This window comes from Nitrospira marina, assembly GCF_059568365.1.
Map to the genome: position 1 here is coordinate 2,191,518 of NZ_JCANTH010000001.1, position 57,671 is coordinate 2,249,188.

Genomic DNA, 57,671 nt, shown 5'->3' on the forward strand with positions numbered 1-57,671 from the left:
GGACATGACCCATCTCTTCCATGGCTTCGCACACGGCAAGTTCAACCTGCAACCACAACTCATATTTGTGGGTCTGAGTCCAAACGGCCCCCATACGGGGTAACGTGTAGCGGTCAATCATGGGACAGGGCAATTAAGCGGTAGGTGACGGATCAGAGAATTTCGGCGCAGGATTTTTTTGTTGAATCTGGCTTCGCTTGATGGCAAGCCTTGGTTCAGCCCGGAGCACATGGTCTAACAGTCCATTCACGAATCGTCTGGCCTCATCGTCTGCAAATAACTTAGCCAATTCGACTGCTTCATTGATGGTGACCATGGCCGGAATATCGGGCTCCCACAATAATTCGTAAATGGAAAATCTGAGGATATTCCTATCCACGACCGGCATCCGCTGCAAAGACCAGTCGATGGCAAAATCACGAATGATCCGGTCAATTTCGGACTGATTCGTGATGACACCAAGAAAAAGATTAGAGGTAAATTTTTGGACTTCCGGTGAAGCCGATTGACTTGCCCAAAACTTTTCTTGCCATGTAGGGTTTTGATCCTGAAATTCATGCTGGAAAAGCATTTGCAACGCAAGCTGGCGTGCCAGGCGTCTGGATGGCCGTCCATGGGCTTGATTGGCTTGCGGTGTATCGGATGGAACAGTCATGGTCATAATGTTGTGGATTCCCTTAAAAAGCCAGACTGACGGAGGGTGGTTTTACTCAAACGTTTCATTAAGACGGCCATTTCAAGAGCCGTACGTGCTGCATCAGCCCCTTTATTTCGTTCAGGTGACCCAGAACGTTCCATTGCCTGATCAACCGTATCCGTAGTCAGCACTCCGAAAATAATTGGAATGCCAGTTTCCAGAGCTGCTTGGCCGATCCCGCGACTTGTTTCGGCACAAATATATTCGAAATGTGGAGTTTCTCCGCGGATCACTGCCCCTAAACAGATAACGGCATCAAATCGATGAGATTGGGCCAGTGTCTTTGCAATTAAGGGAATCTCAAATGCTCCAGGAACCCGAATGACCTGCCTGTGGTCTGGTAGGGTGCCTAATTGGGTCAAGGTGGATTCAGCTGCAGCCAATAAGCGGCTGGTCACCACTTCGTTAAAAGTACTGACCACGATCGCAACCTGACAGTCTGCCTCGTCACCTCGCTCCTGATTCGCCATGTTGGTTAAGTCATCCCTTTGAAACTCACTCTCTCATTACAAAAATCAAGAGAGTCGCGATCCGCGATTCAGTGTGTACCACTTGCCAGAAAGAACCGCAAGTCCCCACTACACATTATTCAAGAGGTGGCCTAATTTGGCCTTTTTCGTACGCAAGTAGTGCACATTCGACTCCTGGGGAGTAATCTCAATGGACACTCTTTCCACCACTTCCAACCCATAACCCTCGATTCCCACAATTTTCCTTGGATTGTTGGTGATGAGTCTGATTTTTTTAAGACCTAAATTAACTAAAATTTGAGCGCCAATTCCGTAATCCCGCAAATCAGCCTTAAACCCCAATTGTAAATTGGCTTCGACTGTATCACTGCCCTGGTCCTGAAGGTGGTAGGCCCGAATTTTATTGGTGAGTCCGATTCCCCGTCCTTCCTGGTTTAAGTACAGCAGGACCCCTTTGCCTTCCCGTTCAATTATTTCCATTGCTCGATGGAGTTGCTCCCGGCAATCACAGCGCAATGATCCAAAAACATCAGCTGTCAGACAGCCTGAATGGACTCGCACCAACGTTGGAAGGTTATCGATCTCCCCTTTTACCAGGGCGATGTGTGTTCCGGCATCAAGTTCGTTTTCAAACACGACCGACTGAAAATGACCAAAACGTGTGGGAAGATTTGCGGTGGCAACCTGCTTCACAAACGTTTCTCGATGCAATCGATATTGAATCAGGTCTTTAATTGTGATGATTTTCAGGCCATGGTGCTTTGCAAATTTCATTAAGTGAGGAACCCGGGCCATCGTGCCATCATCATTCATAATTTCGCAGATTACTGCGGCGGGATACAGCCCGGCCAGCCGGGCAAGATCGACAGACCCTTCGGTTTGTCCGGCACGGCGCAATACTCCACCTTTATTGGCTTTTAGGGGAAAGATGTGCCCAGGTCTGGCAAAATCGGTTGGCTTGGCTTTTGGATCCACGGCTAACTGAATCGTGGTGGCTCGATCAGCAGCGGAGATCCCAGTGGTAATATTCTTGGCGGCATCAATCGATACGGTAAAGGCTGTGCCATAAGGTGCGGTATTTTCATTCGCCTGTGGGGGGAGTTTCAACTCCTCAACTCGGTCGGGGGTGAGGGCCAGGCAAATTAATCCTCGGCCGTATTTCGCCATGAAGTTAATATGTTCCGGCGTGACCTTTTCAGCTGCCATGACCAAATCGCCCTCATTTTCCCGATCCTCATCGTCAACAAGAATGATGCATTTGCCAGCTTGAATATCCTGCAAAGTTTCGGCAATGGTGTGAAATTGAGGCTTGTGTATTGGGGTCGTTTCTTTTTTCATGGGTGACTCCCTTGACGGGCAAACGTTTCAGTCAAGCTCGTTAAATTTCTGGAATGGATTTGTGTTTGGTTAACCGAGCCGAACGCTGAAACATCATAACACTAATGCCTGCCAATCCTGAAACCATGCCCAGGGTGAAAAATCCTGAAGAGAAGGTTCCGGTTAGTTCCTTTAACCATCCAAACCCGTATGGCAAGAGGAATCCTCCAAGACCTCCTGCCGCACCAACAAAACCGGAAGCCGTACCCATTACGGATTTGAATCGATAGGAAACAACCTGAAAAATGGCTCCATTTCCAAATCCGAAGCAAAGCATAATTAGGAGAATCATGGCATAGGTCAAGACAAAACTATCAAGAATCCCCGATATCAGGCATAGAGCGGCTATTATAAGATAGAGCCCTTGCAATAAGGCGATGCCCCCGTGGCGATCTGCAAGAAATCCTCCCAGAGGACGGACCACACTTCCCACTAGCGCGCCAAGTGCGGTCAATGTTCCAGCCTTTACCATGCCGACGTGAAATTGATCGTGAAGAAAAATCGGGAGATAACTCGAAAGCCCTACAAATCCTCCGAACGTCACACCATACAAAAAACATAACCAGTACATGACTGGGTCCTGAACCCCTTTTCGCAAAAAAATTCCAATACTGTCATTTTTTGAGGGGTCGGTTTTATTCCTTACGGGAGCTGATTGTACCAACCAGAAAAATAGGAGGGCTGTCCCCATAACAGGTAGGAGCATGATACCGAAAACCTGATGCCATCCAACCCCTTCCGCAAGGCGCGGGGCCATAAACGCAGCCAACAGCACACCACTATTACCAATCGCCACTACCCCCATGGCCAACCCCTGATGGGCTGCGGGATAGGCTTGGCTAGCCAAAGGCAGAGCAATCGCAAAGCTGGCTCCCGCAAATCCTAAAAAGAGTCCAATTCCCAGCATAGACTCGAAACTGGTTCCACCTAACCATCCCAACAGTAACCCGATGCCTTCTAAGCCCAGAATGCCCAATCCCACAACTTTAGCCCCGAATCGGTCTCCTAGCGGCCCCACGATAATTCGAAGCAATGCGCCACCCAGCAATGGGAAGCCGATTAATAGCCCCTTTTGAGAAGCAGAAAGAGAAAATTCTTCAGATATGGCAATACCCATGGCGCCAATAAGAAGCCACACCATAAAACTTATTTCAAAGTGGAGCCATGCACCTAGGAGAGTTGGCCAATGCCCGGAACGAAGTGACTGGCATACCTCTTTCAACATGGTTCTTTCAAGGGCATGGAAGGCCTTTCTGTTTAATTTTTCAAACCTGTGGGCAAAACCAGACTATAAAAAGATTTCCCTGAAATAGACAATATTTCTCTGAATTGGAAATATCTGAGACCCCTTTTTCACCTCGGAATTGGAAAAATTCATCAATGCGTTTGGTGATCCAAGAAAAATTCATTACAATGTAGAAGAATGCGGCATACCCTGCCTTCTAGATCAGTAAGCCAAAGCATGACACAGAAATCATCGAAAAAGCGGACTCCCGATGTAATCGACGTCGAGGTGAAAAAGTCTCTTTCTGAACCACCTAATGAAAAGGTCCGTGAAGAAATCATCCTGGATGATGCCAAGGAACAAGAGAACCATCCTGAAAGTGAAAAGGACTCCGAAAACCACGCGAAGTGGGATCCAGTCTCAACCGCGCTGACTCCGACCACAACGCTCAGTCGATACTTAGCCGAAGTCCGCCGGTATCCTTTCCTTTCGAAAGAGGAAGAACTTCAACTCTTTCATGAATATCAGACGTTAGGGACACGAGAGTCTGCAGTGAAATTGATTTTAGCTAACCTTCGTGTGTGTGTCTCCATCGCCTCGGAATATGGTCTTGCCGGTATTGATCAAATGGACCTGATCCAGGAAGGGAATGTCGGGCTTTTGCAGGCCATGAAGAAATTCGATCCGACAAAAAATGTTCGCTTTTATGCCTATGCAGCCTGGTGGGTTCGAGCCTTTGTGTTGCGGTATCTCCTCAATAATTTTCGTCTTGTCAAAATAGGCACAACCCAGGAGCAGCGACGCCTTTTCTATAACCTTCGTCGGGAAAAAGCCAAGCTGGAACGACAAGGCTATGTCCCCGATCCAAAGTTACTGGCAGACCGGTTAAATGTGCGTGAACGAGATGTTGTGGAAATGGATCAACGTTTAGGAAGTTGGGAACTTTCCCTCGATCAGCCAATGACTTCGGACGGAGAAGGCACCTTTCATGATCTTCTTCCCTCTACCCAAGCTCCCATTGATGACCAATTGGCTGATACACAGTTGCGCCTTCTCTTCCGAAAAAAGTTAGCAGAATTTGCACAAACACTATCAGAGCGAGAAGAGGACATTCTTCGCAATCGACTCCTATCGGAATCTCCCGTGACCTTAGAAGACTTAGGAAGAAAATATATGATTACCAAAGAGCGGACTCGTCAACTGGAGGCTAAAATAATTAAGAAGTTACGAGAGCTTATGAAAAAAGATATTCAGGATTTTGAATATCTCAGAAAATAGTATTGTAAGTTCATATACGTACAAAATCTATTCTCTCAAGAATTAAAGGTGGTTTCTTTTCTTAAAAATTGGACTTCCGCCCCTCGTCCTTATTGAAAATCTTATCTATCCCTCTTGACTTCAATTCAACCAGACTTATCTTTCTCTGCAAGTTGACACATTTTTGAAACATCAAACAGGTGTGCGTCATCCTAAAAGTTAGTACTCACCATTTTCTTATTCAATTAGCAACAACCAAAGAAGGAGGCAGACATGGCAGCCACAAAAGAGAAGGAAAAAAAGGAAGCCAAAGAAGGGAGCAGCGCGAAGGGATTCCGTCCTTTAGGGGATCGTGTGTTCGTAGCCTACACCGAAGAATTAGAACGGACAGCAGGCGGAATTTACGTGCCGGATTCAGCTCGTGAAAAACCACAAAGAGGTACAATCGAAGCCGCAGGCCCTGATGTTGAAAATGTGAAAGTTGGCGATCAAGTCCTGTTTGACAAGTATTCCGGGACCAAAATTAAGGTTGAAAACGATGACTGTTTAATTTTGAAAGAAGAGGATATTCTGGGCGTCTTCGAAAATTAACACCACCATCAAGTTCGAACTCACTTTTTTAAGTGGCATTCCACATCATTAAAATATGTTTAAAGGAGGATATGTATGGCTAAGCAGTTGCAATACAGTGAAAAGGCACGTGCGTCTATATTGAGCGGAGTGAATCAATTAGCGGATGCAGTGAAGGCGACATTAGGACCAAAAGGCCGGAATGCGATTCTCGACAAGAAATTTGGTGCTCCAACCATCACCAAAGACGGCGTGACGGTAGCCAAGGAGATCGAATTAAAGAATCCGTATGAAAACATGGGCGCGCAGCTTGTTCGGGAAGTGGCAAGTAAAACAAGTGATACCGCTGGTGATGGGACCACGACTGCAACAGTATTGGCCCAGGCCATTTACCGTGAAGGGGTCAAAAATATCACGGCAGGCGCCAATCCAATGGAGATTAAGCGGGGAATTGATAAAGCCGTTGAAGTTGCGATTGAAGAATTGAAAAAGTTCAGCAAGCCCTGCCAGACCAAAAAGGAAATTTCTCAGATCGGTTCAATCTCCGCCAATAATGATCACACCATTGGTGACCTGATCGCCGAAGCCATGGATAAAGTGGGAAAAGATGGCGTCATCACCGTAGAAGAAGCCAAATCCATGTCGACCTCCTTAGATGTAGTCGAAGGAATGCAATTTGACCGCGGGTACATCTCTCCCTATTTCGTGACCAATGCAGATCGCATGGAAGCTTCATTGGAAGACGCGTTCTTACTGATTGTGGAAAAGAAAATCAGCGCCATGAAAGACTTACTCCCAATTCTGGAGCAAGTTGCGAAAATGGGGAAACCGTTAGTCATTATTGCTGAAGATGTCGAAGGCGAAGCCCTGGCAACGCTGGTTGTCAATAAACTTCGTGGCACATTGAATGTGGCAGCAGTTAAGGCTCCTGGCTTTGGTGATAGACGAAAAGCCATGTTGGAGGATATTGCCACTCTGACAGGCGGGCAAGTCATTTCTGAAGAAGTAGGCCTCAAACTCGAAAGTGTGAAGCTGACGGACCTCGGTCGGGCCAAACGGGTGAACATTGACAAGGACAATACCACGATCGTGGAAGGAGCTGGAGATCCGAAACGAATTGAAGGTCGTGTCAAGCAAATTAAAACACAGGTTGAGGAAACCACATCCGATTACGATCGGGAAAAATTACAAGAGCGATTGGCGAAAATGGTTGGTGGCGTTGCTGTAATTAATGTAGGCGCCGCAACGGAAACAGAAATGAAGGAAAAGAAAGCCCGTGTGGAAGATGCTCTTCATGCGACCAAGGCCGCAGTGGAGGAAGGCATTGTTCCTGGCGGAGGCGTTGCTCTCCTTCGTTGTGTTCCGGCTCTGGATAAAATGAAATTAGACCACGATCAACAAGTGGGAGTGAATATCGTCAAGCGTGCCCTGGAAGAGCCAATTCGACAAATTTCCATCAATGCCGGCGCCGAGGGTTCTATTATTGTGGAAAAAGTTCGACTTGAATCCACAAATCGAGGATACAATGCCGGCACCGGAGAATTTGTGGATATGGTTGAGGCCGGTGTGATTGATCCAACCAAGGTGGCACGTTGCGCGTTGCAAAATGCTGCTAGTGTTGCGGCTCTCATGCTCACCACGGAAGTTATGGTCACCGAAATCCCAGAAGCGAAATCAGAAGGTGCTGGGATGCCTGGCGGCCACGATCACGGCATGGGTGGCATGGGCGGCATGGGCGGATTCTAAAATCCGACTCACGAAAATAGTGAAAAACCCCCTGGAGGATTCAATCCTCCAGGGGGTTTTCTAATTCTGAATCTTTAATTCTTTCGCCGATCAGACAGTAAACTCCTAGGTTAATCGATAGTTGCCCTCCATAAGGAGATAGTTTTTTGACAGATTGTTTGTGTGATGTGGTATAAAGAATTCCATCATTATGAAACCTTTCTATTGTATTGGTGCAGCATTCCCCATCCTTTGCTCCAGATTCAGCAAACTATGAATTTATACTCCAACACAATCAATGTATTTTTTGGTCAAACAAAATCCTATCGGATATTAATGTGGGCAATTGTGGTTTTTCTCGTGACCGGAAACGACTTGCTTGGACTTATCAATAAGGGTGAAGCAGCCGGTGCCCAGTCGCGAACAGAAGCGAATTGTACCATTGGTATGGTAAAAGGCGAGGCCAAGGCTGAATGCCGAGTTCCCATTCCGAATGGCTGTGCTGTTGCCCAGTTTCCTGGATATCCCGAACCGTGGGTTGATATTTCCAAAGGAGGGGGAACCTCTTGCCAATTTGACGCGAAACAAACCGACTGGAAAACTTCAATTGTCGGATCATGCCAAGCCTGCACCACCGAGCAATGTACGGGAAGATTTATCGTGATGTTTAATTGTGCGAACAATGTTCCTCCTGCTAATCCGGGAACCCCTGGACAAAAGTAAATCTTGTTTTTATCCGGAGGAGAAGGAGCACTCATGTCTCCTCGCTTGATCACGGCCAATGCAATCAAAGAAGAGGCCATCCGTTTAGGTTTTGATTCAGTAGGTATTGCTCATCTACCACCGCCTCTACCCGACACACCTTCCCCTCCGGCTCAAAATACAATTTCCCATCCAGAGGAATCGATTACTTGGCGGTTATGGGGACGCCTAAAAAAATGGCTGGACTTAGGCTTTCATGGAACTATGGAATGGATGGCCAAGGATCCGAAACGCCGCTCCAACCCAGAAGAAGTTCTTCCAGGTTGCCAATCCCTGGTAGTCGTGGGGATGAATTACTACACCGCTCATACTCCGGATGAGTCAAAGGCTGCTGGACGAATTGCTCGATATGCCTGGGGAAAGGACTATCACGGGTTCATGAAGGACCGGCTTAGAGAGTTAGAAAATTTCCTTCACTCACACGTACCGGATATTCAGACCAGGAGCTATGTGGATACCGGGCCCATCATGGAAAAACCGTGGGCCCAGGAGGCCGGCATTGGCTGGATCGGCAAACACACTAATATTGTTTCCACCGAGTTTGGGTCTTGGCTGTTGCTCGGAGAAATTCTAACGACCATGCCGTTGGATTGTGACGAACCCGCCATGGATTTATGTGGAACATGCTCGCTCTGTATTCAGGCTTGTCCCACCGGAGCCATCGTGGAACCCTACCTCCTTGATGCGGAACGATGCATCTCGTATTTGACGATTGAATATCGTGGTCGTGCAGATGATCTGCCAGCCGAGCTGAGAAAAAAAATAGGCAATAGGATTTTTGGCTGTGACGATTGTTTGGATATTTGTCCGTTTAATGTGAATGCAAAAGCCACTACGGAGCCAGGATTCCAGCCATTTCCATGGACATTACATCCCCAATTACCTGAATTGGTTAATCTGACCAAAGATGAATTTCAATCACTCACGACAGGGAGCCCCTTGCGCCGCCCTAAGCATGAGGGCTTTATCCGAAATGTACAGATGGGCCTCGATAATCAACCCCCACGGATTCCTTTATCGTAATTCGATCACGGTCACACCGTCTCCTCCCTCCGCTGGATCACCGGGTCGAAAGCTTTGAATATAGGGAGAGGATTGACAAAAAGTTCGAATTCCTGTTTTGAGTGCGCCAGAACCCTGGCCATGGATGACTTTAAGATATTTGGCTTGGGTGACCAGGGCATGGTCTAGGGCCGCAAGTGTCATCTCCATCGCATCGTCCAACCGGAACCCACGAATACACAGTTCCTGTTGATATTGGCCGGTTGCCTGATGCGAGCGTGGGTGACTTGTCTCAGTGGAAATTGTGGAGAGAGACCGTTTCCGACTCAATTGTTGTGGACCTGACAAAGATTTATTGCTGGAAGAAGCCGTGGCTCGACGTACGGCTGAAGGAGCGGTTTTAATTGTCTGGGCACCCACACGAATGGATACCTGCTTTTTCCCTTCAAGACTTTCCTGCAAGATCCCTATCGTCCCCAATGGATCAATTTCCACAAGGTCCCCTTCGTGTGGCGGCTCAGATGATTCCAGGGAAATATTGGGGAGGCGGGAAAGTATTTCTTGATTCACCGAACCAATGGTTTGCTGGATAGACCGAACCTTCGAAAGAGTCTTGTCCGTTTTTAAGTCATTGATGATTTGATTAAGTTGTCGTTGTGCTTTGGAAAATTCTTGTTGCCACTGCTTCCGATATCGTTGCCGGTCTTCTCGTTCCTGCGCCTGCAACCGATTGCGAGTGACTTCCGCCTCATCAAACAAGTCTTGTGCTTCTTGACGAAGGTGTTGGGCCTCTTCGCATTCACGTTCTAATCGAGTATGTGTGTTCTGCAGCGCCCGAAAGATAGCATCAAGATCGTAATCTTGTCTTTGTATCAAAAGCTGGGCAGATTGAATGATTGTAGAATCCAACCCCAATCGTTCGGCAATCTCCAGGGCTGAAGACCCCCCAGGAATTCCGTCTATGAGCCGGTATGTTGGAGCGAGAGTAACCGTATTGAATTCCTGACTGGCATTTCGAACATGAGGATTTCGAAAAGCAAGGGTTTTCAAGGTGGGATAATGTGTGGTCGCTATAATTGTACATCCGAATTCGCAAAGACGGGTTAAGAGGGCTTCAGCTAATGCGGCGCCCTCAATAGGATCCGTTGAGCTACCGACTTCGTCCAGAAGTACAAGGATATCCCTGCTCGCTGGTTTCGCTGGCGATCCGATATTTTTCAATAAGGCGATCATATTGAGAATATGGCCCGAAAAGCTGGATACATCCTTACTGAGATCTTGAGAATCCCCGATATCGGCATACACCTGTCCAAACAGGGCCATCTTAGAATCGGGGCCACAAGTCGGGTGAAGCCCAACTTTCACCATCATCGCGAATAATCCCACCAGTTTCAATGACACCGTCTTCCCACCCGCATTTGGTCCAGAAATGATAAGAACTGTGGTATCGCCCTTAATTCGAATGGAATTAGGTATGACGTGTTCCTTAGTCAACGCCAGGAGTGGATGCCTGGCTTGTTGCAGATCAATACAATGTTCTTGGTTCAGGTGAATGGGAGAGCCTTGTGTTTTAATGCTTAAGCGTGCTTTGGCCATCAGGCAATCGATATCGGCCAAGCAGGACAAGTTTTCACGGATGGCCCAAACATGTTCTGCGACACGACTGGACAAATCTTGCAGTATGTGCCGTTCTTCCTGAGCCACCTGCAAGTCGGCAAATTTAATGGAATTATTTAATTCGATAAGATGACGGGGCTCAATAAACACCGTGGCTCCACTACCGGAAATGTCATGAACAATCCCATCAATCGCGTGTTGTCGTTCGGCCTTTACCGGAATGACATATCGACTCTCACGTTCAGCAAAGTATTGTCCCTGAAGAAGATCATCATATTCTTGAGAAGCCAACATCCCTTCCAACTGTCGACGCATGGTTTGACGAAGCCCCTGACGTTTCTGTGTCAATTGATAGAGCTCAGGACTTGCGGATTCTCGCAGACGGCCGTTGAGATCAATGCACGAATCAATCACTTGCTTGATCCACATCAGATCTTGAAGGTTTATACAACGAGCTCTGATCATCGGAAAGAGGGAGCCATGAATTTCCATGTGGCGTCTGATCGTATGCCCCAGGCCTAAAACCAAAGCAATATCTCGAAGGTCCGGCCCGTCCAGAACGCCTTCTTTTTCAGCCCGTGCCAGCACATTTCTGATATCGGGAAACACCATGGAAGGCAGAGGATGAGTGCCTTCGAGGATATCAACCATTTCTGTGGTTTCTTGTTGTTGAATACGGGCAGTCTGAAGGTCAGCTGCGAAGACGAGCGCACGACAGCGCGCGGCCCCTATCGTGGAGGCGGCTTCATTAGCAAGACAATCGATTAAAACAGGCCATTCCAAAACCTGTTCTGTGTGTTGAACCATGCGAGGCACCATTTATTATAGCGCGTCAGGTCAAAAAGACGTTCCAATCGATACAAACATTGGATTTAACCGTGAGATTTTCAGGAAAAAGAGTGAATAAGCAAGGTGTACGGGAAGGATATAAAAGCCAAGGGTCCCTGGCAAGTAATTTACTGCAAACGTGAAGACTACCCGAGAGTTCGGCGCAACGTTATTTTTTCATTGAATCAACCGAAAGCTTGAGATCTTCAATGGCCTTTTGAATGTTTTCCTTGATGTCCTGCCAAGCGGTTTCACTATTGTCACGAAGTTGCTCAATACGAGGAATGAGGGTATCTTGTTGCTTTTTGAAATTATCGAGTTGGGCTTGAAGTTTGGCTCGGGTTTTTTCTTGTAGCTCGATGCTTTGATCCCGAAGTTTTTGAATTTGTATTTCTAAATCAGTAATTTGTTTATTCAGACTCTCCGTGGATAATTCATCTCCTCTGGCTGCAACCGATCCTGTTTTCTTGCCAGCTGTATTCTCTGCCGAAACAAATGCCGCGCCGCTTCCCAGGAACAGGCAGGCCAAAATCCATCCCATTCCCAACATAGAGGCGGCACCTCTGGTTTTTAGCAAAAAGGCTTGGTGCATATAAATCCTTTCCTCCCAAAACCCTGTTTTCTCGCAAGTTCAAATTTGATGATTCTCATGGTTATCACAGCAACGAGGATTCCACAAAAATTGCATGGAAACCCACACGATGCCTTGCTCCAATGACAAACTTACCTTAGAATGCCCTCCCGTAAAATAAGGATCCATATGACTCAAGAAGACGCTCGCGCCTATCTCAACTATCTCCTTACCCTCCATCTACGCCAGGAGGAAGCCTTTGGTCCGTTAGGTTTAGCATTTGTCAAGGAGAACGACCTGAACAAATTATCCCTCCTTCCTGAGGAACAATTTAACTTGTTGATGGCCATAGCCACGGTCTTCTCAGCTGAACCCAAACGTTACACCATGAAGTTAGAATTACTGCAAAAAGCCTACCAACTTCTACCGCAAACACGCTATCACGATCCTGAATTAGGGCGGGACCTTGAGCATTTAATCAGAAAAACTCAAAGTGACCTTCATCGCTACAATGAAGCGATGAAGGTTGCCAGGGCACAATCTCCAGATCGACAAAGCTTGATTGTCGAAACCGATATCCCAGAATATTTTCTCGAAACCGCACAAAAGCGAGCCTCAGCCTATTATCAAGAAAAATATCGATTAACCAAAGAGGCAAAAACTGCCCAGCATTTTGGTGGAGCAGCGAAAAAGTTTGAACCGGACAATCTGGCAATCCATAAAGAATTTCCCGGTGCCTGCGCTCCATTTATTAATGCCCGGACGAATGCTTTTCATATTGTTTTACCTTTTGACATAAAAATCAGTCGAAGTCCGGAAGATCCGTTGGAAGCTGGAATTCGAATTTTTTATGGAAAAATGGGATATTCATTTCCTTTACGCTATGAGATGGGGAAATTATGCAGTTACCACGACGGCCAAGTACTGGATGTGGATCTCCACGATCCGAATCTTATCTTTTTCTCTGTATCGGGCATCAAGGACCCAGAGTTTATCACCCAAGCCTCTCAAACCGACCCTTCTCTCCCACCAGAACTGGTCTACCCCATGGCCGTCTTAGAACACACCGGTAGTTTGGGACCCTTTATTCAGGTCAGTTGTAATATCAAGGTGTGGTTCGATGCCTCTATGGTTTCACTCCTCATCCAAGGTGCGCCGGATCTCCCCGATTATGGATTGCAAGGAGGAGCGGGCCTCATGACCAGAACGTACGCTTCCGATAAAGTTGAATCATATGTGCACAATTTATCTCAACCCTGGCAAGAAGGCTTGAGTTTTAACTTCATAAATCTCCATCTTCAATTAAGCCGTGGCATTGACAGTGCCGTTGTCCCCTGTGGAACACCGATCTTTTCAGTATATCCGGTGTTCAATCGACAGAGCTACCGCTTTGTCGACCGCCGAACGATGGACCAGGCTCCCTAGGGATCCATGGCTAACTGGTGAGTCCATGGGACTCATGCGCTTCCCAAGATTATACAACTCAAAACAACACCTTCGGGTCATGAATAGCGGTATTCCAGTCAAAAGGATTTGTCTTATCCTGACTTTCCTGCTTATGGCTGGATGTGCAGGTGGCCAATCCCGTCCCGAGCCGATGATCTCGGAAACGTTTCAACAGGGAGTGGCTTCCTGGTATGGCCCAAGTTTTCATGGTAATCCGACCGCCAACGGTGAACCCTACGACATGTGGGCACTCACTGCCGCACATCGTACCCTACCCTTTGGAACACGGGTCCTTGTTCACAGTCTCGATACCGGAAAATCCGTGACTGTTCGCATCAATGATCGTGGTCCTTTTATTCGGGGCCGGATCATTGATCTGTCCTATGAAGCTGCCCGGGAGCTGGCCATGATTGGAAGAGGAACGGCGAATGTCAGTTTAACGATCCTCAAATCGACAAACGCAAGTTCAGGCTATACGGGTGGAGGGTCTGAGAGTTACTGGGTGCAGGTAGGCTCTTTCACGACCTTAACCCAAGCGGTCGCCTTGCATGAACAACTGGCCTACCACTATCCCAATATACGATTGACGACCGTAGACCTTCCATCCGGACAATGGCACCGTGTTCAGATTGGGACATTTCCCTCTCAGGAAAAGGCCGAAATCGTGGCGATAGAACTGGAAAAACAATTCGATCTCGACCCTCTTTTGATACAAGGTAACTGACTGAAATAAAAGAGCTAATCTGAGAATTCATCCGGTATAATTGCCTTAAACCAATACCCTATGGTACTTTGGTTCCAATCAAGCATTGAGGGCTCAAAACCTCTCATCAACAATGAGACTTTTGGCCTTATTATGAATCCCTCTCAAACTCTTCTGATACCAACTTCCTCCAAGACCAGACTTCAAGCTCTTGCAGCTGATTCTGCTGTAACGACATATCTTTGTCACGTCGGAGCTCGTTAAGCCCTCTATGGATTTTATCGCCGTCCTTATTTGCCTGGGACTTTCCGCTTTTTTCTCCGGGGCCGAGATCGCATTTTTTTCAATAACGGAAAGCCGGTTGAAAGCCCTGGCCGATGAAGGCCATAAAGGGGCAAAACTTGCTCTGAAATTACGGTCAAATCCACAACGCCTTCTCTCGACCATTCTGATTGGCAATAATTTAGTCAATATTATGGCGGCCTCCATGGCAACCTTGATTGCCATCCGCATGTTTGGATCCGAGGCCGTGGCTGTCGCTACGGGTCTCTTAACCTTTATGGTCCTGTTATTTGGTGAAATCGTTCCGAAAACGCTTTGTGCCAAATATTCTGAAACGGCTGTGCAATTACTGGCATACCCCATATATCTCCTCGAACAATTATTTTTTCCGTTTCTCTATTTCCTGGAACCGTTTATTTTAAAACTCACAGGTGGTCGAGGGTTAACCGTTCCGTTTATTACGGAAGAAGAACTCAAGATCATGCTCGATGCCGGAGGAAAAGCGGGGGTCCTGGAAACAGATGAAGTAAAAATGATTAAAAACGTGTTTGATTTCAATGACGTGACGGCTGAAGATGCGATGACGCCGAGGATATATATGTTCGCGCTCGATGGCAATCAAACACTTGGGGAAGCCCGGGAAGAGTTATTTAAAGCGAAATATTCACGGATTCCCATTTACGAAGGAAATCCGGACAATATCACCGCCATTCTCTATCGCAATCATGCCTTGATGGAACTGGCTCAAAGTCATACAAACCTCACCCTCAAATCATTAGCGAAACCGCCATTATTCATCCCCTCGACCAAAACGGCTGATGATTTATTGAGACAATTCCAACAAGAAAAACGACATATTGCGATTGTGGTCAATGAGTTTGGGGGAGTGATGGGGTTAATTACCGTCGAAGATCTTCTTGAAGAAGTAGTTGGAGAGATTCTCGACGAAGGCGATCTCCACGAAGAATGGATTCGCCGGACGGGAAAAAATCAAATATTAGTGGATGGGCGAACCGAAGTCCGCCGTATCAATGAATTTCTTAAGGTCGAACTCGACGAAGAACAAAATACAATTAGCGGACTGATCCTCGAAGAATTAGGCCATATACCTGCTGTCGGTGAGAAAGTGCAAACAGACAATTGCCTTTTAATTGTCCAAGAAGCTGATGAACGCTCTATTAAAGGCGTCCAAATCATAAAGGAAGAACCTGTTCCCGAAGCGCCTCCCACCGAACCGTCTACGGTGTCTTCAGAATCCTAACAAAAACTTCCCGGTTGTATCCTTTGTCCTGCTGATAAAATTTAACATCGTCTCCCCTACTCAGTCCCAGCAAAGAAATTGGTCTGCCTCAATCTTGCAACCCACTCTAGTTCATGATGAGACAAAACCTCATTAATGATTATTCGATAGGAACATTACTCGTTGGATGATGAAGATAGAGTGTTCCCGGATCGCATGAATAAAGAGAATTCATTTTCATCTAAAATTCTGACTCCTAATGTGGTGGCCCTGTCATATTTAGAGCCGGGGTCTTCGCCGGCTACGAGGTAATCTGTCTGTTTACTGACGCTGGCAGTGACACGTCCACCTAACTCTTCAATTCTGCGGGTCGCCTCCTGACGGGAATAGCCGTTCAACGTTCCGGTTAACACAAAAATTTTTCCCCTCAACGGTTGAGCGTGCGGCTCTGACATACTTGCTTCCTGTTGAACCCGAACTCCCAATGACTCCATATGTTGCCAAACCTTCAAATTACGGGATTCTTGAAAAAAATGAGTCACGCTCACAGCAATCTCTGGACCGATGTCACGAATTTGCAAAAGTTCCTCTTCGGTAGCCTTCTTCAAATTGTCGAGTGAACCAAAATTTTGGGCCAAAACTCTGGCGATATGAGTCCCCACATGACGTATGCCGAGGCCGATCAGAAGGCGCGCGAAGGGAACCTCCTTACTTCTCTCGATTTCTTCCAAAAGTTGCCTCGCGGATTTGTCTGCAAAGCCCTCTAATTGAAGAAGGTCGTCAACACCTAATGTATACAGATCTGATAAGTCCTTGACGAAGCCCTTGTCGACCAACTGTGCTACCGTTTTTTTTCCAAGCCCTTCGATATTCAAGGCGCCTTTTGACGCAAAATGTTCAAGCGATCCTTTGAGTTGCGCGGAACATACCGTTTGGCCAGTACAATACAGAATTGGCCCCTCCTGACTGGTATGGGACTGACACACCGGACAGGTCGTTGGCGGCTGAAAAGGAGCCCCCCGCTCTTCACCCTGCACAGGCACTCGTTCCACCACATCTGGAATGACGTCCCCTGCCCGTTCGACCTTTACGGTATCACCCACCCGTACATCTTTACGGGCGACTTCCTCCACATTATGCAGTGAGGCCCGACTCACCGTCACACCACCGATTTCCACCGGATCCAATAGGGCAATGGGAGTGAGCGCCCCGGTCCGACCGACCGACAGGGCAATCGCCTGAACTTTGGTCAGTTCCTTTCTTGGAGGAAATTTGAAGGCAATGGCCCATCGGGGACTGCGTGACTTTTCGCCAAGAGCCTTTTGCCAATCGAACCGGTCAATTTTAATGACGATGCCGTCAATTTCGAACGGCAGGACGTCCCGTCGTTCAAACATTTCCCGATGAAATTCCAGAGCTTCCTGGATGGAGGGGCAGTGACGCCGGAATTGAGGGACGGGCAATCCCCATGCCTCTAAGCACGTGACCGCTTGAAAATGGGTGCTGGGTCTGATTGACCCCGAGCTCATGAAATCGTAGCAGGTGATGGTCAGCGGGCGGGTCGCGGTAATAGCCGGGTCCAATTGGCGTAATGTTCCCGATGACGCATTGCGCGGATTGGCAAAGGGTTCTTCCCCTTGTTCGGTTAAGCGTCGATTCAATGTGTGAAAATCCTGGAGCTTCATAAACACCTCACCCCGCACCACCATATGGGAGGGAAAAGTCCCGCCTTCCTTCAACTGTAATGGCAAGGCACGAATGGTTCGAAGATTGTGCGTCACGTCCTCCCCTATAGTCCCATTTCCTCTCGTAGCTCCTCGCACAAATATGCCATGGTCGTAAGTAAGGGCCACAGATAATCCATCGTATTTGGGTTCGGCCGAATAGCTCGGCTGTTGCACGTCCAATTCCCGGGAAACCCGCTGATCGAACGCTAAGACGTGCGCTTCATCCATTTCCGAGTCCAAACTCAGAAGAGGAAATTCGTGTGTAATTTTATTGAATTGGGCAAGTGGCGCACCCCCGACCCGCTGGGTTGGCGAATCAGGTGTCCTGAGGTCCGGGTATTGGCTCTCTAAGGCTTGGAGTTCTCGAAAGAGTTGGTCATATTCAGCATCAGAGATTTCCGGTCGGCTTCGAACATAATACAATTCATCATGTCGACGGATGGCGTGTTTTAACTTTTCAAGTTTCAGTTGAACCTTGGCGGATGGCACCGCACGAGTTTGAGGAGTCTTGAAAGAATCCTCTACTCCTGTCTCGTCAGGATTATTCTCGAATAAATTTGGCTGCATAACTTCGGATTTCGTGCCCATTTAACACATGAAATTGCCGTAGACGAGCAATCGTTTGCCCTGAAAACCGATGCAAGGGAATGGGCAGGAGCTGCCGGCCGAAGCGACGGGCCATCTTTCGCCAGGCCCAAGTCAGCGGAACCGGCGAGACGACGGCCACAACGGGTTCTTGTGAATGGGCGCAGGCTCCCGCCAGCAATCGTTCTTCGAGCGATGTCGCACAATCGAATAGGGGATTTTCCCAAATATCAGGAATAAGCCGAGGCGGATACAGGAAAAGCGCGCCGCCATAGCATGCCTGTCCGATTCCTGGACCGACCATGTTCGGCGAAAAGGGGGTTGCGTAAAAACTGAGAGTGGACTCTTCTTGATGTTCGGCATACCAGGTCGTTTGCCAGGAAAACTTCTGAGGATCAGCCGGCACCTCAAAGAAAAACACCAAGGATTCAATGGCTCCTCGCACTGGAGGAACCACTTTGACATGAATATCGCGCACGGATCGTTGTGGGTTAATAGCCCACTGGCGCAAAGTCGCCCGTAGATCAATTCCATCTTCCAGCGAGTTGGTGAATCGTTCAATCCTGCCTAAATCCGCCCCCAAAACCTGTCGACTATGCTGTCGAACATGCGCCGCAAAAGATTCAATGCGGTGATCCTCCGGTGGCCAGGAACACTGGCGGTTGGGATTCCACTGTTGTGCCCAAGCTTGTGTTTTGGGCCTTGAGGGATCCGGCCGGAGGGTGACACGGCGCCAAACCAAAGGGTCTCCTTGCAGCCGGTTCACAGCCGGGAGAATGTTGCCCTCAGGGTCTTGAAGTTCGGCAATTCCCATCAACACACCAGGCCTGGTATCCAATACGGATGATTGAGTTTGGTAGTCATAGCTTTTGGCGGTTTCCAATAACCTGAGGGCAAATTCATCTCCAGCCATTTGCTTGGCAGCTAGAACCAAGGTATACAAATCCGGTTTAAGACGATGCTCGAGAAGTGTCAGGTTCCGCACATATTGAAAATAGCGTTGCAATAATTGTGGGGTGACCCAATGAGTTTCGTGCGCAATGGTCGTGGAACGAGACGCCAACCACCTGGCCCGTGCTTCCAAAACCAGTTCTTTAAGGCCATCAATAGCCAAATGCGTATCAGCACGGGCTTCTTCCCTTCGTTGTTCATAGAGATAGGTGAGATAGGGTAATTCGCTCAACGCAAAGTAGATGGAAGATGGTTCGACCTTCCACCACTCGGGAAGACTTATGTTCTGCTCAGGTGAAATATATGGCATCCGCTCTTGATAGGCCTGACGCAACCAGGGCCAATCCGTCATTGGGCAGAGAAAAAGAATGGCCGAATAGTCCAGTTCGAGTTCATGAAGTCGAAATGCCATCCAACGGATGCGTTCCCAACGAGAAGATGGGTCTTGAGGAGGCGGCAGAAAAGGCATGGTGGCAGCCGAGAAGGCTGCCAAAGGCACAGCCTTTAAGGAATAAGGATCAGGCCCGACCCAGGAGACGGGATGGTAGCGCCGGACCTCACGATCTACATAGGCCCGGGGTATCATTTCCGACATGGCTGATCGAATCCCCATAATCACCGGCTGACAGGGATCAATCGGCACATAAGAGCAGCTCGAGGTTCCATCATCATGTTGTTCTGGAAGGACCACCAGACTGATAACAGGCAACTGGTCAATCCCATTTTCTACGAGGGATTGCACCGATGGTGGTAGAGGAAGGACCACACAATCAATGTGGCGGGACACAATAATCTCACGGACGACATGAGCCATATCTCCACTTCCATGCACGACAGGCAGGACGTGAATATTGGAAGAGAGAGCAAAGATCGTGTCTGGGGTCAACGCTGAGAGAGTCATGGGGCGTCCTGGAGGAAATGCGGTAAGGCTTTCCCACTCAAGAATTAGAGGATGGGCCGTGCATCTGGGTCACCAAGGATTACAGGGCTGAAGGCCTACTGGTCAGGGTGCAAGGGATGATCCTCTTCAAAGAAGAAATCCCCCAATCCTTTCGGGAGAGCATGTCCGTGCAATGTTTGGGACCGGCGTTTCGCTAACACATCCAGATCTTGTGCTTCTTCTCCCAAAACATTGATCAGGGCTTCCCGCCATGCCGGATCACGGGCCACGGGATGGTGAGGGTCTTGGGCCATCCGTTTCATCGCGTATTGCACCATGTGCATCCCGTCCCGAATGGAGAACGGGAGATCCAGTTGATGCGCTTTTTGAAGAAAATTCACGGTGAGCGTGATTAATTCAGCAGATGCAAACGGGAGGTGATACCGCAAAATGGCCAATTCATGTTCCTTGTTAGGGAATTCAACTTTCAACGTCGGTTGCAGGCGGGACAGGATATAATCCGGCACCTCATAGGTCGAGGCATCTTCATTCATGGTGACACAACATCGAAAATTCTCATGCGCATGAATTTGAACACCCGCCACGACCGAATCGACCGAGCGTCGATGATCAAGCAGGGAGGCAAGGGAGGCCCAACTCTTTTCATTCATCCGGTTGCCTTCATCAAGCAGACAGACATTGCCGGTTACCATAGCCGTGACTAAAGGAGAGGCTTGATAGGTAATCGTGCCTCCCTCAGAAATGACCGGGGAGACGAGAAGGTCTTCTGGCCTTGTATCAGCCGTACATTGATAGATGAAGAGTTCCTGCTTCCGCTCCTGAGTGGCCGCCATGGCGAGTGTGGTCTTCCCCACGCCCGGTTGACCGATAATTCTCGGTGATAGAGGCACATCTTTTTCATCCACGATAAACCAACAGGCGAGAAGCTGGCGTAGAATTTCTTGATTGCCCATCCAGGCTTGTGTCTGTGTCAGCGGACGAGCCAGGCGAAGCGCAACCTGCCCGATGTGCATAACCGAATGATCTGCAGAATGTGAAAATGGAGAGGTCATAGAAAAGGACGAAGACAAATGGTAAGTGAAATTATCACAGCCATTTTTCGATGGTCAATGAATCGTGGTGTTCGGTAACTTCTACCGGTGTGCAAAATAGTTGTTTGACATTATCCCTATTCCGAATTATTGTGTAGCAAAAGGTGACCAGATCGTAGAGATCTTCCCCTTCTCGTTATTGACCATTGTCCCTAAAGGAGGGATATATATGAACCTCAGAGGAGGAACGCGTAATATGGCGCAACCATTGTTCGGGGGACATCAAGAAGATCCCCAATCATCGGGCTGGTTTGGATACCTGAAAATTGCAGCTGGCGTGGTGGTCTGTAGTGGAATCTTGACCGGATGCGTCAGTACAGAAAAGTTCGAAGCCGAAAAGGCACGTGCGTTAAATTTCCAAAGGCTTTTAGCGCAAGAAGAAAAACGAACCGGTGAATTAAATGTGAAGTATCAAGACACGCAACGACAAATGGGGTCATTGGAATCGCAAAACCGAGATTTAAATGCCGAATTAGAAGCCTTGCGCGACCAATTGAACCGTTCCCATGACGAACTTTCGCGTGTAAGAGAGGGAGGGATGGGAAAATCAGATGATTTGAAACTTTCCGAACCTTCGATCTCTGAATTTGGGCTGAATGATCTTGACTTTAAAGATTCAGATATGACGAAACTTGATTCGGACTTGAATTTGGGGGACACCATTCCTTTGGATTCAACAAGTTTGGATTCACCAATGGATACCATGGGAAGTCTCGATGAAGGGTCACATATTGTAGCGAAAGGCGAGACCCTCTATCGGATTTCCAAAGAGTACGGCGTGTCGATTAATGATCTCAAAGCCTGGAATCAGTTGTCTGATAACACCATTCACGTTGGACAAAAGCTTATCGTCAGCGGTCGGTAATCTCCGCTCCATTCATTTTTCAAGCTAAGGTCGGAATCCCAAGGAAAGCCGCTTCCTTCGGTTCCGGCCTTTTCTTGTTCTACTCACGTAAGACGTGTGTCTCACTGACACTTTCGTTGACACCTCATAGGCCATATGCTACCGTCAAATTCATGAAAAATGCTTATTATTCAGTGAGTTTTGAGGAATTTTGCCAGTTTGCCTCACAAGGAAACCTCGTGCCCCTTTATCGAGAAATTCTGGCGGATTTCGAGACGCCCGTATCGGCATTTTCCAAAATTAATACGGGACCCAATGCCTTTTTATTTGAAAGTATCGAAGGGGGAGAAAACTGGGCAAGATATTCCTTCCTGGGGAGTCACCCTTCCGTCATGTTGTGGGAGGAGAACGGCGAAGTGGTCACCCAAAAAGGCCGCAAACAGCACCGCGTCCCGCTGCAGGGCAACCCCTTGGACCATATCCAGAATACTATGGCAGAGTATCATCCGGTTGTTGTTCCCGGTTTGCCCCGATTTGTTGGTGGTGCGGTGGGTTATTTGGGTTATGACGTGGTCAAGTCTTTTGAGCCGGTTCCGTCTCGAGCGAAACCCGGGATAAAAACTCCCCTCTTTGCGTTTTGCATTACGGACACCTTACTCATTTTTGACAATGTCGCCCATACCCTCAAAGTCGTGGCCAATGCCCATATTACTTCTGCAAAGAAGACCCAACTTCGCCAGATCTATCAAGACGCTATCAAGCGGATTGAATCAATCATTGCCAAACTTCATAAACCAAGCCGGCGACCTACGGCCTCGATTCGACGTGCGCCACTCAAATTTCAATCCAACCTGTCTCCTGAGGACTTTGAAAAAATGGTGCTTCGGACGAAAGAATATATTCAGGCTGGGGATATTATCCAGGGTGTCATGTCCCAACGCTGGCAGACTACTATCCACACTGATCCCCTGGAGATTTATCGAGCCTTGAGGGTACTCAATCCCTCACCCTACATGTTCTATTTACGCATTGCCGGCATCGAACTCGTGGGATCTTCTCCCGAAATCCTTGTGCGATGCGAAGAAGGCAACATTGCGGTCCGCCCCATTGCCGGAACCCGTCCCCGTGGTCAGACGCCACAAGCTGACAAGGCATTGGAACAGGATCTCTTATCCGATCACAAGGAATTAGCCGAACATGTCATGTTGGTGGATCTAGGCCGCAATGATGTGGGCCGGGTGGCCAAAACCGGAACAGTCAAAGTTGAACGGTTCAAGAAAGTTGAACGGTATTCCCATGTCATGCACATTGTGTCTCAGGTCAAGGGAGAATTAGATCCGCGATACACCGCCTATGATGTCATGAAGGCGTGTTTTCCGGCCGGGACCGTGTCCGGTGCGCCGAAAATCCGAGCCATGCAAATCATTGAGGAATTGGAACCCACTCGTCGGGGACCTTATGCAGGAGCGGTCGGGTATTTTAGTTTTTCCGGGAATATGGATACCTGTATCAATATTCGTACGGTCGTCGTTCAAGGACAAAAGGCCTATATTCAGGCCGGTGCGGGAATTGTCGCCGATTCTGACCCAACCCGTGAATATGAAGAAACTCGAACAAAAGCCGGCGCCATGATGAGAGCCATTGAAATGGCCGAACATGGTCTAGCGTAAAAAGGCTTGAGAAGAACCCATATGATCCTGGTCATCGACAATTACGATTCGTTTACCTACAACCTTGTCCAATATCTTGGAGAGTTGGGAGCCGATCTCAGGATTTTTCGAAATGATGCCCTCACAATCGATGACATTCACCGCCTGGCACCTGAGCGAATATTAATATCCCCCGGCCCCTGTACGCCTAACGAGGCCGGCATTTCTGTTGCAATCATCAAGCACTTTGCAGGCCGTCTTCCGCTATTTGGTGTCTGCCTCGGGCATCAATCCCTGGCCTATGCGTTTGGAAGTCAAATTATTCGAGCCCCGAGACTCATGCACGGGAAAACCTCCATGATCCATCATGACGGAAAAACAATTTTTGAAGGCCTCCCGAATCCCTTTGAAGCCACCCGATATCATTCCCTAATCGTCAAGCGTGAAACCTTACCCACGGACTTTGAAATTTCAGCCGAAACCGTGGAAGGCGAAATTATGGGACTTCGACATACCCCAACCGGAGCGGAAGGCGTGCAATTTCATCCTGAATCGATTCTCACCACGGCCGGGATGGATCTTTTGCGGAACTTTTTATTATTACCCGTCTGCTCCTCAACCGACCACTAGACCAAGACTTCCCAGTCATTTGTCCATGAGCCTGTTCACATGCCACTACTCAAAGACCACATCGCCAAATTAGCTGAGGGCCTCGACCTCTCAGAACTCGAAGCGGAAGAGGCCATGCGGGAAATCATGCAAGGAGGAGCCACTGAGGCTCAAATTGCAGCCTACTTAATGGGGTTACGCATGAAAGGCGAAACGATTGATGAAATCACCGGGTCAGTGCGAGCCATGCGTGAACGGGCCATCCGGATCCCAATTGCCGATCCTCAGGTAGTGGATACGTGTGGAACCGGTGGGGACAAAAGCCACACGTTTAATATCTCGACGGCTGCGGCCTTTGTCGTGGCTGGAGGGGGAATGACGGTTGCGAAGCATGGGAATCGCTCCGTGTCCTCTCAATCAGGGAGTGCAGACGTGTTGGCCGCTCTTGGGGTAAATATCGACTTGGTTCCAGAAAAGGTTGCCGATTGCATCAATGAAATTGGCATTGGGTTTCTCTTTGCACCGCTTTATCACGGAGCCATGAAGCATTGCGCCAAACCCCGGTCGGAATTGGGGATTCGTACCTTGATGAATATCATGGGACCCCTCGCCAATCCGGCACGAGCTACGATTCAGATTCTGGGAGTGTATGATCAAGCCCTCAACGAAAAGTTGGCTCAGGTTCTAGTAAGGTTAGGCACACAGCATTGCTTTGTCCTTCATGGGATGGACGGGTTGGATGAAATTTCATTAACCAGCCGCACAGGGATTGCTGAAGGAAAAAAAGGACGAGTACTGAGCTATTCCATCGGGCCGGAAGATTTCGGTCTTCACCCGGTTTCGCCCAAAGAACTGGCGGGAGGAAACCCGGAAGACAATGCCCAGATTATTCTCGATATCTTTCGAGGACGAAAGGGTCCCAAACGGGATATCGTGTTGATGAATGCCGCGCCGGCCTTTATCGCCTGCCAGAAAGCGACCTCGCTGAAAGAAGGATATGAAGAGGCCGGTCGTGTGGTGGACAACGGAGCCGCATTTGAAAAGTTGGACAAACTCATTTCCCTGACCAAAAAGTTGGCGGCATGATTCTTTCGCGTATTCTCGAACATAAAAAAGCCGAATTGCGGCGAAAACAGAGTCGGGGGTACCTGGCTGAACTCAAGGGCCGCATTGTTGATCGAACTCGACCTCTGGGCTTTTTTCAAGCATTAGAGGCAGGGCGGACGTCGACAGCTCCGGCATTAATTGCCGAAGTCAAAAAAGCTTCACCCAGTCAAGGCCTGATGCGACCGGAATTTCACGATCAATTTGAACCAGTGGCCATCGCCTCTCAATATCGAGATCATGGAGCCAGTGCCCTGTCCGTCCTCACCGATCAGGATTTTTTTCAGGGGAATTTGGAGTATTTGCACAATGTCAAAGAGGCGGTTCACCTTCCTACGCTTAATAAAGAATTTATGGTTGGCGAGATTCAATTCTATGAAGCGCGGGCCTATGGAGCGGACTGTGTGTTGCTGATTGCGGCCGCGTTGGATCGATTCCAGCTTGAAGACTTTTTTACAGTTGCGCAAGAGTTGTCGCTTGATGTGCTCTTTGAAATCCATAATGAACGGGAATTAGATACCGTCCTTGAACGGGTGCCCTTGGCTAGACTTATCGGCATCAACAATCGGGATCTCAAAACCTTTCAAACTGATTTGAGTGTCACCGAACGGCTGGCCAAACGTCTGCCGGCAGACACACTAATTGTCAGTGAAAGTGGGATCCACAACCGTGAGCATGTTGTGCGGGTACTGGAAGCCGGAGCCAAAGCCATGTTGATCGGTGAGTCGTTATTGCGCGCAGACTCGATTCAAGCCAAAATTCAGGAATTATTACATCCCCCGTCACCTCCCAAAAAAGAAGAATCCACCACTCGTTGGGTCTAGGATTCAATTGCGGGGAACTCTCTACTGCACCTGTTCTCTATTGCGAAAGACCGGCCGAATTTATTGAGAAGCCTCTCTAGACAGGACAGAAAAATGAGCCTGAAGCCATATACCGTGGTACTTACGAACCTCCCAACAAGCAGCGAATGTTCCTATGGCCATTAAAATAAAAATTTGCGGCATCACGAATCAGAAAGACGCCGAATTCGCAGTTCAGGAAGGGGCCGACGCATTGGGTTTTGTGTTTTACGCCCAAAGCCCTCGATATGTCCAACCTGCTACCGCCCAACATATCATTGCCAGCCTTCCCCCTTTTGTGGTGACGGTGGGTGTCTTCGTCAATCACGATCTCGATATGGTGAAGCGCGTATTTGATGACTGCGGATTAAATCTGGCACAACTTCACGGTGATGAATCTCCCGGTTTTTGTGAATCGTTACAGCGTCCGGTGCTACGCGCCATTCGGCTAAGGGATAGAAGCAGCTATCTTGCATTGGCAGAATGGAAAGGACGAATGGGCGTGAGAGGATTTATCATTGATGCATTTTCTACTACCGCATACGGAGGAACCGGGCACACGACCGATTGGTCACTTGCGGGCGAAGTAGCCAAAGCCGTTCCCATGCTGTTGGCGGGAGGATTAACTCCTGAAAATGTTCAAGAAGCCATCTGCCAAGTGCAACCCTATGGGGTCGATGTGAGTAGCGGTGTGGAACAGAGTCCTGGGCGTAAAGATCCGGCCAAAATTCGGGATTTTATCCAATCGGTTCGTCTTGTGTGTTAGCCATTCCATCGCTATACTCTTTTCCTTTTACGTCTTCTTTCAGTAAAACATTTTATGGCAATCATACCTGATAAACACGGGCGCTTCGGGCAATTCGGAGGCAAGTATGCCCCGGAAATCCTGATGCCCGCCATCCATGAATTGGAACAGGCGTATCGTGCGGCGAAGAAAAGCCGGCTCTTCCAGCAGGAATTTCTGAATTGCCTGAAACAATTTGTTGGTCGTCCGACTTCCCTTTTCTTCGCCGAACGTCTCACCAAAACACTTGGTGGAGCCAAAATTTACCTCAAAAGAGAAGACCTCTGTCATACCGGTGCGCACAAGATCAACAATACCGTCGGGCAAGCCTTGCTCACCAGACAAATGAAAAAGAAACGCGTCATTGCCGAAACCGGTGCCGGACAACATGGAGTAGCGGTGGCTACTGTAGCGGCCATGTTCGGTCTGGAGGCCGAAATTTACATGGGCACCGAGGATATGGAACGACAGGCATTGAATGTCTTCCGAATGCGGTTACTTGGATCAAAAGTGACAGGGGTAAGTTCCGGAAGTCGCACACTCAAGGATGCCATCAGTGAGGCGATGCGTGACTGGACCACCAATGTCAGCACGACTCACTATTTGCTTGGATCGGTCCTGGGCCCCCATCCCTACCCCATGATGGTTCGGGATTTTCAATCCGTGATTGGTCGAGAAACCCGAAAGCAAATCCTAGCACTGGAAGGTCGTTTGCCTCACTGTCTTGTCGCCTGTGTCGGCGGTGGCAGCAATAGCATTGGATTATTTTATCCGTTCGTCAAAGATACAAAAGTCAAGATGGTCGGCGTGGAAGCCGGCGGGTACGGGATAGAAGGCGGGAAACATGCCGCGCGCTTTGCAGGAGGAAAACCCGGCGTTTTGCATGGCACGATGACCTATCTTCTCCAGAATGAGGACGGTCAAGTCAATCCTACACATTCAGTGTCTGCCGGATTGGACTATCCCGCAGTCGGTCCTGAACACAGTTACTATCATGATACCGGACGAATCCGGTACACCTCCGCAACGGATGCTGAAGCCTTAGCCGCATTCGACTTACTCGCCAAGGAAGAAGGCATCATTCCCGCACTAGAAAGTGCCCATGCGATTGCAGAAGTCGTCAAGCTGGCGCCCACGATGAAAAGGTCACAGATCTTAATCATGAATCTCTCCGGACGCGGAGATAAAGATGTTCAACAATTAGCCAAAATGCGCGGAATTCCTCTCTAGGAGAGGGCATACTCAGTGGCCAGAGAATCATCAGGCTGGGAAGGCCATCAGGTCTTGCGGCACATTTGAAATATTCTGATATGAGCAATCGCATTCAAGCCACATTTGCACAACTCCACTCCAAGGGGCAAAAAGCCCTCATCCCATACATCATGGCTGGCGATCCGACCTTAGCAATGACCGAATCTCTTGTATTAGCGTTGGAACAGGGTGGTGCCGACCTGATCGAATTGGGTGTGCCATTTTCGGATCCTATCGCCGATGGTCCGGTGATTCAACAAGCCGCAGAAAGGGCCCTGCACTCAGGGACAACCCTTAAAAATATCCTTGCCACTGTCGCCAACCTGAGAAAAACAACGTCTATTCCCCTTATTTTGATGACCTATTACAACAGCCTCATGGCCATGGGGATCAAAGACTTTTGTGCCAATGCCGTTGACGCGGGCGTCGATGGACTCATCGTACCGGATTTGCCTCCGGAAGAATCTGACCTTCTTTATCACGCCACTCAGGCGGCGGGAGGACCGGTGAGTATTTTTTTGCTGGCTCCCACCAGCACGCCGGAACGACGACGTGCTGTGATCAAGCGATCACATGGCTTTATTTATTATGTCTCTCTTACCGGTATTACCGGTGCAAAGCTGACCGATCTCAGCCTGGTGCGCCAAAGCGTCCAACAGCTTCAACGAGCCTCACGAAAACCTGTGGCAGTGGGATTCGGAATCGCCTCAGCCGAGCAAGCCAGAAAAGTTGGACAGTTTGCGGATGGAGTCATAATTGGGAGCGCCCTAGTCCGGCACATTGGTGAACATCATTCCGCCCCGACATTTCTCACTGACATTCAAGCCATGGCACAACAATGGAAATCCGTCCTCTTGCCGTCACGGCAATATCGTCGGCCAGACGAAAGCCAAACACGTAAGGTGTCCGCGCATTCATAAAGGCTGCCAGTGTTGAATTTGCACCTTCAATGCTCATAATCGATATACTCGTGAGCTATTGTCGGCGGCTCTCTGACGAAAATTTCTCGGAATTGAATCCATCCATGCTTCGTCTCGGGACAGACGTTCCGACGCAGGGAATCTTTCAAAACTTCCTTAAACCAGGAAGGTGAGTATGGCTTCTGCCAGAAAAAGACCTCGCAAACATTCCACTCGAATGTCAGTAAATACGGGGACGGCCAAGCAGCGACACTCTGCACCTTTGACTCACTCTTCACCGTTTCGCCTTGCAAACCACTGGTTAGAGGGAAACAAGGTCAACTATTTAGAGACTCCCAATAAGGGTGGAACCATACAACCGTCCTACTTGGTATTTCACTATACAGCCGGACGAAGCTCCCAATCCTCGATTGCCTGGTTGACAAACCCCCTAGCAAAAGCCTCAGCCCATCTGGTCGTAGGCCGGGATGGAACGGTTACCCAGCTTGCATCCTTTACGACGAAGACCTGGCATGCGGGGGTGAGTCATTGGGATGGCCTGAGAGGCCTGAATCAACATTCGATTGGGATTGAAATGGATAATGCCGGGCCATTAATCGCAGTGGGAGACAAATTGACGGCTTGGTTTGGGAAATCCTATCCAAAGTCGCAGGCCATTTTTGCAACCCATAAATTAGACCCCGAGCCAAAGTGGTGGCAGGCCTTTTCCGAGAAACAAATTCTCATTGCGGTGGAACTAGCCATCATACTGGTTCAACAGTATGGCCTAAAGGAAATTCTTGGACATGACGACATTGCCCCGGATCGGAAGCGGGATCCTGGCCCCGCTTTTCCTCTAGACCATATCCACGCATTGGTGCTGGGAAGATCCCAGGAAGAAGAGGATTGGTATCAGGTGATGGCATCTGCGTTAAATATTCGCTCAGGTCCCGGTTCGGAATATGACCTTGTAGCCTCTCCCCTCACCAAGGGAACGAAACTCCTCGCATTGGAGAAACAAGATCGATGGACCAAAGTGGATGTGGACCCGGGCGCACTGTCGTCCGGACAAGATCTCGAAGGCTGGGTCTTTAACCGATACATTGAATCCTTGAACGGGTAACGATTCAAGTCCCAAGTTAACCAACCATTAAAGAAACCTACTCAAGTCGATCCCACTGGGAATTTTTTCTTGTCGAAATCTTATACTGTTAAAGACCCTGTGCGACAAAATCCTGGCTCGACAGAACTCCGACATCCAATTTCTGAATGAGAGCTTTCGGTCTTAAGTCTTGATAGCGTCAAAGAGATCTGATTGGCAGAATGGGAAACGGGAGCGATGCTCAACTTAAGTTGGCCTGAATTATTCAATCCTACTAGGAGGTTGTCGCGTGGCCATTGTTCTTCGGTCATTCAAAAGTAGGCTAAGAAACCTTTCACCCTTCTCCCTGGGTCATCATCCAGCCAAGATCCAGCAAATCTTTTTTACCTAGCCCTGGCAGTCCTTGCCCGGTGTCAAAATCCTCACAGCACAAAAAAGCTAAAACTTCCCTGGTTTTCAAGCATTTCACTCATTTCTTTTCAGGAATTTCTGGCACGGTTCTTGGTCTATTGAAAGTTAGACACATGCTAAAACGTCCATAATTAACAAGGGGTTGTTCATGGGTGAAACCGAATACTTAGACAAGGAAGATCAAGAAAAAGCGGTGGAAATTCGCATTGAAGATGTCATTTATCGCTCTGATGAAAGCCCGGCGGTCGTGCTGGCGATCAAACGCACCTGTTCCCTTAGTGGAGAATGCAAAATCGGACATGTCACGTTGGGACATGAAAATACCCTTCGTTTATATCTAGAAACCTAATCACGAATTCACTCTCTTCAATGCCTTCTTGCATGACGTCAAGCAATCAACTTCATAGACTTATCCTGGTTTCGTGTTCACATCTCCAAGGGTTCTGGTAAAGCGAACTCCCTTGACCAGAAAGCAATCGGCAAAGCACTCAAGTCTCAAGGGTTTGACAAGAGTTGACCAGGGCGCTCCCAGAAGACTCATCGCTTATCCCCTCTATCGCTTTATTTGGTAATCTCGATAATTTCAGGAGTAAGACCGGATTCCGTCACATGAAGACGGGCCACGGAAATCGGGAGAGTGAAACGACGAGGGCCGGCACTGCCAGGATTGAGGTAGAGTACTCCCTTGCGTCTCTCGGCAGAGGAACGATGGGAATGCCCAAAAATGACCGCAGAAAATTCCGCGGCAACCGGATCTAAATCCAAGTGATCCAGTTCATGCACAACATACAAGACATACGATTGATGTTCGACGACATTCGTCAGGGGAATCTTCGCAGCCCAAGGGTCCTGATCATTATTCCCACGAACGGCAACCACTGGAGCGATCGCCTCCAAAATCTTCAGGACGGCAGGGCTTCCGATGTCTCCGGCGTGGATAATCAATTCCGCACCGGTCAAAGCTGCAATCACTTGGGGGCGCACCAGCCCGTGCGTATCAGAAATAATCCCGATCATCTGCTTTCTTTTATTCGATCCCCTCATCCTGCGAATCAGGAGCTATTGTCGGTCGATCACCCGTTTTAAAAAATTCCCCGTAATGGCGTTGGACACACTCCGGACAAAACCCATGGGTAAATTGCGCATTAGATCGATCACTAATAAATCGTTCCAGCGGTTGCCAGTTATTATTGTCGTCACGAATCTTTTTGCAAAAACTGCAAATAGGAAGACAACCCTCCAATATATTGACTCTGTTGGCTAATGCGCGTGTTTGGATAGCGGTTCGATTTACAAGGAATGCCGCCCCCCCAAGAACAAGGATTCTGATCACCGTGTTAATGGAGGCATCTAATAGGGTGAGGGAAACCGGCCAAAACTGTATATTAAAAAGTAATCTGATAAGAGACAATGCCACGGCACATGTCAGCCCCCAGGAAAATCCCCTATACCAGGAGGCGAGCGACACTGGAATAAGATACAAAATGGGAAACTGAATGGTTGGACCTGCTGCGAAATCCCCAAGCAAAATTACAAGCGCTAACGCACTTAAATAGCCGGGGAATAAATTTGAATGCGTCCAAGCGTTTTTCCAAAAGCCTGTTTTGGGAGGAAGAAAAGGGAATGACTGAAAAGGCGGCATAGGCCTAAACAGAATTGCGTAAAAGAAAAGTTTTTGATCTATCATAGCATAAGTATCATATGTCCAACATGGGCTTCTGAATCATATCACCCTGCCCGCCCCGCCACCTGTCAGAGACTTGTTTGACAATTGTTGGGTCTCCCCACGGGTAACCAGGTCGATTTACTCCGGCAACAGGAAGAGATCTATTCCTAATCCGGGAACCTGACCACCCCCGCGTCTGAACCCTATTAAAACTTGCATGGCTCTTCGGTCGAACTAGCTTTTTTAGAAATGATCACTCCATTCAAAAGATACTATGTCCCTCCATCCCGTATGGTGTATCCGGACTGTTAGTTGTGGATAGCGCTTATCTCTGGAAATGGTATAGTAATAAGTAGACCGGTCACGGTTGTTAAGGCTGCGGCGCACGGTCGCAGCCTTTTTTATCAGGTAAAGATCATTATGAGGAATCAAATCCCATTCCTCGGTTAAATTATGTACCCCATGGACCCCCAATGCGAACGACACGTCCGGAAAGGTAAAAGAGTCAGTGAAACCATCCCATCCTGTGTTCGACCACGCCGATGAACTGAAAGAAAGTGCCCTCTTCCAACAGCCCAGTAATGGGCAAACTCGACCGCCCACGTTATTTATCATATTTGGGGCACAAGGAGATCTCACGAAGAGAAAATTAATTCCCGCGTTATATAACCTGGCCTCAAGTCATTATCTCCCTCAGGAATTTGCCATTCTTGGGATAGATGGGATTCCCATGCATACGGATGAATTTCGGGAGAAGATCCGTCAGGACATCGATGAATTATGTCCCCGTCCCATCGATGCCACCATCAAAGAATGGCTCCTTGATCGCCTGCATTACCTGGCAGGGGATTTCCGGGATTCTCAAACCTACGAACGCCTTCAGTCTTTGCTGACACAGTTAAATACCACACATGGGACTCAGGGGAATTACCTCTATTACATGGCCACGGCTCCAACATTTTTTGCGGAAATCGTTGCGCAACTGGGCGCCAAAGGATTAGTCGAACATCGAAAAGACTTTTCCCGTCGTATCGTTATTGAAAAACCCTTCGGGCATGATTTGCCATCGGCCCGATCGCTCAATCAAGCCCTGAGACAGGTGCTCGATGAAAGCCAGATTTACCGGATCGATCATTATCTCGGCAAAGAAACCGTTCAAAATATTTTAATATTTCGCTTTGCGAACGGCATCTTTGAGCCAATCTGGAACCGTCAATATATTGATCATGTCCAAATCACTGTTGCGGAAACGTTAGGGGTTGAGCATCGCGGGGCCTATTATGAAAAAGCCGGTGCGCTCCGAGACATGGTCTCCAATCACCTCCTGCAAATCTTGGCTTTCGTGGCGATGGAACCACCGAATACATTTGATCCCGAAGCGGTCAGGAACGAGAAAGCCAAGGTGCTCCGTGCCATCCAGCCAATGAACCCCGTCGAGGTCTTACAATCAACGGTTGCCGGACAATATGAGGCCGGATCGATTCATGGTCACAGTGTCCTTCCTTATCGAATGGAAAAGGATGTCGAACCAACCTCCTTGACGGAAACCTTCGCCGCAATGACCTTAGGTATTGAAAGCTGGCGCTGGGAAGGCGTGCCCTTTTACCTTCGGACCGGCAAACGGTTACACACCCGAGTGACCGAAGTGGTCATACAGTTTAAATCTGCCCCGCTGATGCTATTCCGTAAGACTCCAGTCGACAAGCTTACGCCGAATGTGCTGGTCATTCGCATTCAACCGGATGAAGGCATTTCCCTAAGTTTTGGAGCCAAAATTCCAGGACCCAAGGTCAAGGTCGGGACAGTGGATATGGATTTCCAATATGCGGAATATTTCGGTGATGCCCCGAGCACGGGGTATGAGACACTCCTGCACGACGTGATGGCTGGAGACGCAACACTATTTCAGCGAAGTGATAGCGTCGAGGTTGGCTGGAGTATCGTCGATCCCATTGTCAAAGTGTGGGAGAGCCTGGGCTCGCATGCCATTCGTCCCTATAGCTCAGGGAGTTGGGGACCGCCGGAAGCCGATGCCTTGCTGGCCAAGGACGGCAGAATGTGGAGAAATCATTGAATGCCCGAGAAATCCACGGGCCCTCACTAAAAAAATTGCATTTATAAAATTGGTCCTCAGACACCACCACTCACCTTTTTCACACGACAGCCGGTTTAACCGGAGTCAGTATCATTCCTGAGCGTGGCCCCAGGCCGGATAAGACAACCTTTCCTTGTTCACACTTGAACGTGTGTCCAGTAAGCTGGTCCTCAAGCCATCGAGAGGTCTTCCCCACCCACGGGGTGATATCAATCTGAATAGAGATGGGAGGATCATCATTATGAATAAGAAGACAGACAAAGGTTCTTTGCGTCTTTCTCACAAAGACACAGCACTGGAGATCAGAAAGTATCTGAACTACGGTCCAATCCCCTTCGCGTAACATTGGAAGAGATTTCCGGATGGCAATAAGCTGCTTGGTGAAATTCCGCAATTCATGATTCCAGTTGCGCTGATTCCATTCCATGCCCCGACGATTATCGGGGTCCTTCCCTCCCCTCATCCCGATTTCATCCCCATAATACACTGCCGGTATTCCTGGAAAAACAAACTAAAACAGCATGGCCAACTTCAGTCGTAAAACATTTCCCCGGGCTAAAGTATACAGGCGTTCAGTGTCATGGGACCCAAACACGTTCATCATCGTTAAGGTCTTTTCCCATGGATACATCCGAAGAAGTTTGCTCACCCGTGACACGAATTGCCTGGTTGAAATGGAACCGTGAATAAAGTAGTCCAAGAAGATCTGACGGAGTACGTAGTTCGTTCCTCCGTCAAACTGTCCATCCCGAATCCAAGCACGACCAGGGCCCCAGATTTCTGCTACCATATATGACGATGGGTTTTTGGTCTTCACCTTCTGCCAGAGCGCCTTCCCAAACTGATGGCCCCGGACATCAGCCACGGCATCCAACCGCTATCCGTCTATACCCTGACTTGTCCAATAGGCCGCGACGTCCAGAAAGTACCGGAGAAGGTATGTTATCCTACCCGAAAATTAATCCGGCTTGACCGCTGGATTTTTTTCAGTGTCTGTCAAACCATGCAGCTGAGCCCTGGTATCCAGCTCGTGGGCTTTTCGCCCGCCTCTCGCCGTCCGGCATTCCCCTAAATCTCCGTGTACCAGCAGGCTGGCCATTTGAACACAGCGCTCTACCAGGGCGATCGCGCCTTCCCGGAGTGATCGGGACTTCTGCACATAGCGCATATTGTTTTGCATATCCTCCGCACTCCATCCCCGGGAATGGGCAATATAGGGAAACTGCGGAAACTGCACACCGATTTCGGCGAAAAATCCGAGTAGTTGCCCGGCCACGGCCTGAATATTATCCTGCCCGCCGGTAATGATAAACCCGCCTACTTTATTATGAAGCAGATGTGTATCTGAAATCGTTTCTTGATTCTGTATGCAGTTCATCCGCTCAACCATCTTGAAATAGAGGCTGCTTGCGGCCCCCCATCGAATGGGAGTGGCCAGGACCAGGACATCAGCCCAATGCACCAGTGCTTCATAGACCTGGTCCATCTCATCCTGGGGATCCATCTGCGTAATTGAGCAGGGCCAGGTACAAGCCCGTGATGATTTGGAATAAAAACCCTCGCAGGGGCGAAAGGACAGATCCCGAAGACGCAACAACCGCGTTTCACATTCTAAATTGTCCGAGGCATGGGTCAGCCCGACTTCAAGCAAATCTTCTGAAGTACTGTAGCGAGGGTGATCAGGGGTCATGACCGTCGTGGAAAGCCCGAGAACCCGAATCGGACCGTCCTCCCTGCGAGGAGTTCGAGCAAGCGGATGGGGTTCATGTGCTCGACGCGTTCGCTTCGAAATCGCCGTGGATCGAACCAGGACTCGCCCATTCTCTATTTTCACGTCATAGGCGGGCACCGCGTCTTCTTCATACCCGGGTTCCCCTTTGCCGGTCCGACAATGAAACTTCCAATAATGCCAAGGGCAGACCACATACTCTCCCTCCAATGTACCTTCACCCAACGGGCCGCCCACATGGTTGCACGCGCCATTGATCGCTCCGAACTGCTCATTGCAGTAAGTTAACGCCACTGGTGTGCGTCCGATCAGCACCTGCTGCACCGGCTGATGTTTCAACTCGTCTGCGACACCGACATCGACCCATGTTGTATCCGGCATGCGAGCTCCTCGGTTAAATTGTCTCGTCAATTGTTTACAAAACTCATATCATGGTCAATACCTGGAAAGAGAGTACTTTCTTTTCGCGGCGTAAAATCTCTGCCTTTCGGATCTTCTACGATTAACGTTCCGCCCATAATCGGATGGATTTGACAGTGATATGAATAGCGTCCAGGGGGCAGCCCTGGAAGGGTGTAGGTCTTTCCGGGTGCGACCTTCCCGGAATCGAACGGACACGGTTTCTCCGTTCCACAATCATCATGCTGGACGGTATGAGGGGACGCGGTCGCATTAATCCATTGAATGGGAACACCGGCCCAGACAAATGCTTCATGCGGATAATAATAGGGAGGGAAATGTTCCATCCGGATCGGTTCATTCACAAATCCGGTTCCTGAGGTGACAGTGCCTAGCAAGACGACATAGAGAAAAAGGACACACTGGAATGTTTTCAGAGAATAACTCCTTTCCGATTGTATGGTCTTAGGGAATGTATGGTGTCTACTGGTCTCAAACAAGGTCTTTAATAAAGCAAGCAGTTGTAAGAAAGTTCCACGACCTCTCCTCTCTCAAATCTTGAGCCATTAGCCATTTGATACCTTCCTCATTATAACTGACACACCTCCGGAAGTTGGACTTAGCAAGATCATAGAACTTCAAGAAAGGAATTTTCTCTGCCCTCGGAAGAAAAAACGCTGCAGTCGTACCATTGGAAGTACTGCAAGTTCGTGGTGGGAAACTCGAGATTACTCACGCTTGTGAGCTCGCTTCGCGATAAATTAAAATTTCACGCCCTATCACCGTTCTGTTTTTAATAGCAGGTCTTCTCATACGGCCTCTTTAGCGCTTTGCCTTGGTCAACTCAAAAATTTTCTTCCTCCCTGTTTTCTATTGGGCGAGATCCTTGAATCGGGAGGGAATACTTCACTTCGATTTTCTCCGGCCTCAATAGGTTGAAAGAGTGAAGATGGATTCCCGCTTACTACCGAGAATGACGACTATAGAGGGATGCACGATTGAACGTGTCGGGCATGACGATGTTTCTGATGGACAGATTTTGAAAGTGGGTCAAAATGAAACGTGTCTGACCACTGGAAACGGTTTTCGAGACCTTAGAAAAACACAAAACGAGGAGCAAAAGATTACTTTCCCGGGTACACTCCCCATCTCTGAAAGAGAATCCCACCCTTCTTACCTTTACACGTCCTGGCTTATTACCTCAAAAGGGCATGAGGCACTTAGGAACATTTGCTTATAAGGCAACGTCCGGGCAGGTAAACCCTGATCCCATGGGCCAGGGTCGGGCTGTTCCATTAATACGTCCACTTGATTCCTAAGCCGAACGGAATAGAATAGTATCACCTTCGCCCAGAAAGAAAAGTAAGGACTGAACCTAGTGCTTCGCTTTCCTTTCAATATCTTCCAAAGAAAATTGCGAAGGATACTCGTTGCCTTTTTATTCGTTGGGATCTTCGTGGTTGTGGATGGCAGGCTGGCTCCGGCTCAAACACCACCCATTACTTCATCCGGACTCAATACTCAGATCAGTGCGCCGAGGCATCTTCCCGGCGGAGCGGTTCAACATGATATTACCGGTGGAACAAGACCGGGTGGCGGAGGCAATCTCTTCCATAGCTTTGGGGAGTTTGGTGTTCCCACGGACAATATTGCCAACTTCCTGAACGATTCGGGGCTTCCGACTTCAAACATCCTTAGTCGCGTCACCGGCGGCAATCCATCCAATATTTTTGGAACTATTCAAACCAATGGCTTCGGCAATGCCAATCTCTTTTTGATGAATCCCGCGGGAATAGTCTTTGGCCCCAATGCTACCTTGAACGTGGGCGGGGCCACCCATTTTACGACCGCTGATTATGTGCGACTTGCAGATGGGGCACAGTTTACCGCCCTACCCGGTGCTCAGGATTCTCTTCTCAGCATTGCTCCGATTGCGGCCTTTGGATTTCTCGGTCCGAATCCAGCCGGCATTTCGGTCGAGGGCACCACGTTGTCAGTATCGGAAGGCCAAACGCTTTCGCTCGTAGGCGGCGACATCACCATTGGCCGTAGCAATCTCACTGCACCCGGAGGGCAGATTGCCCTGGCTGGTGTCGGTTCGCCGGGAGAAATTATGGCGAACACTTTGGACCAGACATCTAATATTCATGGGCAAACCATGGAGTCGGGTGGCACCATCCGGGTCTCGGACCGGTCCGGCATCGATGCCGGCGGAGAACATGATGGCACGGTGGTGATTCGGGGCGGTCGATTGGTCCTTGATCATGCATCACAAATCCGTGCCAATACGCTGGGAGCGCAGGACGGTGGCCATGTCGATATTGAGGTAAGCGAGAATGTCCTGGTAGCGGGTACAGGCATGCAAACGGACACCCCAAGTGGAATATTTGCCAGGACAGAAGGGACCGGGAAGGGGGGAACGATTACGATCAGTGCACACACTGTGGAGTTGACCGATGGGGGACACCTGTCCGTGAGCACCCGAGGGGAAGGTGATGCGGGAAACATCATGGTCACTGCCCCTGATGGCGAGATCATCCTATCCGGGAGTGATAATCGCTTAACTGATTTTTCCCCTGGGGAAGAGGCCGTTAGCGGCTTGTTTGCCAACACGGTGGGAACAGGTCGGGCGGGTACCATCACGGTGCAGACCGGGAATCTCACCATAAGTGAAGGGGCTCGCATTTCGGCCGGCACCTTTGGACGAGGCAGCGGCGATGCCGGAAAAATCTTTATTACGGCTACAGGAGACGTTCTTCTTTCAGGCACACATGCCAATGGCATCGCCTCATCGGGTCTCTTTGCGGGTGCCAGTGAATTGACTCTTCCCGGGAATGGGCTTCTGGGTTCCGGCGGAACGATCAACATGACCGGTCAAACTGTCCGGATCCTGGATGGAGCAAAAATACATGTCGCCTCAATAGGACAGGAGCAACCGGACATGCACAGGCTCGATAATGCTCCATCTGCCGGGACCGTGAACATTAAGGCGACCACGCTGGACCTTACTGGAGCCGAAATTGACGGCAAGGTCATCGACATTATTCCGAGTGAGATGACAGCCAGCGCGACTGGCCCGGCTTCGGCGGGACACATTCTGTTGGAAGCAGACAATATCACGATTAAAGATGGAGGGGTTGTCACGGCGGAAACGGAATCCATAACCAGAATAGAAAAAACCGGGAGTATCCAGATACAGGCAAAAGAAAATCTTGCTATCTCGGGAACCGCGGTCCGAACGGAGTTTCCACCGAATCTTCTTCCACAAAACACTCTTAACCCCCGAACCGTCGTTCCGAGTGCACTTCGTGCTCAGACAAAGGGCGTGAATCGCGGAGGCGATATTCAAATCAGTGCAGAAAACCTATTTGTTGCCGACGGAGGCCTCATCTCCAATGCGGCTCTAAATGGAGCGGGAGCTGGTGGAAACATACACCTTGACGTGGGAGATACGATTCGATTGTCAGGTGCGTACGAAAAAGTGGACAAGAACAGGACAATTTTTAGAAGTGAGATTTCCAGTGGCACAGAGGGTCCCGGTCGTGGTGGTGACATTTCCATCACGGCCAAAAATGTTGAAATGCTGGATGGTGCATGGATTTCATCAAGAACAAGAGGCCGGGGAAGTGGTCATGCCGGCCGGGTGAGTATCACGGCCGAAGAAACTGTTTCTCTCTCGGGCTTCATGAGCGTGTATGATCCAGAAATCAATAACACCAGCAAAACCCAGGAAATATCAAGTCGAATTATTGCGCGCGCAGAGGAACACGACAATCGGCTAGCGGATTTACCTCTTGGTAATGCCGGCGATATTTCGATTACAGCAAAAAATGTGGTGATGAAAGATGGGGCGGAAGTCATAGCCCCGTCATCTTCCGGAAGAGTGATACCCATAACGGATGCCATAGAGAAAATCGTTGCCAACATGCCAAAGGAACAGCGCCCACGTGCAGGAAATATCACTGTTAAAGCTGACACAATAATCCTATCAGGCGCGCGAACGGTTGGGGGATCGGGGAAATTCGGTTGGGCTCCAACCACCATCCGGGCTGGAGTAATCGGACCGGCAGGAACCGGAAACATTTCGCTAACAGCCAATACTATTGTCATCCGTGATGGAGCTGATGTCACCGCTGAATCTCAATCCGGTACTCCGGGGGTTCAGCGGGGGAACGTGACGATTACGGCCCATGACAGTTTAACTCTCTCCGGATACCTTATGCGTACTGAATTCCCGGAAAATCCAATAGGATCGGATCCCTTTCCTGAAGCCAATGGGCGGACGATTAGACCAACCAGCATTGGGACCAGAACGCACGGAATCAATCAGGCTGGAGATATTATTATTTCGGCCAAAAATCTGACAATTGCAAATGGCGCGCAAATCACCAATGGCACAACCAATCTTCAGCCTGAGACTGCAGGGCCGGGCGGAAAAATTCTTCTCACAGCTGACAAGCTCATCATGTCGGGTATGGTCCCGTTCCCGGATGCCATCGGTAGACCCCTGCAAAGTAAGATTTCAAGCAGTACTGACGGGGCAGGTGACGCTGGGCAAATTGAGGTTATTTCGAAAACGATAGAAATACAGAGCGGAGGGCAGATTTCCGCCAGTAGTATCCCTCGCGAGAATGCGATTGACGCGGGAGCAGGAGGCAATATTCGGATAGTGGCGACGGAAAGTTTCCTGGCAAAAGGAGTGGGAATTCTTGAGGGAACCAAGGTTGTCCGAAGTGGAATCTTTAGTAGCACGGAAGGACCTGGATTAGGAGGGAATCTGCGGATTACCGCCCCCGTGTTCAAAATGAAAAATGGAGCCGCGATTAGTGCATCCACGACCGGCACGGGAAATGCCGGAGATATTTCTATTACGGCCAGTGACTCAATCCTGCTTGACAAGGCTTCTGTGACAACAGAGGCGGGGTCGGCGGTGGGTGGAAATATCAAACTCACGGCCGATAACCGCATTGATGTGACCAATAGTCAGGTGACCAGCCGGGTTCAGGAAGGATCCGGGTCGGCCGGAAGTATCAATTTCGACCCCGACTTTATCGTACTCCAAAATAGTCAGGTTTTGAGTACCGCCGTTGCAGGATCCGGAGGTGATATCACCCTCACGGCCAATTCGGCGATTGTGATGGACCCATTCACGTTCTTGGATGCCCGTTCGCAGTTCGGGGGAAGCGGCAGGATCAACATTGAATCCCCGGTTCAATTCCTCAGTAGTACCATTGTGCCCTTGCCGCAAAATCTAGTTCCGGTGACGACTTTGTATGGGACCAAATGTGTGGCGGAGCAAGGCCGGTTTAGTTCGTTTGTAAATACCAAGGACGACACCATCGCGCCTACTCCTGGAACCTTGTTGGCCAGTCCCCTTCTGCCGTTTGCCTCTCATTCTGGTGCTCTGAATTCGATCGATCTTCATGTAGGTTCAAACAATCAAACCCAGGCTGTTCCCATTCGCGGGGCGGCATATTCCCCACCGGTTCTCTTTAGCCAGGCCACTGGTCAACGTGCAACATGCCGTCCGTAACCATACTGAAACACTATCTCCCATAACACCTGCATTTCCAAGATAGATATTCTTTTCCTTGGTTCGATCACTCTTTTCATTTCTCCTCAATGTTCATGATAGGAAATCGGGCTATAAGTACGTTCTTCCCTGGTTATAGAGATTAGAAGTGCGGCGTTTTCCAGTTTGGTGGTAGTGCTTTGATACAAGTGTTTTCGCAGATGCTATTCGGAGGTGGAACAAGTGGTTGAAACTTACAAGATCCACGCGTGTCTGCACAAACCCATACCTTTTTGGGTATTTTGGCGACATACTCACCCTGGTAACCCGCTCCGGCCCACTTATTCAAGCGTTCAGGTTGCGTTCATAAAATGACGCATCTGTACGTACATGTTGCCAAAATGCAGGAGGGTATCAGAAATTATGGCACTTCTCCGAACTCCATCAACGTTCAGTGGGATGGCCGATACTTTTAGTGGACTGATGCGGTCTTAGAAGAAGAGAACATGCAAGATCACAGCACAGAGGGAGATGGTAGAAATGGCGATCGCAGCAAAACTGAGTTGCAAGGCGCGCTGCTGATTGGATGTGGCCACTAAAGCGGCCTGTTCGAGGGCCGCAACCGTATTTTGTAATTGTTCGGCGAGTTCTTTGACATGTATGGCGTTTTGGGAGGCGGCTGCTTGTAATTCACTGATCTGTTGCTGCAACAGATGCGTCTGATCGGTGGGGGGTGCCGTTCCTTTTTTTGTAAATGCGGGTGCGGTGGCCGAAATAATTGTCCCGATATGTGGAAGTACGGCTTTTAGGGCCGGAATGAGCCATGGTGCCATAGAAATGCCTCACAACAATAAAGGTCTGTTAGCTCGGATGAAGAACTAAAAGCAATATGCTGAAAATGTAGACGTTTGTCAAAGGAATGGCTAGGAAGCTCCTAAGAGGTTTAATACAGAATTGGGTAGGACGCGTGGAGTTACGGTGCGGCACCCATCCACTGAGGGATACGTAAGGCTTCCATGACGAATTCAGTCGATAACGCCGCAAGAATCATTCCCATGACCCGAACCAATATCGAAGCCCCGTTCATTCCGATCACCTTGAGTATGGGGGTTGCTGCGAGCATACAAACAAGTGTTACGGCCAGTATGCATAAAAGAATGGCTGCTGTGGTCGCTTGCGTAGGAATTGAATACACATGGTTATCCGTTAACAGGATGACAGCCAGTATCGCACCCGGAGTTGCTATAGAGGGCACGGCCAAAGGAAATACGGCGATATCGTGGCCGGGCTCCTCGGTTGTCTGGTTGCTCGTGACCCCGCTTCCAAAAACCATTTGAAGGCCGAATAAAAACAGAATGACTCCTCCGGACACTTGCAAAGATAGGAGCCGAATGCCCATGGCTGAGAGCAAAACCTGACCGATGACAATCGCCCCCAGGAGTATGGCTGCGCTGTACAAGATGGCTTTCCATGCCGTTTTTTTACGTTGCTTTTGGTCCAATTTGCTGGTAATTGCGGTAAAAATGGCCAATGTCCCGATCGGGTCTATTGTCGTCCATAAGATCAAGGCATCCCGTATAAACTTCTCAGTCATCTGAATTTCCTTTTTCCATGCTCAACGTGAATTTCGATTTTTAACTATCGCACAAAGGGCCAATGATGCGCAGGCCTAACCTTTTCACACCGGTTGTTCGACAGATCACCAGGTTTTACTTCTTGACAAAGAGATAAATGGCCAAACCCATGAGCATGACCGCAAAAATTTTCTTGAACAGGTCCGTGGGAACACCTTCAACAAGGCGTGCACCGATTTGTGCCCCGATAATTCCGCCCAGACCGAGGAGAAGGCCATATTTGTAATCCACGTTGGCCATCCTCCCGTGGGCAATCAAGGCCGAGACGGCAATCACCAGGATCCCGACGAATGAGGTGCCAACGGCTTTTTGTGCCGTGAAACCGAGAAATAAGAGCAGGGGGACCATCAAGAATCCGCCACCGAGCCCGGTGAAGGAGGCACCCATACCCACTAATACCCCGCTCGCAATAATAGCTAACGATGTACCATCCATGTAAATTTTCCTTTTCGATCTTGTGTGAAACCAAAGAATCAAGGGTAACCATGAACCGCCCAGTTGGATGCCAGCGTATTCAATTGGAACCGGTGATGTGCAACATCCCTTTTCTCCATCCTTCCTCCCAGTAACCATGGCTTTCATAAAGGGGAAACAAGTGTGCACATGGAACGAGTATAATGAGATTCAACCGTTCCTGGGCCATATCCCTAGAAAGAGACCACCGCATTCACGTAATATTGACCAGCACAACGAGCAATAATTTGAGAGTGTCCGAATTTCAATCATACCCCACCCGACTGTTTGGCGAAATCTCAAAACTAAATTCACTCTCTTAATCGAAACGAGGTTTTAATGACTTCTCCCGAATATGACTCTCCCCCACCAGTTTTAATGGCTCAATTGGCCGATGCCCATCTTCTATACCAAAAGAGCGTGCAAAGCCCTGAAGCGGATATACCGTTCCTCACCGAATATTTCGAGAGCTATACCAACACTCCCCTTCGCCAGTTTCGGGAGGATTTCTGCGGAACCGCCTTTTTATCCTCCCATTTCGTGACCCGGCATCCCGACAATCATGCCCTGGGCATTGACCTGGATTGGCCTACGCTGAATTGGGGTATCAAACACAACGTTTCTCATCTGACTCCTGACCAACAGCAGCGGCTCACCCTCGTGAATGACAATGTCTTAAACGTCCATCATCCTCTCTCGCAACTCACCGTTGCCATGAATTTTAGTTATATGGTATTTCGTGAACGCCCGACCCTTTTACAATACTTCAGGAATGCCAGGCGGTCGATTCAGCCCGGGGGATTGTTTGTGCTGGATATCTGGGGGGGAAGCGAAACGCAGGTGGAACAAGAGGAGCATCGAGACATCGACAATCCTGCTGACGACGGCATTGGCGATTTCATCTTCGTTTGGGATCAGGATGTCTTTGAACCCTCCACGTATTTCTGTACCACCCGGATTCATTTTCTCTTCCGCGATGGCAGTGAGCTTCGGAATGCCTTTGTCTATGATTGGCGCTTGTGGACGATTCCCGAAGTCACGGAACTCCTGCAAGAGGCCGGTTTTGAAGACGTGCACTTTCTATGGGAAGGCCTCAATGCAGAGGCGAATGAGGGGACCGGTACGTATCATCGCGTCGAGAAAGGTGATTCCGATCCCTCATGGATTGCCTACTTGGTCGGAAAGAACCCAGAATAAGGGATGGTGTCTCCACCGATCTGATGCCCAGTATATCCCTTGGCTCTTCAGGAATTCGTGTTGGTTGTTCGGATAATATGGATTTGTGAGCCCCCCCCTCCTTTGTAAGGAGGGGCGAGGGGAGGTAGAAACGCCAGATGCCAATTTGTCGCGTGGGCTGCTGGCGCAATGGCATGGGCACACACCTGAATCTCTACCTCACCTTTCTCCTCTTTTGAATGAAACCCCTTACAAAGGGGAAAAATGTGTAGCTCATGGTCTCAAGCATTTCCCCACGTGAATACTCTCTTGGCAAATGGGAAGAGTATTGTCCGTCAGCTTCCTGAAACAATACAACATTCATATCTGCTGTGATTCCTCTTTTTCGATCCGGTAAAATTCAACTATGGCTCTTTCCCTTACTGAATGTGAGTCCATTGTCAGGGAATTACGCAAGGCTCTGATCGGTGGGTTTGTTCAGAAAATCCACCAACCCCGGGACTTGACCTTAACCCTCGATATTCGCGCCCAGGGACAGACAAGCCACTTACTTGTGTGTGTGGATCCCCGGTTTGCCCGCCTGCATCTGACCTCTCAGAAGTTTGAAAATCCGCCGACTCCCCCGCCCTTTTGTGCCTTTCTGCGTTCTCATGTGGAGGGTGGACGCATTGCAGAGATCACCCAAGAGCCGGGAGACCGGATTGTTTTTATCACAATAGCCAAAGCCCGGCAGATGTCTGTATTGGTGATAGCCTTGACCGGCAATCAGGCGAATGTGCATGTCCTGAATGAGAAAAAACTGGTCTTGAAATCCTTACGGGATTCCCGTGTGAAGGCGGGTGAGCGCTATACGCCCCCAAGGTTGAGGCCGGTGCCCTCCCAGGAGGCTCTCCCTCCTTCCGCCATGGATGATCGCGTCCCTCAGGACGAGATTGTTATCACCCATGAAGAGAAAATTCGTGAACCGCTTTCTGAAGCTGCCACTCAAAGAACAGGTACCTTTGGCGATATGTGTCCGGTGTCGGCGGAACTGGAAGCCCGATATAGCCAGCGAGAACAGGAGGAAGGCCGGGATACCATCCTTGAACAACAACTGGTTCAGACTCGGAAGGCGCTAAAGCATGCCAAACGAAAAATTCAGGGGTTGCAAGAAGATTTCAAAAAGGCCGAGCGGTTTCGGGAATATGCCCGGTATGGAGAACTGCTGAAAAGTCATCTCCATGAGATCAAAAAGGGACAAGAGGCCATCATCATGGTTGATTATTATGATCAGGCCCTGCCTACCCTGACGCTCCCTCTTGACCCGGCTAAAGATGCGGTGTGGAATATGGAAGATTACTTTCGGAAATATCATAAATATATCGGAGCTCAGGAACATCTCCAACCCCGTGTGGACGAGGCCCAAAAGGAGGTGGCCCGATTGGAGAGAAAGTTGTCTCAATTGGAACAAGGGATTGTGGGTCCTGAGGTTTTACCAAGAACGAAGAAGAAACCAGATTCCTCGATTTACCAGGGGACGCGGGCATCCAAGGGCCGACCGGCTCCAGCCCAGGGCTACCGGACCTATACATCCGCCGATGGGCTTCCTATCTTAGTCGGGAAAACGGCGAAGGATAATGATCATCTGACATTGAAGGTCGCCAACCCGGATGATCTCTGGCTTCATGCTCGAGGGACACCCGGTTCGCACGTGGTTGTCCGCTTGGAGAAGGGCGCCACGGTGCCTCCGGAGACATTAAAGGATGCGGCGACGCTGACCCTGTGGTTTAGTGACTTGCGAAAAAGCGGGAAAGGTGAGGTGATTTATACGTTGCGGAAATTCGTCAGGAAAGGAAAAGGCTTTAAACCCGGTTCCGTCACGGTGGAGAGAGAGAAGTCACTCTGGATTGAATTAAAAGAAGATCGATTGAATCGGCTCAAAGGACTCTCTTCCTAAAATCAGGCATTAATCTGCTCACTTGATGGAGGTAAAAAAACAGGAGTGGTGCACAAAGAAAGAGACCTGAGGTCTAACTACAATCTTCCGATACCCATTGGGGGCTCGCTCAGAAAGTCATAAGCTGATGTTCTCTTGTTATTATTGAAAGAGGTGTGGGGGAAGTGAGAGCTTGACGTTAAACGAAGAAGTTGTATGAATCCCATCTTGGCGATAGAATTTAAGAGACCCTTTGAGCCCAACCACGAGAACTTCCTGAATACCCGAAGCAAGATAGGCTTGGACTTTATAGTTGATTTCGACCTGCCGATTTCCAGGTGATAGCACCTCAACGACGAAATCTGGAGCACGAATCAATCCCTCTTCGATGGTCACGACCTGCCATTTGTCTTCAGGCATCCAGACAATATCAGGAACCCGAACGCCTGCTGATGTGGTGAGGACCGCAGCCTCAGAGACCGCTTTCCCGCCAAGTTGTGCGCGCAGTTGATAGGCAATCTCTGCGCAAATAACCTGGTGACGGTTGCTGGGCTTTGGACTCATGATCAGTTCTCCATGTTCGGTGAGCTCATACCAATCTGGAAGCTGATCATTCTGCGCGAGGTCAGCCCAAACTTGGGATAATTCTTCTGATGAGAGAACAGTGGCAATATTGGACATATGGTTCATTTTAGAAATCTCCTTCCATCCTGTCAATGAATCTATGACTGCATAATAAGCCATCTCCCACCTTGACGTTTCCTCGTAATTCTTTCAAGAATGAGATTTAGAAAATGGAAGAAAATGATATGCTAACGAACGTATACGTCCACCGATGGGCTCCCGATCCTATTTGGGAAACGGCCAAGGATAACGATCAGCTAACCTTAAAGGTCGCCTATCCGCATGAACAGCAGGCATCTCATATTGTTTTATATCCTCCGGAAATTCGTCAGGAAAGGCAAAGGCTTCAAACCCGGTTCTGTCACGGTAGAGAGAGAAAAGTCGCTCTGGATTGAATTGAAAGAAGATCGATTGAATCGTTTGAAAGGCGGCACCAACTAGGATGTTTAATGGTTGGTAAAAATAGATGAGCATGCCCATGCGGTATTCGACTGAACGACGGGAGCTTGGGTTATTGATAACGAGTCGGGTGAGGTGGTTACTTGGGGAAAATGAACTAACGAGTGGGTGAATGACCGAACAGCCTCCATTAAGGGCTTAAGGTAGACGAGCGGGTGGACTTTCATCGGATTCAGGGGAAACACCAGCGTCCGACCCATGATCATTGAGGAGCTGATCGATGATGGTTTGAAATTTCGCCAGCGGTTGGGCTCCACGGATAATCGTTCCGGTGATGGAGTCTCCTGAGCCGCTTTTCCCGACAAAAAATGATGGGGTTCCTCTAATTCCCGCAGCTCCGCCATCGTCAACGTCCTTCTGAATAGCAACTTGGTATTTCCCGCTATCTAAGCATTCCTCGAACGTCGTGGAATCCAGTCCGAGGTCCGCCGCATATTGTTTCAACGAGGGAACGGTGAGATCTTTCTGGTTTTGAAACAACGCATCATGCATCTCCCAGTATTTATTGAATTCTCCGGCGCAGTGCGCACTTTCATGAGCCTTTCCCGCCTGTTGATGAATGCTGCTCAAAGGAAAATCTCTGAAGACATACCGAACTTTTCCTGTATCGATATACTCACGTTTGAGCACAGGGAACACCGTCAATGAATACCGTTGGCAAAATGGACATTGATAGTCCGAGAATTCCACGATCGTCACCGGCGCATCGGTTTCCCCCAGCATCGCACCCCCGGTCACACCCACGGTGCCAGTGCTTTTCTCGGGACTTGGCCGTTTTATCGCACTCTGAAGGATACTCTTAATTTCAGCAAGATCCTTCTTCACCTGCTCCATATCTTCACGAAGGGCCCGGACATCTTCTTCAACGGCGGCCCGGCCCGATCCAGGGTTGATCATGAGCAATCCGACACACACCAGCAGGCCGATTAGTCCTCGGAGGAGTCTGCTATTTCCTCCTGGGCTGTTCTCCGGTTTCTCAATTCCCTGAATTTGTCGATTCATATCCGCCTTTTCATAACTTGCAATAAAAAGTTGCCCATTCATCGCACAGCCTGCCGTGCAAATTTTATCACAACCCATCTCGATCAAAATCCACTCTCAAAAAGAAGGTAACAAATCACGGGATGAAGATCGAGGCATGCCATGAGATTGTTCAACACAGATTGCATAACCACAAGAAAGCGAGCTCAACGAGAATTTCCTTGACTTTTACTGCCGACCGATTAAAAATCAACCGGTTTATTCTGGTCAGATAGATGAACTTACAGGGAAGGCATCACTTCAGATGCGTTGCCCCATTGCAGGTAATCGGCAACGGACCAACAGGAAAAGCCTGATGCGTATTGTATAGACAAAAAATCCTGGTCCGCATCGGATCCGTTTTATGGAATACATGATGCGGGTGCAATAATATCAGCGCGCAGACAAATGCGGCGATCGTGAACCTCAATGCCGAACAGATAGGCGCCGGCATTATGACCCAATGCGAAATTAATCACACCCTCTGTGGTAATTAATTCGCTGTCATTTAATCAGAACGCCTAAATGATTACGCGAACATAGTCTGGAGGTATTGGGACGGTATCCAACAAGGACAAATAAAAGATTCTCTCTGAAAAGGACGGAAACGAAATGTTACCATCGAAATATCTTGTTGCCATGGTGTCGAGTGCGGTCATGATGGTCACCGCATTCTATGGTGAAGCCACGGCAAAGGGTGAAAATTCAAAGCCACAAAATTCTCCGTGGGCTTGGCTGGGAGCAAACGGTGGCACCTACTGGTACGTGCCATCTGAGTATCTCAAGGCCTATATGTGGGACACGGATGATCCCAGCAATCCAAATACGACTGTGCCAATCGATGACCAGACGGTCTGGCATATCGAAAAATTCGATGACGGATTTTTCTTCGGGCCTGTGGTTGTCAAATTTGAAGGCCAGCCTTCTCTCTGTCAATACATGTTCGGCTCGGTGACACCGGGTCCACCGAGTACACCGGGTCAACCAGGCGGGCGAGTGGAAATCTCCTTCAATGGCATGCCGGGGCTTCCCGCCCCGAAAAGCCCAACCATTACGACTGGCACCGGCGAACTCGTCAAACAGCGTGGCTCATGGACGTTCCTTATGCAAATGGCATCGGGAACTCAATCAACCCAGGTCGCACATTGGGCATACATGCAGCAATGTATTGCCGGCTCTGATCAGCCGTGCTGGGTCGACGATTTGCCGGGCAAGGGGGTGGACAAAACGATACAAGAATTGCTCGCGGACTGCGGCGCCATTTAGCGGGAACCGGTTTATCCAAGGCCTGTATAGACAATATTGGTTGTGCTGACGTTCATGATCTCACTAGCATGTGCAAACCTATTCGTATGAGGAAAAACTTACGTTAGACCATTACTCTAAAACGAGGAAATAAGGAAAGATGACCAGATTAAAGACCGTGCGAGGCATCATGATTTGTTGGCTGATCCTGAGTCTGTCCGGCTGCGCCATACCATCAAAAAAGGCGACGGATCCCCTGACCCCCACCGAGCAATTGTTATTCAGCTCAGCAATCAACAAAGGCCTGAAGAATTATGATGTGGGCTTTCTCAAAGAAGCCTCAATCCTCCTGACCGCTACAGATCTGAGGGTGGACCAGAGTTTAAATGGAGATGTCATCAATCATCACATGAAGCAGGTCGTGGCCGGATGGCTAGGAAAACAGGGAGTGATCATTCGGGAAGAAGAAGAGGATGCAACCTATCGTGTGCATTTAATCGTGGAGTCCATCGGGACGACCCAAAACGCGAGGTTGTTGGGGCTACCGGCCACTCAGGCAACGATATTTCCCATAGCCACACCCGAATTGGCTTTCTATAAACGTGTGAAAAGCCAGGGCTATGTGCGCTTTTATTTTGATATTTTCGACAGAGCATCCGGACGTTTTGTGCTCTCCACCGAGCCGCAGGTAGGATCGGTGACGCAAACTGTTTATACGGCATTTTTCTTTTTCAACTGGAGAACGACCGATATGGAGGCCTCACCGCCGATATTTGAAAATAATTAGATAAAAAATTAGGGTCAGGCCAATCTCACGACCATAGAGAGAATATTCACCTGGAGATTTTCCTGGCCATACATGAGGGACAGGATCCGAATGTCATATTAAAGCCGAAACTCAATTTAACCGGCGATGACAGAGCGAATTTTCGGCTGAATCGTTTACGATGGTCCTTTCAGGACGTTGAGCCGGGTGAGCATTCCTCGATGATAGAGTCCATCATCCGCCACATGGGGCAACACATGGCAATGGAAGAGCCACGTGCCCAAATTTGACGGGACGAATTCGACCACTTTTATCTGAGCGGAAGCCAGGCTGACGACCCCATTGTAATCCTTGTCAATGGGAGTCAGATCATCCGGGTCAAGGACGGTCCATTTGACACCGTGCATGTGGGGCGCATGGACCTCTGCACCGACATTGGCCATAACGAGGCGAACCGTCTCTCCAACCTTGGCGGTCAACGGTTCTTCGTCCGGCGTGGATTTGGAATTGATCGTATGCGTGTCGTACCGTCCATCGCCATCTATGTCCCACTCGTCCCAAACTGTCAGTATTTCGCGGTCCACCTTAGGCCAGGCAGGATCTTCTACAATAAAAAAACCATACATCCCATGGTCCATATGATTAGCCGTATCGAAGTGACAGTGGTAGAGGTAATAACCTGGTGCAGCGGGAGTCCATTCATAGGTATAGCTTTCTCCGGGCATCTGTAACTGTTCCTTGCCCAATTCTCGGATACCGTTTCCATCCATATTGAAGGGGTGTACCCCATGAAAGTGCATACTATGAGGCAACACATGGGTATTTTTAAAATGGACTCGCACCCTGGTCCCCATGGGTACTCGAATAACCGGACCCGGAACCGTGGCTTCCTGGCCTTCCAAGCCAAATGCCCAGACGGTCACTTCTTTTTTGGGTTGGCCTAACAGTTCAATGGTCTTTTCCTGAACAACCACCGTAAAATCTCTGACCGGCTGCGTTTTGGCGAGTGCCGTTCCATCTACTGCCATCGCCAACAGCATACAACCGGTGATGTGAATAGGCCGGAGCCACTTGTCCCACCACGATTTCAGTCCCATCGCCACGTCTCCTTTTCCTGGTTGACCCAAACACATGCGGGCACTGTGGATTGCACCACGCATGAGATCCACCGCTTCATTAGGTGAGCATCATAAGGATTTACAGGACCCAATGAAAGAGTGTTTTTTCGCTCCAGAGTAATTAATGGCACCGGCCAAGACAGAGGCATGTGTCCACCTCCACAACCCAATCATCATTATTCTGACATGGCCTCATTGACATGGCATCACACCAAAAATAGACTCAGATATCCTTCGGACATTGACTTCGACTCCCCTCTGCGGGGAGAGAGGTACCACCAGACGAATTGCCTTATGAACAATGGCTTCAACATACAATCATGTCGAGAATAGATGACATGGTGACATGTCGCAAGGAAAGTGGCCCGGTACCTTCCATCGACCCTATCAGGCCAAGAAAGTGATGTCGGCGTGTTTGAGGTAGTACGGAAAGCAGGAACCACGGTGTTAATCGGCTCCGGGATCGCAGTGCTCCTATCTTTCACTCAAGGCACTGCAGTCGGAGAAACTGAAGGGGGCCCTCTGATTGGAGCTCTCTCTGACACAACGCCCGCCAACCAGTCAGGTCAACCCGGTGAGACGTCTCCGGGATTAAACCGGGAAATTTTAGATCAAGGAACCACCGAGCAGCGCGCGATCATGCGACCTGATGGATCGATACGCGTGCTGCGAAAAAGCCCTTTCACCATCGAAAACACGATCGACGGACCTCGATGGTTGCATCTGGGCGTTGAACATCGCACGCGGTACGAAACCTATAATGAGCCGTTTCGACTCAATCAGGTTGGCAGCGATCAGCAGCTTCCCCTTCATACCCTCGTGCGATTGGGAATCCGATATGATCCGATCCGTTTCTTTACGGAATTTATCGACGCCCGCGCCTTCCTAACCGACAACGGGTCCACAATTCCGAGTGGGACTGAAGATCAAACAGACATCCTCCAACTCTATGGGGGCTTGGGCTCGTCGAATTTGTTCGGACTCGGAGTCCCGGCCGAACTCACGGTTGGGCGGTTCACCATGGATTTCGGTAACCGACGATTGATCAGAAGAGGAAACTTCCGGAATGTCCCGGTTTCATTCACCGGACTGCATTTGGCCCTGGGAGAAGAGAAATTACATCTCCGAAGCTTTGTCGTCGAACCGGTATTCCAGTATGAGAATAAAGGCGATACTGAAGAACACGGAACGATGTTCTGGGGATTTTTTCTTGGACAGCGACAGATCTCCTGGCTCCAAACCGATTTATATGTGTATTTTCTCAATGAAACAGATCGCCCCCCCAATACCGACAGCCGAAGACGTCATTTCCAGACACCGGGGTTACGCATTTTTAAGCCGAATGCCGTAGGACAGATGGATTACGAAATTGAATCAATCTGGCAATTCGGGAATCTGGCGGAAGCACCCGGGAGCGCTCAGACGATTGATCATTTTGCACATTTCCAGCATTTTGAGGTGGGCTATACCTTCGACATCCCCTGGACTCCCCGCTTTTTGGTCCAATATGATTATGCCAGCGGTGACCGCAATCCCAACGACAATAAGGATCAACGATTCGATACCCTCTTTGGAGGTGTGAACTTCGAATTAAATCCGGCTGGTATTTGGGGCCCCTTCCGTCGTTCGAATATCAACTCGCCCGGTTATCGTCTGCACCTGACACCCAGTAAGGATTTTTCCTTCTTTGTGGCGCATCGTTTTTTCTGGCTTGCCCAAGCCAAGGACCAATGGGTCGGGACGGGCCTACAAGATCGCTCAGGCAAGGCCGGAAAATTTCTGGGACAACACTTCGAGGCACGAGCTCATTGGATCGCGACAGAAAACGTGGTATTCGAAACGGGCTTGGCGTATTTATTGAAAGGAAGTTTCATTGAAAACCTGCAACAACCGGGAAAACCCAATAACAAAAATTCAACGTATTTCTATGTGTCAACGACATTAACATTTTAATGCTGTCTTGGCGGAATGTCCTTCGAGGGCAAGAGGCAGGTCGTTTGATTGGCCTGTAAAATGCGTTGGCAAGAGATCAGGGTGTTACTCACCTGAAGGGGCCAGGCCCTATTGATTCTGAATCAGAACAGTGGCGCTTTGTCCGGGTCATGCCCTTTCGGATAGTCATGAATTCGATCGGGAAAATCCGGACGAGGCTGGCTCAAAATGAATGCGGCTAGATCATAGGCCTCATCCTTCGTGAGCGTGTCTCCCTGGTCTCGCGGCATGTTGTGTCTGATGAATGCGGCCAGCGTGGGAATTCGTGCCATACCAGCCCCATTGTTAAAAGAATATGGACCCCATAAATGAGGAGCAACAGCGGTGTCTTCGCTATGAAGCCCATGACACACCGCACACTTCGCCGTAAACAGCTTCTTTCCTTGGGTTGGATTCGGCGGCCGGGTTGGCTCAATGCGTGGGAACCCGCGTTCTGGAATTTCAATCCCAACTGGAATTCCCTCAGACAGCCAGGCCATGTAACTAACCAGTGCCGTCATCTCTTTGCTGTCATATGGGAGAGGCTTGCCATTCATGCTTCGTCGGAAGCAGGAATTAATACGCATTTCGAGGGTCGTGACCTTGTCATTCTTTGTTCGATAGATGGGGTACAGAGAATACAGCCCTACGAAGGGGGCGGCATGGGGAGTTCGCCCGGCACCAAGGTGGCAATTCTGACATGTCAGACTGTTTCCGACATACTCCTTTAAATGCTGCTGCGTGTGGACAATGAGTTCAAATCCGTACCGAATGGCCTCGCCCTTTGGCCCGGCAGGAACATCATCGACCGATGGAAGAGTACCTTTGTGAAGGAACTTCGCGGCGGGATCTCCGTGGGTGACATCCGTCACCTTCACAGGATTGCCTTCAGCTCCTCCTGCAAAGGCCAATTCGAATGGCGAAAAAAGCACCACGCTTAAAAGAGCGAGTAGAAAGACAGGAGGCCTCCATGCAGATAGACCTGAGCGTACCATACCATACCCCTTTCCTCTTACCGATCAACTAACTCTGATTGATAGTTGCTGAGTATAGACCAGGCCAAAAGCACGGTAAAGTCACACACCGCTTCGGTCCATTCCTGCCCCACGACAGCTTTTCAACACACCTGTTTGCTAGGCGAATATATTTTTTAATTAGGATGAAATGAGGAGTATCCTGTGGCCTGTCGGCTTACCGTCAAGAGACAGCGGGTAGAACTTCCAAGGAATCAATCCTGGCTGTTAATGGAAGGCGATTCCTCTTTGCTTATGAACATACATGACACTTGGCAGCGCTAGTCCAACCACGCATACAATTCATGGGCGTTGAGGGCTTTCGCCCACAACCATCCCTGTCCCTTTTCGATCCCGATAGCCCGAAGAAAGTCCGCTTGTTCCGGGGTCTCAATGCCCTCGGCAACAATATCCACCTCGAGAATAGTGGCCAAGGCTGCAATCCCACGCACCAGACGTTCCGCCGCAACATTGGTTCCCAACTGCTGAATAAAGGATTGGTCAATTTTAAGGGTATCCACTTCCAAGTCAATGAGTTGTTGCAGTCCTGAATGCCCGGTGCCGAAGTCATCAATGGCCACTCTGGCACCTAATTGCCGAGCCAGGCGGATGGCATCCCGGCCTTTCTCATTGAGTGCTTGCCGTTCAGTGATTTCCCCGGTGAGCTGTGGAAGATGGGGTATCAAACCTAATTGTTCCAGGACCGGCAAGATCTTGTTTTTCCCCATCACAATGGGGGGCAGATTCACGCTCACTGAAAACGTGGGATGTTCGAGCAGCAGGGTGCCTAAATCCGCTTTAAGACAGGCGAACATACAGGTGGTTAACTCTAAGGCTAAGTCTTCCTGCGATTCGAATTCGTCAATGACGGGTTCTATACTGATCTCACGTCCACCATCCGCTCGCCACCGAGCAAGGGCTTCACAGCCAACGATACGATTTGTGGTGAGATCAATGATCGGTTGATACTTAGCGAAAATGGAAGACCGAACGGTATGAGTAGAAAGAGTAGACATGACTGGTGAGCGTTTTTTGTGTATGGATTGTACCCTCAAGATCCAGTAGGTGATGAAATCACGGCTGCTCAAGTCAGGACAACGTCATCCTACCTCAATTAGCTAGACCACTGCGAGCAAGCGATCGCTCTCGTCCTCAACACGAGATAAAGTTAGAGGAGTCATAGAGACATAACGCCTGCTTTGTTCAAACTGGTCTATCCAACTGAGCGAGAGGCGCAAAGTTTGCTGTTACAATCTTTCGGGGTGATATCAGGAGAGGTCGTCTTAACGGAGTATTTGGTCGGGGCGAGAGGATTTGAACCTCCGACAACCTGCTTGCTCCCAAAGGTGATTACATATTGCAACGCCAGTCAACACGTTTCTAGACCGTACCACAGAAACGTCAATACTGACAAGGCGTTTAGTCGTTTATTGTCGTTTCGTATTGCCGAAAGTATTACGGTCTAACTGCCCCCCCAATTGCCATCAAAAGGGAAATTTTTCATTGAAGATGTTTGTTAAATAGATACACCAAAACAAGAGAGGCAATGGGCTAGCTGATCCTAGGTCGGCGGTGGTTACCTGGCCTCGTGCCTCCCCTTCCGCATTCAGAAATTCAACAGGAGGGGATGATGACACGATCTACTAGCCTGGCCTCACAATCCGGGGATTCTACCACCACACACCCATGGTTTGTTGTTTAATGCAATCGTCCTGTATTGCGGAACCAAATATGCCCGCTCCTTCCATCCATGATTTGTCTTTTCCCACAAACACGCTTCACTCTCCTCTCTTTGTTGCCGATAAACCTCTTATGCAGGACTTCGATAGTTCCAACCACCCTACCACTAGAGTATTGACTCTTTCTGGACACCTGGATGCCCTTCAAACCCTGAGGCTTGAAAAATTCATTGAGGAGGCCCACCAAGGAACCTGCCGCCACGTCATCCTCAATCTTTCCAACGTGGCCACCATGGACCTTGGAGGAGTGGGCAACCTTTTTACCTGGTACCACGCTTTGCATATCAATCAGGTTCGCCTCAGTATCGTGGCCCCGTCCCCCATGGTCCGCAATACGATGGAATCTCTTCATTTGACGGAACTCATTTCGATCTATTCCTCCGTTCCTGAAGCGATCAGTCACCATCCTGCCCCCAATTCCGTTTCTTCCTAACTACCTCCTAGCCATGGGTATGACGGTTTGATCCTGAACCCATCGTTCTACTTGGGCCAGATTAAATTTTAACGCCCCGCCGATTTTCACATAGGGAGTCCGCCGCTGATTAACCCTTTTGTAGAGCTGGGCAGAGACAAACAGAAAAGGATTGCTAAAGCTTTGAGGTACATCCTCGAAAA

51 protein-coding genes (1 of these 51 only partly in view) are annotated in these 57,671 nt (G+C 49.2%); 27 read left to right on the top strand and 24 right to left on the bottom strand.

The window, feature by feature from the left end; translation table 11 throughout:
- The 5 genes from purB to LX98_RS08990 all read right to left on the bottom strand — a co-directional run.
- Positions 1–121 carry the beginning of an adenylosuccinate lyase gene (gene purB, locus LX98_RS08970; RefSeq protein WP_496428577.1) on the bottom strand. Its footprint begins 1,250 nt before the window's first position, so only the first 121 of its 1,371 coding nucleotides appear in the window; it begins with the start codon at positions 119–121; its stop codon lies off the left edge, out of view.
- Positions 122–133: 12 nt separating this feature from the next.
- Positions 134–661, bottom strand: a complete 528-nt coding sequence (gene nusB / locus LX98_RS08975; protein WP_496428578.1) for a transcription antitermination factor NusB — start codon at positions 659–661, stop codon at positions 134–136.
- The gene (ribH, locus tag LX98_RS08980; protein ID WP_496428579.1) at positions 658–1,167 is read right to left on the bottom strand and encodes a 6,7-dimethyl-8-ribityllumazine synthase; all 510 of its coding nucleotides are present in this window, start codon (positions 1,165–1,167) and stop codon (positions 658–660) included. The genes nusB and ribH overlap by 4 nt, the downstream gene beginning before the upstream one ends.
- Positions 1,168–1,275: 108 nt before the next feature.
- Positions 1,276–2,505: a bifunctional 3,4-dihydroxy-2-butanone-4-phosphate synthase/GTP cyclohydrolase II gene (locus tag LX98_RS08985; RefSeq protein ID WP_496428580.1), complete on the bottom strand. Its 1,230-nt coding sequence runs from the start codon at positions 2,503–2,505 to the stop codon at positions 1,276–1,278.
- A gap of 40 nt (positions 2,506–2,545) precedes the next feature.
- Positions 2,546–3,685 (bottom strand): MFS transporter, encoded by a 1,140-nt coding sequence (locus LX98_RS08990; protein WP_496428581.1) that lies wholly within the window; start codon positions 3,683–3,685, stop codon positions 2,546–2,548.
- A gap of 321 nt (positions 3,686–4,006) precedes the next feature.
- Here LX98_RS08990 and LX98_RS08995 point away from each other — a divergent pair, with 321 nt between their 5' ends.
- From LX98_RS08995 to queG, 5 genes are all read left to right on the top strand, one after another.
- A complete protein-coding gene (locus tag LX98_RS08995) occupies positions 4,007–5,047 on the top strand; it encodes an RNA polymerase factor sigma-32 (RefSeq protein ID WP_496428582.1) in 1,041 nt (346 codons plus the stop codon).
- Positions 5,048–5,299: 252 nt separating this feature from the next.
- Positions 5,300–5,617 carry a GroES family chaperonin gene (locus LX98_RS09000; protein ID WP_312641348.1) on the top strand — a complete coding sequence of 106 codons (318 nt, stop codon included), beginning with the start codon at positions 5,300–5,302 and terminating at the stop codon, positions 5,615–5,617.
- Positions 5,618–5,692: 75 nt separating this feature from the next.
- The gene (gene groL / locus LX98_RS09005; protein WP_312747622.1) at positions 5,693–7,342 is read left to right on the top strand and encodes a chaperonin GroEL; all 1,650 of its coding nucleotides are present in this window, start codon (positions 5,693–5,695) and stop codon (positions 7,340–7,342) included.
- 162 nt (positions 7,343–7,504) lie between these two features.
- Positions 7,505–8,044, top strand: a complete 540-nt coding sequence (locus tag LX98_RS09010; protein ID WP_496428583.1) for a hypothetical protein — start codon at positions 7,505–7,507, stop codon at positions 8,042–8,044.
- 33 nt (positions 8,045–8,077) lie between these two features.
- Positions 8,078–9,106 (top strand): tRNA epoxyqueuosine(34) reductase QueG, encoded by a 1,029-nt coding sequence (gene queG / locus LX98_RS09015; RefSeq protein ID WP_496428584.1) that lies wholly within the window; start codon positions 8,078–8,080, stop codon positions 9,104–9,106.
- Here queG and LX98_RS09020 read toward each other — a convergent pair.
- Both LX98_RS09020 and LX98_RS09025 read right to left on the bottom strand, forming a co-directional pair.
- Complete coding sequence (locus tag LX98_RS09020) at positions 9,098–11,509, bottom strand: endonuclease MutS2 (protein WP_496428585.1); 2,412 nt, start codon at positions 11,507–11,509, stop codon at positions 9,098–9,100. The genes queG and LX98_RS09020 overlap by 9 nt on opposite strands.
- A 190-nt stretch (positions 11,510–11,699) precedes the next feature.
- Positions 11,700–12,122 carry a sll1863 family stress response protein gene (locus LX98_RS09025; protein WP_496428586.1) on the bottom strand — a complete coding sequence of 141 codons (423 nt, stop codon included), beginning with the start codon at positions 12,120–12,122 and terminating at the stop codon, positions 11,700–11,702.
- 168 nt (positions 12,123–12,290) lie between these two features.
- Between LX98_RS09025 and LX98_RS09030 the strand changes: the two genes are divergently transcribed.
- The 3 genes from LX98_RS09030 (at position 12,291) to LX98_RS09040 (ending at position 15,793) form a co-directional block, all read left to right on the top strand.
- Complete coding sequence (locus LX98_RS09030; RefSeq protein ID WP_496428587.1) at positions 12,291–13,526, top strand: hypothetical protein; 1,236 nt, start codon at positions 12,291–12,293, stop codon at positions 13,524–13,526.
- A gap of 133 nt (positions 13,527–13,659) precedes the next feature.
- A complete protein-coding gene (locus LX98_RS09035) occupies positions 13,660–14,271 on the top strand; it encodes a septal ring lytic transglycosylase RlpA family protein (protein WP_496428588.1) in 612 nt (203 codons plus the stop codon).
- 250 nt (positions 14,272–14,521) lie between these two features.
- On the top strand, positions 14,522–15,793 hold the full coding sequence (locus tag LX98_RS09040) for a CNNM domain-containing protein (RefSeq protein WP_496428589.1): 1,272 nt from the start codon (positions 14,522–14,524) through the stop codon (positions 15,791–15,793).
- A gap of 155 nt (positions 15,794–15,948) precedes the next feature.
- Here the strand turns inward: LX98_RS09040 and ligA are convergent, their stop codons facing one another.
- The 3 genes from ligA to LX98_RS09055 all read right to left on the bottom strand — a co-directional run bounded on the left by ligA (position 15,949) and on the right by LX98_RS09055 (position 20,949).
- On the bottom strand, positions 15,949–18,066 hold the full coding sequence (ligA, locus tag LX98_RS09045) for an NAD-dependent DNA ligase LigA (protein ID WP_496428590.1): 2,118 nt from the start codon (positions 18,064–18,066) through the stop codon (positions 15,949–15,951).
- Positions 18,041–19,936 carry a hypothetical protein gene (locus tag LX98_RS09050; RefSeq protein ID WP_496428591.1) on the bottom strand — a complete coding sequence of 632 codons (1,896 nt, stop codon included), beginning with the start codon at positions 19,934–19,936 and terminating at the stop codon, positions 18,041–18,043. The genes ligA and LX98_RS09050 overlap by 26 nt, the downstream gene beginning before the upstream one ends.
- Positions 19,937–20,031: 95 nt before the next feature.
- Positions 20,032–20,949, bottom strand: coding sequence for an AAA family ATPase (locus LX98_RS09055; RefSeq protein WP_312641326.1), 918 nt, complete (start codon positions 20,947–20,949; stop codon positions 20,032–20,034).
- 274 nt (positions 20,950–21,223) lie between these two features.
- Between LX98_RS09055 and LX98_RS09060 the strand changes: the two genes are divergently transcribed.
- The 10 genes from LX98_RS09060 to LX98_RS09105 all read left to right on the top strand — a co-directional run bounded on the left by LX98_RS09060 (position 21,224) and on the right by LX98_RS09105 (position 30,871).
- The gene (locus tag LX98_RS09060; protein WP_496428592.1) at positions 21,224–21,892 is read left to right on the top strand and encodes a LysM peptidoglycan-binding domain-containing protein; all 669 of its coding nucleotides are present in this window, start codon (positions 21,224–21,226) and stop codon (positions 21,890–21,892) included.
- A gap of 218 nt (positions 21,893–22,110) precedes the next feature.
- The gene (gene trpE / locus LX98_RS09065; protein WP_496428593.1) at positions 22,111–23,541 is read left to right on the top strand and encodes an anthranilate synthase component I; all 1,431 of its coding nucleotides are present in this window, start codon (positions 22,111–22,113) and stop codon (positions 23,539–23,541) included.
- Positions 23,542–23,562: 21 nt separating this feature from the next.
- Positions 23,563–24,150 carry a glutamine amidotransferase-related protein gene (locus LX98_RS09070; protein WP_496428594.1) on the top strand — a complete coding sequence of 196 codons (588 nt, stop codon included), beginning with the start codon at positions 23,563–23,565 and terminating at the stop codon, positions 24,148–24,150.
- 39 nt (positions 24,151–24,189) lie between these two features.
- Positions 24,190–25,215, top strand: a complete 1,026-nt coding sequence (gene trpD / locus LX98_RS09075) for an anthranilate phosphoribosyltransferase (RefSeq protein ID WP_496428595.1) — start codon at positions 24,190–24,192, stop codon at positions 25,213–25,215.
- The gene (gene trpC, locus LX98_RS09080) at positions 25,212–26,057 is read left to right on the top strand and encodes an indole-3-glycerol phosphate synthase TrpC (RefSeq protein WP_496428596.1); all 846 of its coding nucleotides are present in this window, start codon (positions 25,212–25,214) and stop codon (positions 26,055–26,057) included. The genes trpD and trpC overlap by 4 nt, the downstream gene beginning before the upstream one ends.
- A gap of 154 nt (positions 26,058–26,211) precedes the next feature.
- Entirely contained in the window at positions 26,212–26,841 is a 630-nt protein-coding gene (locus LX98_RS09085; protein ID WP_496428597.1) for a phosphoribosylanthranilate isomerase, read from the top strand.
- Between the two features lie 54 nt (positions 26,842–26,895).
- Entirely contained in the window at positions 26,896–28,089 is a 1,194-nt protein-coding gene (trpB, locus tag LX98_RS09090) for a tryptophan synthase subunit beta (protein WP_496428598.1), read from the top strand.
- An 80-nt stretch (positions 28,090–28,169) separates the two neighbouring features.
- A complete protein-coding gene (gene trpA, locus LX98_RS09095; protein ID WP_496428599.1) occupies positions 28,170–29,030 on the top strand; it encodes a tryptophan synthase subunit alpha in 861 nt (286 codons plus the stop codon).
- A 175-nt stretch (positions 29,031–29,205) separates the two neighbouring features.
- Positions 29,206–30,132: an N-acetylmuramoyl-L-alanine amidase gene (locus LX98_RS09100; protein WP_496428600.1), complete on the top strand. Its 927-nt coding sequence runs from the start codon at positions 29,206–29,208 to the stop codon at positions 30,130–30,132.
- 538 nt (positions 30,133–30,670) lie between these two features.
- Positions 30,671–30,871 (top strand): hypothetical protein, encoded by a 201-nt coding sequence (locus LX98_RS09105; RefSeq protein WP_496428601.1) that lies wholly within the window; start codon positions 30,671–30,673, stop codon positions 30,869–30,871.
- A gap of 212 nt (positions 30,872–31,083) precedes the next feature.
- Here LX98_RS09105 and LX98_RS09110 read toward each other — a convergent pair whose 3' ends face one another.
- Positions 31,084–31,539, bottom strand: coding sequence for a YfcE family phosphodiesterase (locus LX98_RS09110; protein ID WP_496428602.1), 456 nt, complete (start codon positions 31,537–31,539; stop codon positions 31,084–31,086).
- A 10-nt stretch (positions 31,540–31,549) separates the two neighbouring features.
- Positions 31,550–32,209 (bottom strand): hypothetical protein, encoded by a 660-nt coding sequence (locus LX98_RS09115; RefSeq protein WP_496428603.1) that lies wholly within the window; start codon positions 32,207–32,209, stop codon positions 31,550–31,552.
- Positions 32,210–32,735: 526 nt separating this feature from the next.
- Here LX98_RS09115 and zwf point away from each other — a divergent pair.
- Positions 32,736–34,262, top strand: coding sequence for a glucose-6-phosphate dehydrogenase (gene zwf / locus LX98_RS09120; protein WP_496430583.1), 1,527 nt, complete (start codon positions 32,736–32,738; stop codon positions 34,260–34,262).
- 79 nt (positions 34,263–34,341) lie between these two features.
- On the opposite strand, the gene LX98_RS09125 is transcribed toward zwf, so the two are convergent.
- The 4 genes from LX98_RS09125 to LX98_RS09140 all read right to left on the bottom strand — a co-directional run bounded on the left by LX98_RS09125 (position 34,342) and on the right by LX98_RS09140 (position 36,776).
- Complete coding sequence (locus tag LX98_RS09125) at positions 34,342–34,770, bottom strand: hypothetical protein (protein WP_496428604.1); 429 nt, start codon at positions 34,768–34,770, stop codon at positions 34,342–34,344.
- A 24-nt stretch (positions 34,771–34,794) separates the two neighbouring features.
- The gene (locus tag LX98_RS09130; protein WP_496428605.1) at positions 34,795–35,148 is read right to left on the bottom strand and encodes a hypothetical protein; all 354 of its coding nucleotides are present in this window, start codon (positions 35,146–35,148) and stop codon (positions 34,795–34,797) included.
- A 93-nt stretch (positions 35,149–35,241) separates the two neighbouring features.
- Entirely contained in the window at positions 35,242–36,393 is a 1,152-nt protein-coding gene (locus tag LX98_RS09135) for a Rieske 2Fe-2S domain-containing protein (protein ID WP_496428606.1), read from the bottom strand.
- Between the two features lie 26 nt (positions 36,394–36,419).
- Complete coding sequence (locus tag LX98_RS09140; protein WP_496428607.1) at positions 36,420–36,776, bottom strand: cupredoxin domain-containing protein; 357 nt, start codon at positions 36,774–36,776, stop codon at positions 36,420–36,422.
- Positions 36,777–37,789: 1,013 nt separating this feature from the next.
- On the opposite strand from LX98_RS09140, the gene LX98_RS09145 reads away from it, so the two are divergent.
- Entirely contained in the window at positions 37,790–41,944 is a 4,155-nt protein-coding gene (locus tag LX98_RS09145) for a two-partner secretion domain-containing protein (RefSeq protein WP_496428608.1), read from the top strand.
- Positions 41,945–42,414: 470 nt separating this feature from the next.
- Here LX98_RS09145 and LX98_RS09150 read toward each other — a convergent pair whose 3' ends face one another.
- From LX98_RS09150 to LX98_RS09160, 3 genes are all read right to left on the bottom strand, one after another.
- Positions 42,415–42,756 (bottom strand): hypothetical protein, encoded by a 342-nt coding sequence (locus LX98_RS09150; protein ID WP_496428609.1) that lies wholly within the window; start codon positions 42,754–42,756, stop codon positions 42,415–42,417.
- 140 nt (positions 42,757–42,896) lie between these two features.
- Complete coding sequence (locus tag LX98_RS09155) at positions 42,897–43,517, bottom strand: MarC family protein (RefSeq protein ID WP_496428610.1); 621 nt, start codon at positions 43,515–43,517, stop codon at positions 42,897–42,899.
- 115 nt (positions 43,518–43,632) lie between these two features.
- Positions 43,633–43,992, bottom strand: a complete 360-nt coding sequence (locus LX98_RS09160) for a TSUP family transporter (RefSeq protein WP_496428611.1) — start codon at positions 43,990–43,992, stop codon at positions 43,633–43,635.
- Positions 43,993–44,349: 357 nt separating this feature from the next.
- Between LX98_RS09160 and LX98_RS09165 the strand changes: the two genes are divergently transcribed.
- Positions 44,350–45,207, top strand: coding sequence for a class I SAM-dependent methyltransferase (locus LX98_RS09165; protein ID WP_496428612.1), 858 nt, complete (start codon positions 44,350–44,352; stop codon positions 45,205–45,207).
- A gap of 385 nt (positions 45,208–45,592) precedes the next feature.
- Positions 45,593–47,122 (top strand): NFACT RNA binding domain-containing protein, encoded by a 1,530-nt coding sequence (locus tag LX98_RS09170; protein ID WP_496428613.1) that lies wholly within the window; start codon positions 45,593–45,595, stop codon positions 47,120–47,122.
- 141 nt (positions 47,123–47,263) lie between these two features.
- On the opposite strand, the gene LX98_RS09175 is transcribed toward LX98_RS09170, so the two are convergent.
- Positions 47,264–47,791, bottom strand: a complete 528-nt coding sequence (locus LX98_RS09175; protein WP_496428614.1) for a Uma2 family endonuclease — start codon at positions 47,789–47,791, stop codon at positions 47,264–47,266.
- 119 nt (positions 47,792–47,910) lie between these two features.
- Here LX98_RS09175 and LX98_RS09180 point away from each other — a divergent pair, with 119 nt between their 5' ends.
- The gene (locus LX98_RS09180) at positions 47,911–48,120 is read left to right on the top strand and encodes a hypothetical protein (protein WP_496428615.1); all 210 of its coding nucleotides are present in this window, start codon (positions 47,911–47,913) and stop codon (positions 48,118–48,120) included.
- 202 nt (positions 48,121–48,322) lie between these two features.
- Here LX98_RS09180 and LX98_RS09185 read toward each other — a convergent pair whose 3' ends face one another.
- A complete protein-coding gene (locus tag LX98_RS09185; RefSeq protein WP_496428616.1) occupies positions 48,323–49,228 on the bottom strand; it encodes a thioredoxin domain-containing protein in 906 nt (301 codons plus the stop codon).
- Positions 49,229–49,816: 588 nt separating this feature from the next.
- On the opposite strand from LX98_RS09185, the gene LX98_RS09190 reads away from it, so the two are divergent.
- Positions 49,817–50,470 carry a hypothetical protein gene (locus LX98_RS09190; protein ID WP_496428617.1) on the top strand — a complete coding sequence of 218 codons (654 nt, stop codon included), beginning with the start codon at positions 49,817–49,819 and terminating at the stop codon, positions 50,468–50,470.
- A 139-nt stretch (positions 50,471–50,609) separates the two neighbouring features.
- Positions 50,610–51,236, top strand: a complete 627-nt coding sequence (locus tag LX98_RS09195; protein ID WP_496428618.1) for a hypothetical protein — start codon at positions 50,610–50,612, stop codon at positions 51,234–51,236.
- Positions 51,237–51,391: 155 nt separating this feature from the next.
- On the opposite strand, the gene LX98_RS09200 is transcribed toward LX98_RS09195, so the two are convergent.
- On the bottom strand, positions 51,392–52,375 hold the full coding sequence (locus LX98_RS09200; protein ID WP_496428619.1) for a multicopper oxidase domain-containing protein: 984 nt from the start codon (positions 52,373–52,375) through the stop codon (positions 51,392–51,394).
- A 318-nt stretch (positions 52,376–52,693) separates the two neighbouring features.
- On the opposite strand from LX98_RS09200, the gene LX98_RS09205 reads away from it, so the two are divergent.
- Positions 52,694–54,286 (top strand): alginate export family protein, encoded by a 1,593-nt coding sequence (locus LX98_RS09205; protein ID WP_496428620.1) that lies wholly within the window; start codon positions 52,694–52,696, stop codon positions 54,284–54,286.
- A 122-nt stretch (positions 54,287–54,408) separates the two neighbouring features.
- On the opposite strand, the gene LX98_RS09210 is transcribed toward LX98_RS09205, so the two are convergent.
- Both LX98_RS09210 and LX98_RS09215 read right to left on the bottom strand, forming a co-directional pair.
- Positions 54,409–55,299, bottom strand: a complete 891-nt coding sequence (locus LX98_RS09210; RefSeq protein ID WP_496428621.1) for a c-type cytochrome — start codon at positions 55,297–55,299, stop codon at positions 54,409–54,411.
- Between the two features lie 299 nt (positions 55,300–55,598).
- Positions 55,599–56,333 (bottom strand): EAL domain-containing protein, encoded by a 735-nt coding sequence (locus LX98_RS09215; RefSeq protein ID WP_496428622.1) that lies wholly within the window; start codon positions 56,331–56,333, stop codon positions 55,599–55,601.
- Positions 56,334–57,048: 715 nt separating this feature from the next.
- Between LX98_RS09215 and LX98_RS09220 the strand changes: the two genes are divergently transcribed.
- On the top strand, positions 57,049–57,489 hold the full coding sequence (locus LX98_RS09220; RefSeq protein ID WP_496428623.1) for an STAS domain-containing protein: 441 nt from the start codon (positions 57,049–57,051) through the stop codon (positions 57,487–57,489).
- Positions 57,490–57,671: the final 182 nt, after the last annotated feature.

Bases quoted from the DNA above. Each gene is read 5' to 3' on its own strand.
- LX98_RS09060 (WP_496428592.1), top strand. From the start codon at position 21,224: ATGGCGCAACCATTGTTCGGGGGACATCAAGAAGATCCCCAATCATCG.
- LX98_RS09195 (WP_496428618.1), top strand. From the start codon at position 50,610: ATGACCAGATTAAAGACCGTGCGAGGCATCATGATTTGTTGGCTGATC.
- LX98_RS09040 (WP_496428589.1), top strand. From the start codon at position 14,522: ATGGATTTTATCGCCGTCCTTATTTGCCTGGGACTTTCCGCTTTTTTC.
- LX98_RS09220 (WP_496428623.1), top strand. From the start codon at position 57,049: ATGCCCGCTCCTTCCATCCATGATTTGTCTTTTCCCACAAACACGCTT.
- LX98_RS09085 (WP_496428597.1), top strand. From the start codon at position 26,212: ATGGCCATTAAAATAAAAATTTGCGGCATCACGAATCAGAAAGACGCC.
- trpB (WP_496428598.1), top strand. From the start codon at position 26,896: ATGGCAATCATACCTGATAAACACGGGCGCTTCGGGCAATTCGGAGGC.
- trpC (WP_496428596.1), top strand. From the start codon at position 25,212: ATGATTCTTTCGCGTATTCTCGAACATAAAAAAGCCGAATTGCGGCGA.
- LX98_RS08985 (WP_496428580.1), bottom strand. From the start codon at position 2,505: ATGAAAAAAGAAACGACCCCAATACACAAGCCTCAATTTCACACCATT.
- LX98_RS09215 (WP_496428622.1), bottom strand. From the start codon at position 56,333: ATGTCTACTCTTTCTACTCATACCGTTCGGTCTTCCATTTTCGCTAAG.
- LX98_RS09165 (WP_496428612.1), top strand. From the start codon at position 44,350: ATGACTTCTCCCGAATATGACTCTCCCCCACCAGTTTTAATGGCTCAA.
- LX98_RS08990 (WP_496428581.1), bottom strand. From the start codon at position 3,685: ATGGTGTGGCTTCTTATTGGCGCCATGGGTATTGCCATATCTGAAGAA.
- LX98_RS09110 (WP_496428602.1), bottom strand. From the start codon at position 31,539: ATGATCGGGATTATTTCTGATACGCACGGGCTGGTGCGCCCCCAAGTG.
- LX98_RS08995 (WP_496428582.1), top strand. From the start codon at position 4,007: ATGACACAGAAATCATCGAAAAAGCGGACTCCCGATGTAATCGACGTC.
- LX98_RS09025 (WP_496428586.1), bottom strand. From the start codon at position 12,122: ATGCACCAAGCCTTTTTGCTAAAAACCAGAGGTGCCGCCTCTATGTTG.
- LX98_RS09105 (WP_496428601.1), top strand. From the start codon at position 30,671: ATGGGTGAAACCGAATACTTAGACAAGGAAGATCAAGAAAAAGCGGTG.
- LX98_RS09050 (WP_496428591.1), bottom strand. From the start codon at position 19,936: ATGACTCTCTCAGCGTTGACCCCAGACACGATCTTTGCTCTCTCTTCC.
- LX98_RS09150 (WP_496428609.1), bottom strand. From the start codon at position 42,756: ATGGCACCATGGCTCATTCCGGCCCTAAAAGCCGTACTTCCACATATC.
- LX98_RS09135 (WP_496428606.1), bottom strand. From the start codon at position 36,393: ATGCCGGATACAACATGGGTCGATGTCGGTGTCGCAGACGAGTTGAAA.
- LX98_RS09170 (WP_496428613.1), top strand. From the start codon at position 45,593: ATGGCTCTTTCCCTTACTGAATGTGAGTCCATTGTCAGGGAATTACGC.
- LX98_RS09210 (WP_496428621.1), bottom strand. From the start codon at position 55,299: ATGGTACGCTCAGGTCTATCTGCATGGAGGCCTCCTGTCTTTCTACTC.
- LX98_RS09185 (WP_496428616.1), bottom strand. From the start codon at position 49,228: ATGAATGGGCAACTTTTTATTGCAAGTTATGAAAAGGCGGATATGAAT.
- trpD (WP_496428595.1), top strand. From the start codon at position 24,190: ATGCCACTACTCAAAGACCACATCGCCAAATTAGCTGAGGGCCTCGAC.
- LX98_RS09115 (WP_496428603.1), bottom strand. From the start codon at position 32,209: ATGATAGATCAAAAACTTTTCTTTTACGCAATTCTGTTTAGGCCTATG.
- ligA (WP_496428590.1), bottom strand. From the start codon at position 18,066: ATGCAGCCAAATTTATTCGAGAATAATCCTGACGAGACAGGAGTAGAG.
- LX98_RS09000 (WP_312641348.1), top strand. From the start codon at position 5,300: ATGGCAGCCACAAAAGAGAAGGAAAAAAAGGAAGCCAAAGAAGGGAGC.
- trpA (WP_496428599.1), top strand. From the start codon at position 28,170: ATGAGCAATCGCATTCAAGCCACATTTGCACAACTCCACTCCAAGGGG.
- LX98_RS09020 (WP_496428585.1), bottom strand. From the start codon at position 11,509: ATGGTTCAACACACAGAACAGGTTTTGGAATGGCCTGTTTTAATCGAT.
- LX98_RS09200 (WP_496428619.1), bottom strand. From the start codon at position 52,375: ATGCGTGGTGCAATCCACAGTGCCCGCATGTGTTTGGGTCAACCAGGA.
- ribH (WP_496428579.1), bottom strand. From the start codon at position 1,167: ATGGCGAATCAGGAGCGAGGTGACGAGGCAGACTGTCAGGTTGCGATC.
- groL (WP_312747622.1), top strand. From the start codon at position 5,693: ATGGCTAAGCAGTTGCAATACAGTGAAAAGGCACGTGCGTCTATATTG.
- LX98_RS09055 (WP_312641326.1), bottom strand. From the start codon at position 20,949: ATGCACATCGGGCAGGTTGCGCTTCGCCTGGCTCGTCCGCTGACACAG.
- LX98_RS09035 (WP_496428588.1), top strand. From the start codon at position 13,660: ATGGCTGGATGTGCAGGTGGCCAATCCCGTCCCGAGCCGATGATCTCG.
- LX98_RS09100 (WP_496428600.1), top strand. From the start codon at position 29,206: ATGGCTTCTGCCAGAAAAAGACCTCGCAAACATTCCACTCGAATGTCA.
- LX98_RS09180 (WP_496428615.1), top strand. From the start codon at position 47,911: ATGCTAACGAACGTATACGTCCACCGATGGGCTCCCGATCCTATTTGG.
- LX98_RS09155 (WP_496428610.1), bottom strand. From the start codon at position 43,517: ATGACTGAGAAGTTTATACGGGATGCCTTGATCTTATGGACGACAATA.
- LX98_RS09160 (WP_496428611.1), bottom strand. From the start codon at position 43,992: ATGGATGGTACATCGTTAGCTATTATTGCGAGCGGGGTATTAGTGGGT.
- LX98_RS09030 (WP_496428587.1), top strand. From the start codon at position 12,291: ATGACTCAAGAAGACGCTCGCGCCTATCTCAACTATCTCCTTACCCTC.
- queG (WP_496428584.1), top strand. From the start codon at position 8,078: ATGTCTCCTCGCTTGATCACGGCCAATGCAATCAAAGAAGAGGCCATC.
- LX98_RS09190 (WP_496428617.1), top strand. From the start codon at position 49,817: ATGTTACCATCGAAATATCTTGTTGCCATGGTGTCGAGTGCGGTCATG.
- nusB (WP_496428578.1), bottom strand. From the start codon at position 661: ATGACCATGACTGTTCCATCCGATACACCGCAAGCCAATCAAGCCCAT.
- LX98_RS09175 (WP_496428614.1), bottom strand. From the start codon at position 47,791: ATGAACCATATGTCCAATATTGCCACTGTTCTCTCATCAGAAGAATTA.
- LX98_RS09070 (WP_496428594.1), top strand. From the start codon at position 23,563: ATGATCCTGGTCATCGACAATTACGATTCGTTTACCTACAACCTTGTC.